At 66.7% G+C, this 57,671-nt stretch carries 48 protein-coding genes and 1 pseudogene (1 of these 49 running past the window's edge); 25 read left to right on the top strand and 24 right to left on the bottom strand.

Annotation, left to right across the window (positions count from 1 at the left end):
• Both D472_RS0113535 and D472_RS0113530 read left to right on the top strand, forming a co-directional pair.
• Positions 1 to 776: part of a hypothetical protein coding region (locus tag D472_RS0113535; RefSeq protein WP_204366509.1), annotated on the top strand (this coding region is incomplete at its 5' end). 621 nt of the annotated region lie to the left of the window's left edge; the window shows 776 of its 1,397 annotated nt.
• Entirely contained in the window at positions 773 to 1,858 is a 1,086-nt protein-coding gene (locus tag D472_RS0113530) for a hypothetical protein (RefSeq protein WP_152447954.1), read from the top strand. The genes D472_RS0113535 and D472_RS0113530, both read left to right, overlap by 4 nt.
• A gap of 131 nt (positions 1,859 to 1,989) precedes the next feature.
• On the opposite strand, the gene D472_RS28850 is transcribed toward D472_RS0113530, so the two are convergent.
• The 3 genes from D472_RS28850 to D472_RS0113520 form a co-directional block, all read right to left on the bottom strand.
• Positions 1,990 to 2,151: a hypothetical protein gene (locus D472_RS28850; protein ID WP_204366508.1), complete on the bottom strand. Its 162-nt coding sequence runs from the start codon at positions 2,149 to 2,151 to the stop codon at positions 1,990 to 1,992.
• Between the two features lie 46 nt (positions 2,152 to 2,197).
• Complete coding sequence (locus tag D472_RS26765) at positions 2,198 to 2,740, bottom strand: ABC transporter ATP-binding protein (protein WP_204366507.1); 543 nt, start codon at positions 2,738 to 2,740, stop codon at positions 2,198 to 2,200.
• A gap of 215 nt (positions 2,741 to 2,955) precedes the next feature.
• Positions 2,956 to 4,779: a DUF2075 domain-containing protein gene (locus D472_RS0113520; RefSeq protein ID WP_239642971.1), complete on the bottom strand. Its 1,824-nt coding sequence runs from the start codon at positions 4,777 to 4,779 to the stop codon at positions 2,956 to 2,958.
• 209 nt (positions 4,780 to 4,988) lie between these two features.
• Between D472_RS0113520 and D472_RS0113515 the strand changes: the two genes are divergently transcribed.
• Complete coding sequence (locus D472_RS0113515) at positions 4,989 to 5,945, top strand: hypothetical protein (protein ID WP_017605021.1); 957 nt, start codon at positions 4,989 to 4,991, stop codon at positions 5,943 to 5,945.
• Positions 5,945 to 7,846 carry a DNA/RNA helicase domain-containing protein gene (locus D472_RS0113510; protein ID WP_017605020.1) on the top strand — a complete coding sequence of 634 codons (1,902 nt, stop codon included), beginning with the start codon at positions 5,945 to 5,947 and terminating at the stop codon, positions 7,844 to 7,846. The genes D472_RS0113515 and D472_RS0113510 overlap by 1 nt, the downstream gene beginning before the upstream one ends.
• Before the next feature lie 150 nt (positions 7,847 to 7,996).
• On the opposite strand, the gene D472_RS0113505 is transcribed toward D472_RS0113510, so the two are convergent.
• Positions 7,997 to 8,695 carry a hypothetical protein gene (locus tag D472_RS0113505; protein ID WP_017605019.1) on the bottom strand — a complete coding sequence of 233 codons (699 nt, stop codon included), beginning with the start codon at positions 8,693 to 8,695 and terminating at the stop codon, positions 7,997 to 7,999.
• 882 nt (positions 8,696 to 9,577) lie between these two features.
• Positions 9,578 to 11,398 (bottom strand): DUF2075 domain-containing protein, encoded by a 1,821-nt coding sequence (locus D472_RS25535; RefSeq protein ID WP_239642973.1) that lies wholly within the window; start codon positions 11,396 to 11,398, stop codon positions 9,578 to 9,580.
• Between the two features lie 577 nt (positions 11,399 to 11,975).
• Between D472_RS25535 and D472_RS0113495 the strand changes: the two genes are divergently transcribed.
• The 3 genes from D472_RS0113495 to D472_RS28845 all read left to right on the top strand — a co-directional run bounded on the left by D472_RS0113495 (position 11,976) and on the right by D472_RS28845 (position 13,941).
• Positions 11,976 to 12,686 (top strand): DUF5710 domain-containing protein, encoded by a 711-nt coding sequence (locus D472_RS0113495; protein ID WP_017605017.1) that lies wholly within the window; start codon positions 11,976 to 11,978, stop codon positions 12,684 to 12,686.
• A 45-nt stretch (positions 12,687 to 12,731) separates the two neighbouring features.
• On the top strand, positions 12,732 to 13,019 hold the full coding sequence (locus tag D472_RS26760; protein WP_017605016.1) for a hypothetical protein: 288 nt from the start codon (positions 12,732 to 12,734) through the stop codon (positions 13,017 to 13,019).
• Positions 13,020 to 13,386: 367 nt separating this feature from the next.
• On the top strand, positions 13,387 to 13,941 hold the full coding sequence (locus tag D472_RS28845; RefSeq protein WP_275040601.1) for a Scr1 family TA system antitoxin-like transcriptional regulator: 555 nt from the start codon (positions 13,387 to 13,389) through the stop codon (positions 13,939 to 13,941).
• A 532-nt stretch (positions 13,942 to 14,473) separates the two neighbouring features.
• Here D472_RS28845 and D472_RS0113480 read toward each other — a convergent pair.
• The 3 genes from D472_RS0113480 to D472_RS0113470 all read right to left on the bottom strand — a co-directional run bounded on the left by D472_RS0113480 (position 14,474) and on the right by D472_RS0113470 (position 16,733).
• Positions 14,474 to 14,809 (bottom strand): hypothetical protein, encoded by a 336-nt coding sequence (locus tag D472_RS0113480; protein ID WP_017605014.1) that lies wholly within the window; start codon positions 14,807 to 14,809, stop codon positions 14,474 to 14,476.
• A 41-nt stretch (positions 14,810 to 14,850) separates the two neighbouring features.
• Entirely contained in the window at positions 14,851 to 15,393 is a 543-nt protein-coding gene (locus D472_RS0113475; protein ID WP_017605013.1) for a TetR/AcrR family transcriptional regulator, read from the bottom strand.
• Positions 15,394 to 15,584: 191 nt separating this feature from the next.
• Complete coding sequence (locus D472_RS0113470; RefSeq protein WP_051045999.1) at positions 15,585 to 16,733, bottom strand: hypothetical protein; 1,149 nt, start codon at positions 16,731 to 16,733, stop codon at positions 15,585 to 15,587.
• Between the two features lie 232 nt (positions 16,734 to 16,965).
• On the opposite strand from D472_RS0113470, the gene D472_RS28660 reads away from it, so the two are divergent.
• Positions 16,966 to 17,217, top strand: a complete 252-nt coding sequence (locus D472_RS28660) for a hypothetical protein (RefSeq protein ID WP_083903471.1) — start codon at positions 16,966 to 16,968, stop codon at positions 17,215 to 17,217.
• Positions 17,218 to 17,372: 155 nt separating this feature from the next.
• On the opposite strand, the gene D472_RS0113460 is transcribed toward D472_RS28660, so the two are convergent.
• Positions 17,373 to 17,735 carry a nucleotide pyrophosphohydrolase gene (locus D472_RS0113460; RefSeq protein WP_017605010.1) on the bottom strand — a complete coding sequence of 121 codons (363 nt, stop codon included), beginning with the start codon at positions 17,733 to 17,735 and terminating at the stop codon, positions 17,373 to 17,375.
• Positions 17,736 to 18,352: 617 nt separating this feature from the next.
• On the opposite strand from D472_RS0113460, the gene D472_RS0113455 reads away from it, so the two are divergent.
• Together D472_RS0113455 and D472_RS27630 are read left to right on the top strand one after the other, a co-directional pair.
• Positions 18,353 to 18,610: a hypothetical protein gene (locus tag D472_RS0113455; protein WP_017605008.1), complete on the top strand. Its 258-nt coding sequence runs from the start codon at positions 18,353 to 18,355 to the stop codon at positions 18,608 to 18,610.
• 153 nt (positions 18,611 to 18,763) lie between these two features.
• Positions 18,764 to 19,339 (top strand): hypothetical protein, encoded by a 576-nt coding sequence (locus D472_RS27630; RefSeq protein WP_239642972.1) that lies wholly within the window; start codon positions 18,764 to 18,766, stop codon positions 19,337 to 19,339.
• Here D472_RS27630 and D472_RS0113445 read toward each other — a convergent pair.
• A complete protein-coding gene (locus D472_RS0113445) occupies positions 19,293 to 20,333 on the bottom strand; it encodes a hypothetical protein (RefSeq protein ID WP_152447952.1) in 1,041 nt (346 codons plus the stop codon). The genes D472_RS27630 and D472_RS0113445 overlap by 47 nt on opposite strands.
• A 438-nt stretch (positions 20,334 to 20,771) precedes the next feature.
• Between D472_RS0113445 and D472_RS29075 the strand changes: the two are divergent.
• The 3 genes and pseudogenes from D472_RS29075 to D472_RS0113435 form a co-directional block, all read left to right on the top strand.
• Positions 20,772 to 21,764 (top strand): annotated as a pseudogene (locus tag D472_RS29075) (NERD domain-containing protein); the annotation flags it as partial.
• 94 nt (positions 21,765 to 21,858) lie between these two features.
• Positions 21,859 to 25,047 carry a BREX system serine/threonine kinase PglW gene (gene pglW / locus D472_RS26755; protein ID WP_239642970.1) on the top strand — a complete coding sequence of 1,063 codons (3,189 nt, stop codon included), beginning with the start codon at positions 21,859 to 21,861 and terminating at the stop codon, positions 25,045 to 25,047.
• Between the two features lie 114 nt (positions 25,048 to 25,161).
• Positions 25,162 to 26,196 (top strand): type IV toxin-antitoxin system AbiEi family antitoxin domain-containing protein, encoded by a 1,035-nt coding sequence (locus D472_RS0113435; RefSeq protein WP_239642969.1) that lies wholly within the window; start codon positions 25,162 to 25,164, stop codon positions 26,194 to 26,196.
• Between the two features lie 46 nt (positions 26,197 to 26,242).
• Here D472_RS0113435 and D472_RS0113430 read toward each other — a convergent pair whose 3' ends face one another.
• The 3 genes from D472_RS0113430 to D472_RS0113420 are packed head-to-tail and all read right to left on the bottom strand — an operon-like array spanning position 26,243 to position 27,832.
• Positions 26,243 to 27,106, bottom strand: coding sequence for a helix-turn-helix domain-containing protein (locus D472_RS0113430; RefSeq protein WP_017605004.1), 864 nt, complete (start codon positions 27,104 to 27,106; stop codon positions 26,243 to 26,245).
• Positions 27,103 to 27,630, bottom strand: a complete 528-nt coding sequence (locus D472_RS0113425; RefSeq protein ID WP_017605003.1) for a DUF6879 family protein — start codon at positions 27,628 to 27,630, stop codon at positions 27,103 to 27,105. Before D472_RS0113425 ends, D472_RS0113430 begins: the two co-directional genes overlap by 4 nt.
• Position 27,631: 1 nt before the next feature.
• Positions 27,632 to 27,832 carry a hypothetical protein gene (locus tag D472_RS0113420; RefSeq protein WP_017605002.1) on the bottom strand — a complete coding sequence of 67 codons (201 nt, stop codon included), beginning with the start codon at positions 27,830 to 27,832 and terminating at the stop codon, positions 27,632 to 27,634.
• 187 nt (positions 27,833 to 28,019) lie between these two features.
• Between D472_RS0113420 and D472_RS0113415 the strand changes: the two genes are divergently transcribed.
• Entirely contained in the window at positions 28,020 to 29,123 is a 1,104-nt protein-coding gene (locus D472_RS0113415) for a HesA/MoeB/ThiF family protein (protein WP_033303785.1), read from the top strand.
• A complete protein-coding gene (locus D472_RS0113410; protein ID WP_017605000.1) occupies positions 29,120 to 29,611 on the top strand; it encodes an HIT family protein in 492 nt (163 codons plus the stop codon). Before D472_RS0113415 ends, D472_RS0113410 begins: the two co-directional genes overlap by 4 nt.
• 469 nt (positions 29,612 to 30,080) lie before the next feature.
• Here the strand turns inward: D472_RS0113410 and D472_RS0113405 are convergent, their stop codons facing one another.
• From D472_RS0113405 to D472_RS0113375, 7 genes are all read right to left on the bottom strand, one after another.
• Positions 30,081 to 30,380: an NIPSNAP family protein gene (locus D472_RS0113405; protein WP_017604999.1), complete on the bottom strand. Its 300-nt coding sequence runs from the start codon at positions 30,378 to 30,380 to the stop codon at positions 30,081 to 30,083.
• Between the two features lie 103 nt (positions 30,381 to 30,483).
• Entirely contained in the window at positions 30,484 to 31,647 is a 1,164-nt protein-coding gene (locus tag D472_RS25515) for a methyltransferase domain-containing protein (RefSeq protein ID WP_017604998.1), read from the bottom strand.
• Between the two features lie 251 nt (positions 31,648 to 31,898).
• Positions 31,899 to 32,741, bottom strand: coding sequence for a helix-turn-helix domain-containing protein (locus tag D472_RS0113395; protein WP_017604997.1), 843 nt, complete (start codon positions 32,739 to 32,741; stop codon positions 31,899 to 31,901).
• On the bottom strand, positions 32,742 to 33,296 hold the full coding sequence (locus D472_RS0113390) for a DUF6879 family protein (protein WP_017604996.1): 555 nt from the start codon (positions 33,294 to 33,296) through the stop codon (positions 32,742 to 32,744).
• Complete coding sequence (locus tag D472_RS0113385; protein ID WP_017604995.1) at positions 33,293 to 33,499, bottom strand: hypothetical protein; 207 nt, start codon at positions 33,497 to 33,499, stop codon at positions 33,293 to 33,295. Before D472_RS0113385 ends, D472_RS0113390 begins: the two co-directional genes overlap by 4 nt.
• Positions 33,500 to 33,650: 151 nt before the next feature.
• Positions 33,651 to 33,836 (bottom strand): DUF397 domain-containing protein, encoded by a 186-nt coding sequence (locus tag D472_RS0113380; protein ID WP_017604994.1) that lies wholly within the window; start codon positions 33,834 to 33,836, stop codon positions 33,651 to 33,653.
• Positions 33,836 to 34,696 (bottom strand): helix-turn-helix domain-containing protein, encoded by an 861-nt coding sequence (locus D472_RS0113375; protein WP_017604993.1) that lies wholly within the window; start codon positions 34,694 to 34,696, stop codon positions 33,836 to 33,838. The genes D472_RS0113380 and D472_RS0113375 overlap by 1 nt, the downstream gene beginning before the upstream one ends.
• Before the next feature lie 225 nt (positions 34,697 to 34,921).
• Between D472_RS0113375 and D472_RS0113370 the strand changes: the two genes are divergently transcribed.
• The 9 genes from D472_RS0113370 to D472_RS28185 all read left to right on the top strand — a co-directional run bounded on the left by D472_RS0113370 (position 34,922) and on the right by D472_RS28185 (position 52,916).
• On the top strand, positions 34,922 to 35,506 hold the full coding sequence (locus D472_RS0113370) for an ATP-binding protein (RefSeq protein WP_017604992.1): 585 nt from the start codon (positions 34,922 to 34,924) through the stop codon (positions 35,504 to 35,506).
• 92 nt (positions 35,507 to 35,598) lie between these two features.
• Complete coding sequence (locus D472_RS27625) at positions 35,599 to 35,946, top strand: hypothetical protein (protein WP_083903470.1); 348 nt, start codon at positions 35,599 to 35,601, stop codon at positions 35,944 to 35,946.
• A gap of 163 nt (positions 35,947 to 36,109) precedes the next feature.
• Entirely contained in the window at positions 36,110 to 39,835 is a 3,726-nt protein-coding gene (pglX, locus tag D472_RS0113365) for a BREX-2 system adenine-specific DNA-methyltransferase PglX (RefSeq protein WP_239642968.1), read from the top strand.
• 224 nt (positions 39,836 to 40,059) lie between these two features.
• Positions 40,060 to 43,896, top strand: coding sequence for a DUF6079 family protein (locus tag D472_RS0113360; protein ID WP_017604990.1), 3,837 nt, complete (start codon positions 40,060 to 40,062; stop codon positions 43,894 to 43,896).
• Positions 43,893 to 46,868: a BREX-2 system phosphatase PglZ gene (gene pglZ / locus D472_RS0113355; RefSeq protein ID WP_017604989.1), complete on the top strand. Its 2,976-nt coding sequence runs from the start codon at positions 43,893 to 43,895 to the stop codon at positions 46,866 to 46,868. Before D472_RS0113360 ends, pglZ begins: the two co-directional genes overlap by 4 nt.
• A 2-nt stretch (positions 46,869 to 46,870) precedes the next feature.
• Positions 46,871 to 48,196 (top strand): BREX system ATP-binding protein BrxD, encoded by a 1,326-nt coding sequence (gene brxD, locus D472_RS0113350; protein ID WP_033303775.1) that lies wholly within the window; start codon positions 46,871 to 46,873, stop codon positions 48,194 to 48,196.
• Positions 48,193 to 50,355: a DEAD/DEAH box helicase gene (locus D472_RS0113345; RefSeq protein WP_017604987.1), complete on the top strand. Its 2,163-nt coding sequence runs from the start codon at positions 48,193 to 48,195 to the stop codon at positions 50,353 to 50,355. Before brxD ends, D472_RS0113345 begins: the two co-directional genes overlap by 4 nt.
• 216 nt (positions 50,356 to 50,571) lie before the next feature.
• Entirely contained in the window at positions 50,572 to 52,581 is a 2,010-nt protein-coding gene (locus D472_RS0113340) for a hypothetical protein (RefSeq protein ID WP_239642967.1), read from the top strand.
• Positions 52,578 to 52,916 (top strand): hypothetical protein, encoded by a 339-nt coding sequence (locus D472_RS28185; RefSeq protein WP_152447951.1) that lies wholly within the window; start codon positions 52,578 to 52,580, stop codon positions 52,914 to 52,916. The genes D472_RS0113340 and D472_RS28185 overlap by 4 nt, the downstream gene beginning before the upstream one ends.
• A 107-nt stretch (positions 52,917 to 53,023) precedes the next feature.
• On the opposite strand, the gene D472_RS0113335 is transcribed toward D472_RS28185, so the two are convergent.
• On the bottom strand, positions 53,024 to 53,611 hold the full coding sequence (locus D472_RS0113335) for a protoglobin domain-containing protein (protein WP_017604985.1): 588 nt from the start codon (positions 53,609 to 53,611) through the stop codon (positions 53,024 to 53,026).
• Positions 53,612 to 53,936: 325 nt separating this feature from the next.
• Here D472_RS0113335 and D472_RS0113330 point away from each other — a divergent pair, with 325 nt between their 5' ends.
• Positions 53,937 to 54,512, top strand: a complete 576-nt coding sequence (locus tag D472_RS0113330; protein ID WP_017604984.1) for a nitroreductase family protein — start codon at positions 53,937 to 53,939, stop codon at positions 54,510 to 54,512.
• 51 nt (positions 54,513 to 54,563) lie between these two features.
• On the opposite strand, the gene D472_RS0113325 is transcribed toward D472_RS0113330, so the two are convergent.
• The 3 genes from D472_RS0113325 to D472_RS0113315 form a co-directional block, all read right to left on the bottom strand.
• Entirely contained in the window at positions 54,564 to 55,526 is a 963-nt protein-coding gene (locus tag D472_RS0113325; RefSeq protein ID WP_033303772.1) for a Bug family tripartite tricarboxylate transporter substrate binding protein, read from the bottom strand.
• 20 nt (positions 55,527 to 55,546) lie between these two features.
• Positions 55,547 to 57,076, bottom strand: coding sequence for a tripartite tricarboxylate transporter permease (locus tag D472_RS0113320; protein WP_017604982.1), 1,530 nt, complete (start codon positions 57,074 to 57,076; stop codon positions 55,547 to 55,549).
• A gap of 28 nt (positions 57,077 to 57,104) precedes the next feature.
• A partial coding sequence (locus D472_RS0113315; RefSeq protein WP_017604981.1) for a tripartite tricarboxylate transporter TctB family protein occupies positions 57,105 to 57,671 on the bottom strand: 567 nt, incomplete at its 5' end.

The following is a 57,671-nucleotide window of genomic DNA, read 5'->3' as shown; positions in this document are numbered from 1 at the left end:
GGCTAGCGCTCACCGTACGCCACTTGGTGCGACACGTGTGGCACCCGGGGGTGTGGACGAGTGTCATGGAGCGGGCACGAGGCGGTGGCCTGGTCTGGCAGGAGATCGCCGTCGAGTTGCTCACCTCCGGGGCATTGCTGGCCAACCCGGTGACCAGACGGACTGCGGCGGACTTGCTGGGGACGCTCAGTTCTCAGGTGGGCGGCGCGGAGCACGCCAGGCTCGAAGACGCTGTGCTCGCAGCGGGCGGGATCTCTTCCTCTGACGCTCGTAAACCGGACATAAGGGTGATCGATGAACTGGTCTCCTACCTGGACACGGAACGGCTGACCCATCGGCTGTTGATCGATCGTCTACGGGAGGTGGAGCGTTTGGACGAGCCCCCTGAAGTGTTCTACGGAGGCATCGTCAGTGGATTCAGTGCCCTCACCCCGCAGGAGCGGTTCGGAGAAGTAGAAAATGACGAACTCGGCGAGGCGAGGTTGTCCATTCTCGACCGCATGAGCGATCTGAGTGTTCGGCTGAGCCGGAGCAGGGATCAACAGGAGTGGGAGGAACTAGGTTCCTTGTTCCTGGAGGTCGTTCACGACCCGGTACTGCTGAATCGTGTCGGTCCCGGGGCGGAGGACGCCGTGGCCGCGACGATCGTGTCGGGCGCCGAGAGACTGGCCGGATTCGAGGAGGCCACCCCGGGATCGAAGTTGGGACGGCAGGTCCATCGGGTGTTGCTATTGGCGATCGGCCAAGAGTCGGGTGCGAAGGAGATAGAGGAATGAGGGGCTGGTCCCCGACAGCGAGACGTTCGGGGGTGGGTGGTCTGAGCGTCCTCCTTCGGCGCAGGGACTGGGCCGAAGCCGAGGGGGATGTGTTGAGGTCGGCTCTGCGCCCGTTCTTGGACGACCCCGACCCGGTAGTCCGGTGGTTCCTGGCCCGAGTGGTGCACCTTGTGGAGCGTGACCCAGAATCCGCGCTGGAACTGATCCAGGCACGTTTGGCCGTCGAGAAAGATTTCGAGAATGGTGGCACGTTACTGGCATGTCTGGGCCGCTACGCCGCCGAGCACCCAGAGCAGGTCGACCGATTGCTCTACGACGCCGCGTTCGGTTCCTGGTTGGATGCCTTCGATGATGACGACGCTCAAGTCGATTATGCCTTCGCGGACGGTTTCGTTGAGATCACCTTGTACCTGGCTCTGGTGAGGAAGACGGCCCACGCGCGATCCCTCGCCCAGTCCTGGTTCGAGGAACCTTGGGATTTCAAGGTGTGCGATCGGGCGATCATCCTGACCAGGCGGTTTCTCAACGACGGTGGGGCAGAGGTGCGATCCGGGGCCTTCGCCCTGCTTCTTCTGGCCACAAAGGCGGCGGAGCGGCGCCGCGCCGTCTCGGACTCGTCTTCCGAGGAGTTCCGGAAGGCGTATGAAGTGGTTTCGAGCGTGTGCACCACCGTCCACCTTGTCTCGGACGACGTCCAGGACAGGCGAGGTCACGACGCCCCGGCTCCGGCCGACTACCTGCGAAACGCGCTGCCTGTGTTCTGGGCGGCCTCGGCTTTTCGAGAGCCCTCCATCGTTCACGACATCGTGCAGACGCTCGCTCACTTAGCCCCGCAGGACCCGGCCGAAACCCTCCGTTGTCTGCGCGGGGTGGTGGACCGGGGCGACCCTTACTCCTACGACTCCCTCGCGCAGGAGGCCACCACCGCCCTGTGCGCCCGCTATCTCTCCGAGTTCTGGAAGGACATCGCCGATGACGACACCCTGCTCACCGCGTTGCGTGAAGTCCTCACGGTCTTCGTGATCGCCGGTCACCCACCGGCGATCGACCTCTCCCGGCGGTTGGGGGAGGCCTTTCGCTGAACTCTCCTTGTGCGAGACGGTTCCGCCCCGGGGCTGGCCCCAGGGCTTCCCGAGCGGACGCGACCCCCTCCCGTGGTCAAAAAAGTGGTCGATTGTGGCCGTGGGAGGGGCAGCGCCGGGAGTACCCGAGCTCAGAACCCCAGGTCCCTCAGCCACACGAGCAGGTCGCCCTCACGCCGCGCCGCCCGCTCCTCGTCCCACGTCCCCAGCACACGGGAGTCGACCACAAGCCCGTCCCGGAGGTAGACCACCCGGTCGGCCCTGGCCGCGCAGACGGGATCGTGCGTCACCATTGCACGTCCGTGAGAGCGTCCATGACCTCGATCGTCATCCGGCTGTTCAACGCGCCGGTCGGTTCATCCGCGAACAACACGGACGGCTCGCACGCCAACACCCGGCAGATCGAGGCCTGCTGCAGCTGGCCCCCGAGACCCAGGTGATACCGTGCCGCCCCACCTGTGCGATCCCGAACCGCTCCATGAGCGCGTCGACACGGGCGACCGCCGTGCCCTTTCCGCGCAGGGGCGTCGCCTTGAGCGCGGGCAGCAGAATGTTGTCCCTGATGTTCAGGTTGCTCAGGAAGTACGCCTGTTGGAAGACGAACCCCATCCGGGTCAGCCGGACACGGCTCATCTGCGCGTCACTCAACGAGGTCAGATCCCGTCCCTCCAAGAGGACACGCCCGCTCGTCGGACGGTCCATGCCACTGATGTTGTGGAGCAGCGTCGACTTCCCCGAGCCGGACGAACCCATCACGACGAGGAACTCACCTCTTCCGACGGTCAGATCGATCCCCCTGATGACCTGGGCGGGCGGATCGGTGGAGAGGTACGTCCTGGTCAGACCCCGCGACTCCAGTACGGTGTGGTCGGCGTGTGGCATGTGCACTCCTGTCAACCTCTGAGCCATGAGCTCTTGTCGGCGCGGTGAAGCCGCGCGGTGATCACCACGGCGCACGTGAGTGTCTGCGCGAACAGCCGTGCGAGGCGTGAGACGCGCGGTGCATGCCGACAGGCCCTGGAAAGTACTGGGGACGGGCACGGGAACCGACCACGCCGTGTGAGCGTCTGCCCCCTCTCCCTGCCCCGCGAAGGCGGTCAGCCCGTTCCGTGGACGAGGGAGGTGAGGAACTCCTGGGTCTCGGTGTCGGTGGAGTACAGAAAGGTGCCGCGCATGCCTCGGGTGAGCAGGACCTTGTACGTGTTGCGGATCAGGGAGTCGGCCTCCTGGTCGGTCGGCTTCCTGAGCAGTGCGGGGTCGCGGCCGGCCTTGTGGTCGACCATCAGGCGGTCGTCCCGGAACACCAGGTCCGGGCCGAGGATCACCCCGGACCAGTCGTACTCGAACCCCTGGGCGGTGTACACGCACCCGACCTGCTCGAATCCGCCCTCCTCGGTGGCCCACAGGGCGCTCGGAGGAGCGTCGGGCAACCAGGTGTCCAAAGGGCTGTTCCACGGGCGTGCCCAGTCACCGATGCGCACATCGTCCACCAACGGTCCGTCCTTGTCGACCTTGCTCCACGGCCAGCAGTAACCGGCGCTCAGCCGGGCGGACTCGCCCCGGTCCAAGGCCGGACGGAGAAGCTCCTCCATCTCGGCAGGGGAGGAGGCCACACCCAGCTCGAAGGCCTCGTCGCCCTCCCAAGGGGCGGGGCCGCCCTGGGCAAGGCCCAACAGCCGCAGTACCCAGTCCTCGTAGCGGGCGCTGCCACCGCAGCGGAACTGCCCCGCCAGACTGATCTCGCGCACCTCCATCCCGCGGGCCCGCGCGTGTTCGCGGATGGTCTCCACCGTGCCCATCTCCCCAGGCCGCACCACCTGGTGCTCGTCCAGCAGGAAGACCGGCACCCTCGCGGCGGCGAGGAGCTCGTCGACCTGCGGCCGGTCCGTGCGCAACTCGCGCCTGGTGTACCGATTCACGGAGGTCTCCCGGATCCGGTGGGCCTCGTCGCAGATCAGCACGTCGAACTGGTTCGGGGAGCTCGTCATGAAGCTGTTGAAGTACAGGAACATCTTCTTGACGCGCGGCTGACGGTGTCCCGCGACCCGGCGCATCGTCGTGGTGAACGCCTTCGACCCGGTCGCGTGCAGGGTGCTCGTGCCGTTGCGGGACAGCTCGCCGAGCAGGGAGAGCGCGATGACGCTCTTGCCGCTACCGGGGCCGCCGCTGATGATCACCGCGGTCTTCCGGTCGTCCTCGTGGGCACGCTGGACGGCGTGCATGACGGTCTGGAAGGCCGCCTTCTGATCGTCCAACAGCGTGAACTGTGAACGCTCCCTGACCTCGGCCGCCGCCACTTTCATCAGCTGTCGACTGGGTCTGATCCTTCCCGACAACAGACGGTCCGCCGCCTCCGCACCGGACCTGGGCGCCAATCTGCTGCGGAGGAAGCCCAGGAAGTCTCCACGGTGCTGAGCGGTGAAGAGCCTGCCCTGGTCGTCCGCGGGTAGGTCGAACAGGTCACGCACAGCGGGTTCGTAGGCGTTGTGCAGGTAGGCCACGCCTCGCAGCTGTTTCGCCGGATCGTCGATCGAGGCCACGAAGTCCCCGATCTGATCGCAGTAGCCGCGGACCTGCAGCACCGGGTGGAGCTTGGCGTCTCCCGGCTGGTGGGGGACCAGCACCATGGTGGGGTCGTCCTCCCAAGACTCGGCTTCGCTCCACTGTTTGAGCTCGACCACGACGTAGCTGGGCTCGTCGGTCTCGGGGTGATGCCCGGCCAGGACCACGTCAGCGCGCTTACTGCACATCGGCAGCTTGTACTCGATCAGCATCTCGACATCGCCCAGTCCGGCGTCGACCAGGTCGTTGGCGAGTGTAGGGACACTCCGTTCCCAGGAACGGACCTCGGCGGGACCTGGGGTGTACTTGAAGGTGTGGCGCACATGTTCGGAGATGAGCTTTCCGAGCTCTTCCTCCAAGGAGGAACCGTACGTGGACAGGGACGCTGCGGAGCGGCGATAGGCCGTCAATTCACACTCCGAAATGGCTGTGCTCAGGAGGTTTGCGAGAAACGCGCCGAATGTCGTCGGCTCTACGTAGCATAAGGACGCCCGACGGTCGGCTGTCGCTGGTCGGGAAACTCCAGACCCCTTGCCCACAAAGGGATGGGGACGACAGAAGGAGGGCCGTGGAAGACACGGGAGGCGCGAAGGACGCCACCGAGGTCTACGTCTATGTCGGCAGAGCAGGAGCGGCGAACCTGGACCGGGGAATCGAGAGGTCGGTCTGGGGGTGGAAAGCCGAAACGGCGGAGGAGAAGGAGCACCACGAGGTGCTCACGACTCTGAGGGAAGGAGACCTCCTCCACCTCGGTCACTTGGGATTGGGCAGGATTCCGGGGCCTGAGGCACAGACCCGGACCGTGGCCAGGTACGTGACCACCAGGTTGACCGGGGGTCTGTACGAAAACGGATCACACGTCTGGGACGACGACGTGTACCCCTACCGGGTGCCCTTCACCGTCGTGGACACCCGGTACGACGTCACCAAGGACGACATCGGCCCCGAGGCGATCGAGGCACTCCGCAGATCCGCCAGCGGCAAGGGTGGGCCCAAGTTCCCCGAGGACCGCGAGTCGGTCCTGGAGCAGATGCTGCACGAGGCGGTCGAGGCGCACAAAGGCCCCCTCCTCGACCCCGAGGACCCCGCGGATCAGGTGAACCTCGACCTCCCCTCGGTCCTGGACCGCCCCGCCTACGTGTACGTCCGAGCCGAGCAGAAGAGACTGCGGGCCAAGAAGCTCGGAGGTAGGACCGAGGTGCCCTGCGATCTGTGCCAGATGGTCCTGCCCACGAGGCTGGTGCACACCGCGCACATCAAGCGCCGCAGCGCGAGCTCCCCTCAGGAGCGCGGTGATCTGGGCAACGTCATGAACGCCTGCGTGCTCGGTTGCGATTCCCTCTTCGAACACGGCTTCGTGTACGTGGACGTCGACGGGTACATCCATGCGTCGGGACAGGTCAGGACCGGCGCCCTTGTCACGGCCGTCGAGCGCCTGGGTGGCAGGTGCTCGGCCTTCTCGGAGAAGAACGCCCACTACTTCGCCTGGCATCGCGAGAACATCGCCAACATGAAAGAGAGATGATGCCGCAAACACCCCCCCACCCCCTCCGATACGTCCACGCCGGCCGGGTCGGCGACGTGGCCGAAGAAGTGAGAAAGCCGGACTTCGTCGAGCGTTGCGCTCTGGCGTATCACGAGGCCGGATTCGGTGAACCTGGAGAGTCCGAGGTCCGTAGCTGGCGGAACAGTTGGCCGCCATTCTTCGACGCACTGGTCAGTGCGGGATTGAAGGACCTGTACGTCTACCTCGAGTTCGCGACCCTGGACACCGAAAGCCGCATCGACGCCTTGCTCATCGGCCGATGTGGCTCCGATGAACTCGTCGCCACCGTGGTGGAACTGAAGCAGTGGGCCCAAGCGGTTCTCGTGGCCAAGGACCTGGTGCGATTGCCGGGCAACGAAAAGCTGTGGACGCACCCGCTCGCTCAGACCGTCGGGTACATGGCCTTCCTTGACCAGTGGTTCGAGTCGGACGTCGTCGACCTCCAGGTGCGCGGTGTCGTCTTCCTTCATAATGCGAATCGCGCACAGGCGGTCAGGATTCAGGAGAGCGCTGTGCTCCCTCCCGGATACCGGGTACCGGTGGTCAGTGGCGAGGACGCACGTGTCTCTTCTGAGCCGGTCGAACCGCGTGGACTCTTCCAGTGTGGTGACCTCGAGGGAATCGACGAGCGTGACCTCGCGAATTTCACCAAGGCCAGGTGGCGGGGAAGCGCTCCGCTCCTGGACAGTGTGGCCGCAGCGGTGAGTGGAGCCCCCTCGTTCAAGCTCGTCGGAGACCAGCAGACCGCGTTGCTGAACATCAGGGCCCACGTGAAGGAAGCACTGGACAGCGGTCGACGCACCATCATCGTCGTCCAAGGCGGACCGGGCAGTGGAAAAACCGTTCTGGCCATGCGACTGCTCGGTGAGTACGTGAACAAGCCTGATGTTCGTGCCCGCTACGGAACCCCCTCCGGAGCGCTGACACGCAACCTGCGGGAGACCCTGGGGGTCCCTGGTTCCGACCCTCTGTTCCAGCTCCCCAAGAACAAGGTGCGGGACTCACGGTTGTTGATCATCGACGAGGCCCACCGCTACCACCGTGGCAATGGTGGTCTCGGAACCTACGTACTCAAGAACCTGGCCGAGGTGCCGGTAGTGGTGGTCTTCCTCGACGAAGGTCAGCGGGTCCGTCCCAGAGAGGGCGTGACCGAACGAGAGATCCGTGACTTCGCTCAGAACGCGACACCGCCCATCAACGTCGTCACGCACAGCCTCAATGGCAACTTCCGTTGCAACGGTTCCCGCGAGTTCAATTCCTGGGTCGACGACCTCCTCTACGAACAACCCAGACCCTGGAGCGGCACTGACTACGACCTGGCTGTCAGCTCCGATCCCTCGGAGATGGAGCAGTGGTTGGAGGAGTGTCTGGAGCAGGAACGAACCGCCCGAATCAGTGCCGGGTTCTGTTGGGGGTGGGAGGAGGTTCGGCTGGGCGAGGAACTGCCCGGAGTCAGCATCGAGTGGGAGGACGGGGTACACGGAGAAAAGCGGAGATGGGAACGCCCGTGGAACCTGCACAAGGACCAGACGATCTCCGTTGACGGGGAGTTCGTCGGCCCCGAAAGCTGGCTGTGGGCCACCCGCCCTGGAGGTGAACGCCAGATCGGCTGCGTCTACACGGCTCAGGGACTCGAGTACCACGACGCGGGCGTCATCCTCGGTCCCGACCTCGTCCGTCGTGGTGACCGTTGGGAGGCCCATCCGGAGGAGAGCAGGGACCGAGGGATGCGGGGGGTGGACACCGCTGAGTACCTCTCACTCGCGAAGAACACCTACCGGGTGCTCATGACCCGGGGTATGAGGTCGTGTCGGCTTTACTCCACGGACGAGGAGACCCAGGCGTTCCTGGCCTCCCTCGTTCCGTCCGCTTCGAGATGACCCCCGGGTGGTGGACGTACGTGCCCGCCACCCGTCTCAGGGCACGAGAACGACCTCCTGTCCTGGGAAGATTTCTTCACGAGATCCGTCTCGCGACGCTTTCGGCAGAGATGAGCCCGAACCACTCCATGAGCCTGTGTTCTACCTCTGTCACCAATGGCCCCTGCTGCTCCACCTGAGCTGGAGTTGGCGAAAATCCGGTAGTACGGCGACCTTCGTGGTGTTCTCCGGCGGCCAGGATTCCTCTTGGACGAAGGGGGCGAGACAGTAACGGACAGCAGCGGCGTGGCGCCACAGGTCAGGGCAGGTGGCGGCCCCGACGAGGCGTAGAAGGTCGAGCCTGCCGGGCTCTGGGATGTCCTTGGCCGTGTTGAACGCGACAGAAAGATGTTGGAGTCCTCGTTCCCGGACCTCTGTTAGGGAGGTGGGAGTCCTACCCTTGGTCTTTCGCGGGTAGCAGATGGCTGAGAAGTCAGGTGAGATCGGCGACGAAGCCGTGTGCGTACTCAATCCGGCCAGAAATTCCGAGACGATGCTGCACCAGACGTGCGCCTCGACAACGTTCTTTATGGTGACCTTGGACTCAATTATCTCGCGGGCGCCCAGGGTGACTCTGTCGACAAAACTTTCCTGCTTCTCTCTCCGTGCTGTGGTTTCGGCAATACTCGCTTTCGCCTGCCTGATGAAGACGGCATGAAGTGCCTCGTCGACAAGGAGTGTCTCGTGCCAGGTGGCTCCTTTTCTTTTGTCAAAAGAGAGGAACTCTATCTCATTCCGGTCGGGAACGTTGCGAGCGGATCGTGTTTTGGTGATGGTGTCTCGCGTATTCTCATGGAACCCGCCGAACACTTTCTGTAGAGATTCGCGAAGGGTTCTGTATTTATCGGAGTCGGAACACCTGGCTGCTCGTATGATGAGGTCTCTCTGATGCCCGGCGCCACGGCAGTGACAATGGCAGTCCGCCTGTTCGGCTTTTTCGCACGCTGCGTTGTGCCGGGGAGGTGTGAAAGGTGCGTCCGACAACCGGCCTCCTCGTTCAAGGGTGTTCTTCTTCCGAAGGGTTCTGCTCGATGCGGTCAGGTCAGCGGCTTCAGGGGCTGACAACTTCGTAGGTGGGGTTCTAGTTCTCCTTGATTTTTCGGTGGCAAGTAATTTGTCGCAATAGATGATTCGCTTTCGAGGCCCCGCCGAGCTTCTTGCTTATATGACTACCAGCAGTGCGGTGTCGGATGATATTTCTTTTCGGATAGATGTGTGTTACTCGATCCAAAGTCACGACGAAGGCACACATAGTGGTGGAAAGCCCTCGGTCTTTTCAGGGACCTTGGTGAACCGCTGCGGGCCGCGCGGTTCCCTCTGAGGAGGAAGAGCGCAGACGGCGCCACCCGAGCGAGCACAGCCATGGAGCGCGGTGAGGCCTACATGGCAGGGTCACATTGCGACAGGCTGACGTGAGCGACTACAGCTACTCGTGCGGTCTCGGTGTTCTACGGGATCTTGGGGTCGGAACCCGGGCACCTGAGGCGGAACAGAACCCTTCGCATGCTCTTCCATGCACTCCTGAGTAGTGGGGAGTGAAGGTGAAAGTACTTCCCTGGGAGGAGGCGGCCCTCCCCGAGCACGATCCTGTGCGCACCTCTCCTCCTTCCGAGAGGCCATCGGCCGGCATCTCGGGTGTCCGATCAAGGCCACGGAAGGCGGATGTCTTCTTTCGCAGATCCGTCCGCTGTGTCAACTCCGTGCCCTGTCGGGGACCTTGACGGGGCTGTCCGACAGTGAGGGGACCAGGTGTCTCAGATGTTCCTGGAGTTCGGGGCCGACGGCGTAGACGACGGCGCCCTCCATCGCTCGGGTCAGGAGCACCTTGTAGATGTTGCGAATGTAGGTGTCCGCCTCATCCGGGGAAAGCTTTTGAGGAATGTTCTTGTCCTTGTTCTCCCGGTTGTCCGTGGTGAGGACACCGTCGCGGAACTTCAGGTCGGGACCGAGGATGATCCCGGCCCAGTCGTACTCGAAACCCTGTGCCGTGTAGATACAGCCCACTTGGCCCAGTCCGCGTGGATCGGTGGCCCAGAGCGCTCGCGATGGCGCGCCTCCGAAAACCGTGTCCCGCTTGTTGTTCCAGGGCATGGACCAATCGCCGATGCGGACGTCCTCGGGCAGAGTGCCGTCCTCGCCGGGATCACTCCATGGCCAGCAGTAGCCCGCGGTCAGCCGTGCGGAGCGCCTCTTCTCGGTGAGGTCCCGGAGAACCCATTCCATCTCTGACGGCGACTCGGCGAGGCGGAGGATGAAGGCTCCGTCGTCCTCCCACCTGAACGGCTCACTCTGCGACATGCCGAGGGCTCGTTTCACCCACTCGTCATAGGCCACACTCCCACCACACCGGAAAAGACCATTGAGCTGGACGTGACGTACCTCGATACCCCGTTCGTCCGCGTACCGCTGGATCTCTTGGAAGGAACCGATCTCTGTGGGGCGGATCACCTGGCGGTCGTCCAGAAGGAACACAGGAACCCTGGCAGCGTTCACCAGTTCCTCGATTTGTGGGCGTTCGGAACGCAGGTCCTTACGTGTCCGCCAGGAATGAGAGGTCTTCCGGAGGCGGTGGGCCTCGTCGCAGATGAGGACGTCGATGTCGTTACGGCGTGCTTTGGTGTACCCCGAGAAGTAGTCGAACACCCCTCGAAGGCTCTTCTGCTCGGGCCCTCCCGCGACCACGGTCCTGAGCGTCTCGGTGAAGGCGGAGGACCCGGTCGCGTGTCGGACGTTGTGCCCCCGACGCATGAAGGCCCCCAGAAGTTCTAAGGCCACGGCGCTCTTGCCGCTGCCAGGGCCCCCGGTGACCACCACGATGCGTTTGTGGTCGTCGGCACGTGCCTCCTCGACCGTTCGCAGCGCAAGGAGATAGGCCTCCTCTTGTTCTCGGAGCAGATCGAACTGACTTCTCCGGGCGAGTTGGCGTGCGCTGAGCTGTGTGGTCGATCGTGTGGGGCGGATCATGGAACCGAGGAGCCTGTCGGCGCTCGCCGCACCTGAAACGGAGGCGAAGCGTGATCGAAGGTAGCCGGTCAGCTGGTCGCGTTCGCTCGAACTGAAGACCATGCCGTACCGCTGGTCGGCCTCCTTGTAGAGATCCTCGATCTGTTCACGAGGGGCGTTGTGGAGGTAGAGGATTCCGCGTAGTTTTTCTGGATCCTCGTGCAAGCAGGCCAGCTTCTTTCTCATGTTCTTGCAATACTTCTCCACCTGAGGGCCAGGGTGGTCGCGTTTTCTGCCTGGCACACCTGCGACATCGACCTTCCCTGGGCGGTCGGACAAGAGTCGTACCTCGCGCCACTGCTTCAACTCCACGACCAGGAAGCTGTCTTCGCCGGAACCGGGATGGACTCCCGCCAGGACCGCGTCGGCACGTTCACTGTTTCCGGGAATGGAGTACTCGACCAACACCTCGACCTGACCGAGCCCTGCTCGGATCAGGTCGTTGGCGAGTATGGGGAGGCTGTTCGCCCATGACCTGCGCTCCGAAAGTCCCGTCGACCGGCGAATCATTCGTTTCACACCCTCGAACACCTTTTCCTCGATCTCGTTGGCGGAGAGGGAAGACAGTTCGTGGGCTGACAGACGAAGGGCGAACAAGCAGGACTCCTGGGGGATCTCTCACGCGTCATATCATGACAAAAACCTGAATCAGGTCTTATGGCGCTTTGGCGCTGCTTCGAGTTCCTACAGTCGGATTGATAAGCCACTGCCGACCCCTCCCCTCTCACTGGAGTCCTCTGCTGGGCGGTGAGGGGTAGGGGCGCGGGAACCGCGCGCAGAACTGGACGGGGGTCGGCTCGGATGTCGAGCCGGTGGTGGGGGTCCCCGGAACTGGGGGGCAGACCGCCCTTGAACACATCCGGGAACGGTTCCCGGCGACCGGCGACGCCGTCACGGTGGGGAGCGAGACCGCTCCCGGGGCGGACGGGACGAGACCCCCACCCACGGTCAAAAAAGTGGTGGATCGTGACCGTAGGTGGGGGTCTCGCCGGGAAACCCCCGCTCTCCAGCCACGCGGTGGAACTGACTTCCCGCCACTTCCCTCGCTAGAGTCACCGCGCCATCACATCCCCACACGAGGAGTGCAGTGCCTGCCGAACGCATCTGGTTGGACGTCCCCTACGCGGAGAAGGACCTGGCGAAGGCCGAAGGAGCCAGATGGGACGCCCGCGCGCGTCGGTGGTACGCGCCCAGGCCGGGCATGGCGGGGTTGGAACGTTGGGCGGCCCGGCCCGACATCCCCACCTCGTTGCCGGGGGAGGACCGATCGCTCGGCTCGGGGTTGTTCGTCGACCTGGTCCCCACGACGTGCTGGTTCACCAACGTGCGCTCGTGCGTGTCCCAGCAGGACTGGGAGCGGTTGCGCCGCATGGTCGTGAACCGGGCCGGCCAGGTGTGCGAGATCTGCGGAGCCGGCGCCGACCGCGAGGCCGGGCGTTGGCTGGAGGTGCACGAGAGGTGGGTCTTCGACGAGCGCACCAGGACCCAGATCCTCCGACGGCTGATCTGCGTCTGCACGCCCTGCCACACCGTGACTCACTTCGGTCTGGCCCAGGTGCGCGGGCTGGCGAGTGAGGCGATGGCCCACCTCATCGCGGTCACCGGGGCATCGCACTCGCAGGCCCAGCAGCACGTCGATGAGGCGTTCGCGTTGTGGGAGCGGCGGTCACGGGTGGTGTGGGAGTTGGACCTGAGCATGTTGACAGGGGTGGGGGTCACCGTCGAACCGCCGCCCGAGGCTTGGGAGCGAGCCGAGGAAGCAAGGAAGGAGCTGACACGGCACCAGGCGTCGTGGTGAACCAGGAACGGAAGAGCGACGCGGGGAGGGGGTGAGTGATCGGCCATGAGGGAAGGGCGACATGACCGGCTGGTTCCGGGGCCACGACGAGAAGGGTCCGCTGCTCTCCTCGAAGCCGACGACGAAGGGTGGGCGATCCGCCAGATCGCTGTTCGTGCAGCGGACGCGATGCCGGTGACGGCTGCTTCCCTGGGGGGCTTGCGTCTGCGCGATCACGGTGACCTGGGTGCGAGGAGCGGCTACGAGCGTCGCCACGGCGTGCTCGCGGAGGGCACCCTCGACGGTGGGCGGGAACAGCCGCACACCCACGAGATCTCCCCCGCAGGCATGTGACCGACCCTGGGCCGCGGTTCGCAGGACCCTCGCCCTTCGCACGCGACGCGCCCCGCCCGCCCCTTGACCGGTGCGGTGTCCAGGCCTTGCGGTGGCTGGAGGACGGCCGACACCGGGCCCGGCATGGACGTGGTGGACCACCGACGCGGAACCTTCCTGGCACGAGGCCGTGAGCACCGACCTCGACGGGGGACCGGGCCACCGCCGTGGACCTGTGCGAACGCGCCCTCGGGACGCCCTCCCGGCTACCCACGGGGCGCTCTCCCCGACGCCGGGGAGACGATGCACGCCCGGAGCCGAGTGCGTGCCCGGCCGGACGCGGGACGAGTGCTGTGGGTGAGGATCACTCTCATGGTGGGGCGGGCGCGTGCGGCAGGGACGCACGCGCTGTTCCCCGTGCCGGTGGGAGTGTCGCCTGGGCTCCGCCCCGATCATGGCGGAGCAGATCGAGCAGGACGCCACGATCGCTGCTCGTGGTGGTGGCACCACGGTGGGGATCGTCCCTTGGACGACACCTGTACACGTCTTCCCCGGACACGCCTTTGACATCTACGACGAAGACGCCGTCGTGGTGGCCGCGGAGACCGCCACAGCCACCCCGACCGGGGCCACCGACGTGGCGACGTACGTGGAGTTGTTCGAGGAACTGGAGAAACTCGCCTGCTTCGGGGACGAGGCGGTCGAGCATCTGGAGCGCATCGCGGGGGAGTACCGCGAGCCGGCGAAGAGCCTCGGCGGGGGAGGGTGGTTTTCCGCTTTACCGGAGGAGGACGCGCTCCGGTTGGCCTGCGACTGGATACCGCTCGCCAATGAGGGACGGGTGTACGCGGAGCACTACACGAAGTTCATGATTCGTCACGACGACCTGGCCGCCGCTCGGTGGGACAAGGCGCTGAGCGTCACCGTTTTCGATGCCCCATGACTCTCGCTGCGGTCTTCGGGTGGGTTGCCGTGGCCAGGTGGAGCAATGCAGGAACGTTGGTGCGCTGGACACTCTTCGGCTCCTGTTGGCGATGGTGGCCGGTGCCCTGGCCGAGTCGGTTCCTGAGTACGTCGAGAGAATCCGCGAGGCTCGGCCCACCGGCCATCCGTCCTGGGCTTGCTACCAGGGGCGAGAACACGGCTGGGTGATTGGGGTTGTGACCTGGGGCCGGGGCCGTTCCAGCCGTGGGTGGGGACTCCATACCGGGACGGGCCAGGAGCACGCCGCCCCCACACTCGTGGAGCCCTCGGTCGCGGGCTCACCCGAGGCGGGTCGACCGGACGTGGCCGCCGGGGCCTGGCCGCGATGGTGCGCACGGGGGCGACGCCGTGCGCGGGAGGGTGTGGGAGCGTGCGAGGAACCCCGCATCGCTCGGACCGTGGCGCCGGGCGAACGAGCCGCCCCCAGCTCGTGGGGCCACCGAGCCCGCCGTGGTTCGCGGGCCCTCCACGAGGGCCCGCGAACCGGTGTCTCAGGCGTCGCAGCTTTGACAACGCCGGGTGGCGACCCGCTTGGTGTTGCCCTTCGTGGCCCGGGCGGGGGAGCTCTCGTTGAGTCGGCGCCACAGGAGTGGGTCGGGATCGTTGATCCAGCCCCATGCCGGCGCCGTGATCTCGGAGTCGGACTGGTGCATGCACCCCAGGCGGTGGGCGATGCCCCTCGGTGAGATGAGGATGGCGCCGCGAGGGAAACGGGACTCCTCGGAGATGGTCCCGGGCCCTTGCCCGGATCGGCCGCGGTCTCGGCTCACGAGTGAGCACGCGCAGCCGCCCCCGATGGGGAGTTCACAGAAATCACAGCGTTCCATGCTCTGATCATGCCCTGTTCTCCCGAGGAGGGGCAGGGCACTCAGTCCGTGGGGTGCGGTTCCTCCGGGGGTGGGCAGGCGTCGATCTGCTGCTGGACGAGTGGTCCGTACAGGTCCAGGAGTTCGTCGCGGGAGATCGACTCTGCGGGAAACAGGCCCAGGCCTCGGACTCCTTCGGCCAAGCCGAGCATCTGACAGGCCACGGCACTGGCGTGCCGACGGTCGGGGGTGGTGTCCCCGATCAGGTCGCTGACATGGATCAGAAGTCGTTCCCGAATCTCTTCGCGGGTGCGTTGGGGGTCGGGCGACTCGCACGAGTGGGAGAGGGCGACCAGCAAGGGGTCGGGAACTCCGTGTTCCCTCCGGGTAAGGATCTTCTGCACCAACGCGCGCCCCAGCTGGGAACGGGGCAGGTCCAGTTCCGCCAACGGGATCTCGTTGGGGCCCATCTCGTTGAACAGTTCGGCCTTGCTCCGGTAGTGCTTCATCACCAGGGCGGGCATGGCGGCGAACGCGATGGCGCTGCCGACGCTGACGAGCATGCTGCTCAGCACGACCTCCCACAGGGCGGTGCTGTTGAGCATCCGCCACAGGTAGGGGCTTGCCCGACGCGGCCGAACGGGGCCTCCTCTCCCGCGTGGCCCTCGTACTGGTGCCGGCGCTCTTGTCGAGGCGTACCTCGTGCCGGTTCGCCAGAGCGTGAACCGAGGCGAGGAAACCGGCCGAAGGGTTCTTCCGGCCGGGAGGTCATCGGGGCCCGGGGTCGCGGGGGTGTTCAGTACCAGCTTCCAGTGCCGTACACACGGCCGTGGCTGGTCGGTTCGTCGGGGTCGCCCTTGTCCATGGCCACGGTCGCCAAGATCGCGCCCGCGCCGTCGGGGACACCGGCCAAGCCGCGAAAGACGATGTCGTGGTCGGTGGCGACGAGTTCCTGGCGTGTGCGTTCTTCGTCGGCCGTGCGGTGTTCCATCACCGTGTTCCAGTGACCGTCGACCAGGTACAGGCCGCCTCTGCCGTCATCGGCGACCGCCTCATAGGACCCCTCTTCGTCACCGACCTCGATGGTCCACTCGGTGCCGTCGTAGTGGGCCAGAACCGGGCGCTGGTGGTTATGTTCGTCGGGGTCCTTCCAACTGATGTCGCCCACGGCCCACACGTCGTCGGACGCGCGCACGAGTACGTCGTTGAAGCTCGCACCGGGTTCGCCCCCGGGGATGTCCACCTCGGGGATCTCCTCGGGGGCCCAGCCGGAACCGTCCCAGCGTTCCACGGTCAGTTCTCCGCTGCGGTCACCGACGGCGAAGACCTCCCCGTCCTCGGAGGAATCCAGGCCCGAGGTGACGGTCGGGGCCGGCCGGGGGTTCCACGCGTGGCCGTCGAAGTGGGCCGCGTAGGTGTCGAAGGAGGAGGTGCGGCCCAGCATCCAGGCGCCGCCGTCCCCCACCGGGGCCAACGCCGTGGGCTCCCAGGTGGGGTCGATCTCGGACATCCGCCAGGACGCACCGTCGTGGTGTATCGCCGAAGCGCCCTCCTTGACGGTGTGGGCCAGGGCCCAGACTCGTCCGTCGGCGTCGGAGACGGCGAGGACGGGGGCCGAGCGCAGGGCGTCCGGGAGTGATTCCCGCCGCCATTCCCGGCCGTCCCAGAGCACGAGCCACGAGGACGAGCCGACCTGGGACCTGGAGCCGTGGAACACCCACACCTCATCGGCGGCCGTGGCCGTGACCGCAGTGGGGAGACCGTCCTCCAGCTCCGTGCCGCGCAGACGGTCCCACGTGGTTCGTGTGGGGGTGGCGGGGGCGGACGGGACGGCCGGGGTGGCGGCGCAGGCCACCCCGGAGATGCCCACCACCCCGGCCATCACGGCCGCGAGGAGGTGTGCCCTTCCGGGTCGTGTGCGGTGAGAGTGCGCGTCATGCCCCATTCCACGTTTCCTTTTTTGGAGGGCGTATTTCCCTGAAAGCGGGTGAATAAACGCAAGGGAGACGCGCACGAGGTGGTTGGTGTTCACAAGACTGTGGGGAAGAGGTGCCATTTTTCGTGAAAAGGGGATCGAGGTTTCGTGTGGTGCTCGATTCGCAAACACCGTCCCGGCCGAGGCTTGGTGGCAAAGCCGCAGGTGAGGGGAAGGAGGGGAGTCGATTCGAGGGGGAACGATGACCGCCTACCAGGAACCCATGGAACACATGGCCCGCGAAGACAGCGCCACCGACAACGAGGAGGCACGCCGGGCACTGGAGGCCACGGCCAAGGCATTGGCCCGGCACACCTCCCCGGACACCCGCCTGGGGGCCTGGGCGCCTGGGGGGACGAGAGGTTCGTGGCCACGACGTTGCGCATCGTGCGCAAGGCTCCCGACCAGGTGGGGTTCCACTACATTCCGCGCCAACCAGGCGATGACGACCTGATCCACCGTCCTGCGCGTAAGACGGTCACGGTCCCCCCACCCGGGGTCGCGGAAGGCAGGTGAAAGTGGCCCTGGGCGGGGGTGGTCCCGGGGAACGGCGGAACAGCGCGTGTTCGCCGGACCGGGAACCGGAACCGGTTTCCGCGCGGATCGCCCTCAAGCCCCACCTTGGTGTGCTGTGTACTTCAGTGCATTCCCTCGCGCCTTCGTCACCGGATAGCGTTCCTCGTTGAGGCGGGCCTTGTCCCTCAGAGCCTCCTCCAGGTCCACGTCCAGCACATCGGCCAGCCGCAGAAGGTAGGAGAACACGTCGGCCAACTCCTGGCGCACCGCCTCCGCCCGATCGGGATCCTCCATGACCTGGGCGGCCTGCTCCGGGGTCAGCCACTGGAACTCTGCCGCCAGCTCGCCGACCTCGCCCGACAGCGCCATGACCAGGTTCTTGGGTGTGTGGAACTGTCTCCAGTCCCGCTCCTCCGCGAAGGCGGCGAGCATGGCCTGCAGCGATGAGATCTCCATACGTGATCCCTATCAGTTTCCTGAAGCCGCCCCGGCCCCGAGAGACATCCCCGCGAGGAACCACCGATGGGATCCGACCCTTCACGGTGACGGCCGACGCCGAACCCGGTCGCGAGGTGGGTGAACGGTTCGCCCTTGTGCAGGTGGACAGCACCAGCATGGCCTGTTGCGTGGGGTCCAGGCGGCGCCACCGGGACCCGGTCCGGGCGCGGTGGGCGCGGATGGTGCGGGCGGCCAGGTCCAGGGTGCGGCGTGACAACGGCAGCGCGGAGCGGTGGAACAGCATGCAGAGCCCTTGGTGCGGCAGGTTTTCGTGGTCGTTGACCCGCCACCAGGGGCTTCTTGCTGTCAGGGGTGGTTCTACGCGGTCGGTACACGGCTGTGAGCTGCGCCTTCAGGATGAAAAAGGCTCACCGACCTGCTCGACCAACTTCTGAGCGCCTGGGCCGATACCAAGCCTGTCCGTGGTCGACGGTCTATGGGTCATCTCGTTGGAGGGCAAGACCCTCCGTGGTGCCCGGACCGGCATCGATGGGCATCACACCTGGTTGCTGCTTTGTGCGGCACCACCCCTTGGGTCAGGTCGGTGGGGACGCCAAGAGCAACGAGACCCCGTTGTGCCGGACCTGCTGGGGGTGGTCGATGTGGACGGGCCGTGGTCACCGTTGATGAGATGCACACCCCCACACGACACCGCACGCGCGATTCAAGACCTGGGCGCCCACTACGTCTTCACGGTCGAAGCCGACAGCGAACACCTGTACGCCCAGATCAAGAGGCTGTCGTGGAAGCACGTGCCCGCCGTACCATGGGCGAGTCCGGACATGGTAGCCCTGCGCAACACCGTGATCGGGAAGAAGGGTCAGGCGATGTAGAAGCCGAACACGCTCCAGGACGAGTCCGGCGACCACTCAATCTGTGGAGAAGCCGGCACGTGGACCGGTTCCTCTGCCACCATCGGTCAGATGGAACTCCAATCAGACCACCTCCGGGGTCTTCTCGGAGACGCGGATGCCCGGACCGTGGAGATGGACGTGCGCGGAGACCTGGTCACCGCGGTCTATCGTCCCGTCGAGGCACAGCGGGCGCTGCGCGCTGATGGGAGGACTCTGGGGCCACGCCTTGGCGCCTACCAGGTCCTCCAGGCTCTCCCCCTGGGAGAGTGGGTCCCGGTGGAAGGCCTGACCGATCGGGAACAGCGAATTCTCCCGGCCATTCCCACTTGGACCCGCAAACGAAGGAACGGCCGGCTTTTCCGGCTTGCGGATCTCCCGGTCCGCCTCGACCTGCTTGTCACACAGGGGACGGAGTGGCTCGACGCCCTTGACCGCGCCTGTGTGCTGGGCCTTGCCGCTCCACGGATGGCGGTGTGCTTCGGACCCGTGGATGACGGTGAGCGTGCCGTGTGGGAGGCCGATTATCGAGGGGTGGGGCTGGCCACGTATCGGGAAGGTGAGATGCGGATACTGGTTCACCCGCAAAGGACGGTCCCCGAGTCTGCGGCCTCGCTGCACTGGAGGCTTGCCGAACAGGTGTTCTCCGCATCTCAGGGGGCGCTCAGCGAGCGTGGTTCGCCCAAAACCGTAGTGCCGGTCGAGGTATGAAGACATCACGCTTGAGGCTGATCGCCCTGTTGTAGCGCTCGTGGTGATCGATCGCTTCGGAACAGAGCCGGCTCCATGCCCGACGCATGAGGAAGGGGTTCTCCTCCCTACGTAGCTCCCGCCAGGTACCGGACCAGACCTCCAGGTTGTGGGCGTGCGCGTCGCGCTGGTCTTCCTTGTCCTGGAAACCAGAGATCGGTCTGCCAGGAGTACCCGGTTTTCCTCCTCCCATGTCCGCCCAGTCGACACAGGCCCAACAGCTACAGAGAGCGGTGTCTGCCCGCAGGTGATACGCCAGCTTCGACCCCCGGTAGTAGGCCAGGAGACCGGGCACGAGAACGTTGGGGCTTCTGTCGGAGGGGCTGGGTGCGTAGGAGCGACTGGGCGGAGGGTAGGTGCGTCTGGTCGAGCTGGTGTCACCGATGGAAGAGAAGACGGCACCGTGCACCATGGCGTCGATCGCCGTCATATCGGTGCGTAGAAGGGCGATGTCCTCGATTTCCTGGATGATTCTGCGCAGCGAGGCAGCCTGTCGCTCGCTGTCAACGGGGTTGCCTTTGGAACCCAGGATCAGTGCCGTGGGGATGTCAGCTCCGTTGAGGAGGGTGATGAGTTCGTCGCAGAGTTCGGTCAACCATGCCGTGTCAATGGGGACCGAGAGGATCAGGTTCGTGGTCTCGACCGCGTTGACCATCTCCACCGCACGACGCAGGGCCATGACTCCTTCGCGGGAGGAGTACAGGTACTTGGTGGGGGTGAGGCTGAGAGTGGCCCTGGTGCCTTCCAGCAGGCTCAGAGTCGCGGCGAACTGGTCTTCCCCGTAAAGGCTAGGCGGTTCCAGCGCGAAGGGGGAGTCGGGTGTCGCCACCTCTTTTTCGTACGCGGACGGGTCCAAGACCAAGGGGTACCCCATCCCGTGCTCTCGGATGTGCTTCGACAGGTGCTCCCTGGCTTGCCGGCCGGAGAAGACGATCCCCTGGGCTGAGGATGACACACGTTCCACAGGGGCGGACCTGGGGTTCTTGACATGCAACAGGATCAGGTCACGTACGGAGTCCAGGGGACTTCCGGTGACTTTGCGCGATGCTGAGAACAGTGGATGACCTGGGGGCGTGAGCACTGCTTCACCTCATGGGGTCTGCTCCTGTGGGCGTTGTGGGACCTTCCCCTCCCCATGGCCGCGTGCACGGGAATGACCGGTTGTGGTCACGGAGGGAAATGATGCGTGTTCTCAAAGTCGCGGTAAGTCTTTCGTGTTGCCGAAGAGACAGACGTGACGTCGGCGCCGGGTGATTACAAGAGTCGTTCTACTTATCCTCGCGGTGAAAGGAACGAGTCGTAGGGATCCCAGAGGACGGCCCTTCCCGTCAGAGGGGAGTCCTATGCTGGACGGGCGATCAGGTGGTGCAGAACTGGACAGGGAGCGGATCGGATGTCGAACCGGTGGTGGGGCAAACCCTCGGAATTCCCCTGGGAGCAGGCCGCCCTCGAACACATCCGGGAGCGGTTCCCGACGACCGGCAACTATCGCGCCTGGGCCGGGTTCACCTTCACCGCCCGCAACCAGCGCATCCGCGAGTGCGACCTGTTCGCCGTCACCCCCACCGGCGCCTACCTGGTGGAGATCAAGAGCCACCCGGGGAAGGCCACCAACCGCGGATCGGACTGGACCTTCACCGACCGGCACGGACAACGCAGGACCATCAGCAGCCCTCTGCACCTGACCGACCTCAAGGCCAAGGAGCTCAAGAACCGTTTGCAGTGGGCCGTGCAGAAACTCGGACTGCACAAAGAAGTCCGGGTGCCCTTCATCGAGGCCGGCGTCTTCCTCTCCGACCCCGACCTGCGGTGCGGGTTCGACGAGGTCCAGAAGGCCAACGTCTACGGCCGCGACGGACTGGAGAAACAGACCGGCCTGCCCGGGGTGTGGGACGGGCTGCTCGGCGCCCCGCACAGCAGGATCGACCCGGGCTTCCTCAGGCACGTCGGCCGCCTGATGGAGGCCATCGGCATCATGCCCATGGACCGGGCGTTGACCCTGGGGGAGTACACCCTGGAGAAACGCTCCCTCGACAGCGGCCCCACCTGGACCGACTACAAGGCCGAGCACCGACGGCTCGGAGGCATCAGCCGGGTACGCCTGTACCACTACGGCGAGAAGCCCACCGAGGACGAGCGCCGCTCGGTGGAGCGTGCCGCCAAACGCGAGTACATGTCCTTGGAGGGCATCTCCCACGAGGGCATCGTCAAGGCCGAGTACTTCGGGCTCATCGACGAGGGCGGGACCGACCTCGGCCCGGCCATCGCCTTCCGCCACCACAAGTCCTGGAAACGCCTGGACCACTTCATGGCCGAACACGGCGAGGACCTGGACGTCGACACCCGGATGGAGATGGTTCGCCAGCTGGCGGAGGCGGTCAACCATGCCCACCGCAACCGGCTCTACCACCGGGCCCTGGCCGCCCGCAGCGTGTGGGTGGAGATNAAACCCCCCCCGCCTGTACATCGCCGACTGGCAGGTGGCCTCCCGGGAGAGTCTGCGCCTGCGCGGCAACCGCACCTCCTCCGGCAGCGGTGCCACCGAACACCTGGAAGCCGTCCTGGGCGGGCGCGCCCTGGCCGCCCACGTGGAGAAGGCCGCCGCGCCCTACCTGGCCCCGGAGTTCCCCGACTACACCGGTCGGGCCGCCGCCCAGGACCTGTTCGGGCTGGGCGCGCTCACCTACCTCGTCTTCACCGGACGCCCGCCGGCCAAGGACCGCGCCGAGCTGGGCCAGGTCATCCAGGAACACGACTGCCTCACCCCCGCCGCGGTCAGCGACGACATCGTGCCGCAGTTGGACACTCTGGTGCGCGAGGCCACCCAGCGTTCCCCGGGGGACCGGTTGGCGACAGTGCGGGAGTTCCTGCGCAAACTCGATGAGGTCGAGGAGCGCCTGACCCTGCCCGACGTCACCACCGACCCGCTCCAAGCCCGTGCCGGGGACGAGATCACCTCGGGGTGGAAGGTCGGCAAGGTCCTGGGCAAGGGGGCCACCTCCCGGGCGCTGCTGATGCGCAACAGCCACACCGGCCGGGAGGTCGTCTACAAGGTTGCGCTGAACACCGACTCGGCGGCCGCCTCCCTGCGAGGTGAGGCCCAGACCCTGCGCGAGGTAGGGGCGCACCCGCGCATCGTCTCCTTGACCTCCTCCGAGGAGGGTGCCACCCCCGGCGTCGAGGAGATCGGCGACCGCACCGTCCTGGTCCTGGAACGGGCCGGAGAAAAGACCCTCGCCGACTTCCTCGGGGAGGAGGGGGCGCTCACCAGCGGAGAACTCAACACCTTCGGACGGCACCTGTTCGAGGCCTTGGAGTACCTGGAGGAGAAGCAGGTCCTGCACCGGGACATCAAACCCGCCAACCTGGGTGTGCGGGAGGTCCCCAAGCAGGCCCGGAGCCTGATGCTCTTCGACTTCTCCCTGTCCAGGGCGCCGCTCACCCACACCTCGGCGGGCACCCGCGGCTACCTGGACCCCTTCCTGGGGGAGCACCGCCCCTACGACGCCTTCGCCGAACGCTACGCGCTGGCCATCACCCTGCACGAGATGGTCACCGGTGAACTCCCGCTCTGGGACGAAGAGGGCGTGGACCCCGGATTCCTCGCTGAGGACGTGGTCGTGCCCCGCCTGGCCGAGGAGGCCTTTCCCAAGCAGAGCCGCGAGGCCCTGGTGGAGTTCTTCCACCGGGCCCTGCACCGGCGCGTGGAGGAGCGCTTCGCCACCCTGGCGGACATGCGCACCTCCTGGGAGGCCTCGTTCCACGTCAGGCCGGCGGCCGAGAGCCCGGTGGAGGACGAGCAGACCCGCCGTCGCAACCAGGAGAGCGCCACGGTGGACACCCCCCTCCACCTGGCCGGGCTCACCCCGCTGGCCGTGGACACCGCCCAGCGGATCCTGCGCTGCGAGACGGTGGGGGAACTGCTGCGCACACCGGTCCGCGACATCACGCACATGCGGGGCAGCACCCGGAGCATCCGTAACGAGCTGAGCAGCGCCACCGCCTACTGGCGCAAGCACCTGGACGTGGCCGAGTACGCGGTCCCCGCCAAGGCCCAACTCCCCAGCGGGGCCGACGAGGAGGCCAAGCGCAACGCCCTCGTCGACCAGGTGGTCCGCCAGTTCCTGCCCAACACCACCGACGCCAACCGCTGGTGGATCCGGGTCGTGCGCGAACTCCTCGGCCTGCCCGAGGACCGGAAGGGCCTCCTGGACTGGTGGCCCACCCGCCGCGAGGTGGCCCGGCGCCTGGAACTGCCCCTGGATCGGGTGGAACAGGCCCTACAGGAGGCCTTCACCCACTGGAGCAAGAAGGCCTCCCTGCTCGGCTCGGTCCGCGCGGACGTGGTGGACATCCTGGCGCGCAACAGCCGTGTGCGCGAGGTCCGCCAGATCGCCTCCGAACTCCTCGCGTTGCGCGGCTCCACCCTGGAGTCGGAGGAACGCTCGGTGTACGCCCTGGCCGCGGTGCGCGCGGTCGTGGAGTACGAGGAACAGCGCACCGAACAGTGGTTCGTCACGCGCCGCTACCCCCGCAGGGTGCTCGTCGCCCAGGTCATCGACAACGACCCCCTCGTCCCGGTCGAGGGAGACCTCTTCGACTACGCCGAACTGCTCGGTGAACGGGCCGACGCACTGGTCGACCTCGGCGACTCCGACGCCCTGCCCGGCCCCGGTCCGGTGCGCGAGGCACTGCGCGGTGTGGCCGCGCCCGAGGGGATGGAACCGTTCTCCGACACCGCCCTGGTGCAGATCGCCGCAGCCGCCTCGACGCGGGCCGAGGCGACGCCGCGCCTGGAGCTGTACCCGCTGGATCTGGACCTGGAGCGGGCCCTGCGCATCACCCAGGCCATCGGTTACCTGGGCAGGCCCGGCATCACCCCGGAGCAGATCCAGGACAGGATCCGCTCACGCTTCCCCGCGCTGGCGCAGCCCAGCCGCAAGCAGCTGCACGACCTGCTCAAGAAGCGCCACCCCAAGCTCCGCGAGGAGCGGGTCGCAGACACCGTCTGCTGGTACCTGGAACCGGAGCTCACCACCTACCAGCCCTCTACCCACACCGGACACCACCCCGAGTCCGAGCAGGTGGACGCCGCCTCCCTCCAGGTCTGGCGACGCCTGGAACAGGCGGTGCAAAGGGGTGGATACCGGGCACTCAAGACGTGGCTGCCCGACACCGAGCGCTCGGCCCGGATGCTCACCCGCATGCCGGGCACCGTGCCCTTCGACGTCTCCACTGAGTTCGTCCGGGTCGTGGACGAGGTCATGGCGGCCAAGGGACGGGGCCTGACCTGGGAACACCTGGCCAAGGCCGACAGTAGCCGGCCCCGTCCCCGCCCCTTCGAGGCCCTGCTCCAGGAGGCGTTCCAGCGCCTGGGCGAGCGGGTGCGCGCAGCCGGCGCGGACTCGCCCACCGGCCAGGGCGTGGTGGTGCTCTACCGGGCTACCCCCCTGGCCCGTTACGAGCCGGGCCGCGCCCTGCTCGGCCGCCTCGTCCAGGAGGCGAGGGAGGCCGACCGCGTCCCGTACGGGCTGTGGCTGCTGTGCCCCATGCGCGGTCCCCAGGGTCCGGCCACCCTGGACGGGCGCCCGGCGGGCATCATCGCCGACGCCGAACAGGTGTTGCTGCCCCGGGGCTTCACCGCCCCGGAGGCGTCCCTGGTGGGCTGAGGCCCTGCCCGTTCGAGACACGGGGGAGGCCGAGGAGACGGGGCGAAGGGCGGCTTGTCCACAGGCGCCGAACCGGCCATGGCGTGAGGGGCGGGGCGTGCGGATAGTGGGGGAATGAGCCCCACCCAACGTCCCGCCCTCCCGCCTTCCTGCCCGCCAAGCCCTCCCGGCCCGGCTCCCATGGAAGCGGCCGTCGCGGTCGCGGCGGGCCAGTACGGCGTCCTCTCGTGGCCGCAGGCGCGCGAGTGCGGGCTGAGCAGGTACGACCTTCGGCGGATGGTCCGGCGCGGGGAGTGGCTGCACCCCCACCTTCAGGTCTATGTGGTGCGCCGCCTCATGCCCGGGGCCGACACCCCCGAACGGTTGCGCTGCCTGGTCATGGCCGCCCAGCTCGCGTTGGGGCCGCGAGCGTGCGCGGCCGGGGCGACCGCGGCGAGGCTGTGGGGCATGCAGGGCCTGGAGTGGTGGGATGGCCGTCGGATCCACATGGTCATCCCCGCCCTGAAGAGGCCACGGAAGCTGGCCGGGGTCGACCTGCACGGCTGGAACGTGCGCCCCGAGGAGGTCGCCGTGCTCGGCGGCGGGCTGAGGGTCACCGACCCGGGGCGGACCCTGCGCGACACCGTCCCGGGTCTGGACCGCGAGAGCGCCGTGTGCCTGATGGACTCGGCCCTCAACCAAGGATTAATCACGGAGGATGACATTCCGGGACTCAATGATCGGATGCGGGGGCGGGCGGGGTGCGTGGACATGCGGCGGTGGTGGAGGTTGGCCGATGGGCGGGCACAGAGTCCGTTGGAGACGCGGATCCGCTTGATCTGCCAGGACGGCGGGATGCCCCCGGACGAACTCCAGCGCCGCTTCACCGACCGGGAGGGCAGGACCGTGGCGGTGGTGGACTTGTGGTGGGAGGGGCCCCGGCTCATCGGGGAGGCGGACGGGCTCGGGCCGCACAGCACCCCGCGCGCCCTGGCCCGGGACCGGGAGCGGCAGAACGCCCTGCAGATGCTGTACTCGGACGTGCGGATCGTCCGGTTCACCTGGGCGGACCTGAAGCGGCCGGGGTACATCCTGGCGCTGGTGGCCGGGGGAGGACGTGGGGGAAGGGCGGCAACGCTCCCCCCACCCGGGGCCACCGGGACCGGGTGAAGGTGGCCCCGAGTGGGGGTGCGGGCAGGACCGGGAAGCGGCGTGTTCACTTCCTGTCGGGCAAGGTCTGGGCACCCCGGCACAGATCGCGGCGCACCGACTCCACCAGGCGGATGGCGGACAGACCTCGTAGCGCCGAGCGGGACAGCTCCTCGAACACACGCACGTAGGGCGTTACCGCCACCTCCTCTGTCAGGCAGAGTTCGGCCCCGATCGTCTCCACCAACACCCGGTCATCGTCGAAGATCCAAAACCCATGCGAGGGCACCACGTCCATGCTCACGGCCAGGGGGATCACCCCGATCTCCACCCTTGACCGAGCGATCTCCGAGATGAGGCGGGAGAGCTGTTCGACCATGACCGTGTCCGGACCCAGCCGGATCCGTAGAGCGGGCTCCCAGAGCAGGAAACGGAAGGTCTTGTCGGGCAGATCGAGGATGTCCTGCCGCTCCATTCGGGCACGTACCGCCTCGTCCACGTCATCGATCGTGTGGTGTCGTCGCACGCCCCGACGGAACATGAATTTCGCGTAGTCCTGAGTCTGGAGGATCCCGGGAACGCACGCCGCCTCGAAGATCCGGAAACATCGGGTGCGTGCGTCCAGAGGTGAGTACGAGCGTTGACGTGGTCCATGTCCACCGGCGAGTTGCCGGCGCCAGCTCGCGTAGTGGGTCTCCAAGGAGCGGAGCTGGGCCAGCAGCCCTTCTGCCGCCTGTGGACGTCCGCACACCCGTGCCCACGAACGCAGATCCTCCACACTCGCGGTCTGCCTGCCGTGCTCCAATTTCGACACCTTGGAGGGGTGCCAGTCCAAGCGTGCCGCGAGTTCCCTGCCGGACAGCCCGGCCTCGCTCCGAAGTTCGCGCAAGCGGACACCGAGCGAGACCCGAGCTGTCTGGTAGTCGGTCATCGTGCCCTTGTCGCCATGTACTCCGTGAACGTCAGAGCATGATGCCACGCCGCGTCGCGTGCTTGGAGAGCGGTCAACACATACCCGGGGTCTTCGCTGAGGGTCGCCCCCAGGAACCGGTCCCCGTCGAACTCCAGGCGGGCCACCGTACGGCTGTCGAAGACCCAGAAGTCGTGGTCGGGGAGTTCGGCGACGATCGGGTGGTCGCGAGGCAGGTAGCGGATGTCCTCGCCCACGCCGAGGTTGTAGGGAGTCCCCCACAGCTCCCAACGCAGATAGTCCGAGGGCGGATCGTCGATGAGGCGTACCCGTTCCATCCGTTTCCCGGTGGCGAGCTCCTCGCGCACCATGCGCAGCCAGGGCTTGAACCACTCCAGGCCGGGGTCCTTGCCCGCCAACCAGTCCTGAAAGGGTTGGTCCTCGTTGAGCTTTCCGTAGTGGGAGCGGGTTTCGAGCCGCCAGGCCGTGTGGCGGTAGCGGTGGAAGAGGTCGGTGAAGTCCTCTCCGCTGAGGATCGGGGGCATCTCACTCCTTGGGGGCGAATCGCGTCAGCAGGGCACGGGGGACGACGACGAACTCTTCACCCGCAAGGATGTCATTCAACTGGGCCAACGCTTCGGGATCGGTCAGCCGATCGCCCTGGACCACGATGTCACCGGTGTCGGTCTCGTACAGCGTCGGACATCCGCCGTCCTGCGAGGTGGTTCCTAACTTGCGCAGCTTCATGGGCAGGCTTCCTCTTCCAGGGGTCGAGAAGACCAGTCTCGCCGACCGCCACCGCACGTTTCCAGGCTTCGACAGGGCCTACGGGAGCAATTCCGAGCAACTTCCCGGGGCGGGACACCGCTCCGGTTCTACGGTCGGCGGTGACCTGGTTCCGGCCTTCGCGGCCCGACCGAAAGGCGGTCCCCTGATGCACCCTCCCGGCATCGAATCCCCGCGAGTACTCGCCCCCTATATCCGTATCGGGGTGCAGGACGGCACACTCTTCCTCGGCTTCGGCTCCATTCGGCAGAGCATCCGGGACCGAGGACTGTGGCGCCCGCTGATCCACCTCGCCGATCACTTCCGCGAGCCCCGAACCCGGGCCGAGGCCTTGGACTTCCTGCTCGGTCCTTGTCGGGTGGAAGCCGCCCGTGCAGAGGCGGCGATGTCGACCCTAGAACGAGGGAACTGCTTGCTCTCCGTCTCCGCCTACGACCCACAGGACCGCTACAGCAGGCACGCCCTGTTCTACGAGTTGTCCGGCGCGGATGCAGAGCGCGTGCAGCGACGGCTGGCCTCCGCCCACGTGCTCCTGCTGGGCTGCGGGGGGATCGGCAACCTGGTCGCGGTCACCCTGGCCACCGCGGGGATCGGCGCGTTGACCCTGGTGGACGCCGATCATGTGGAGCCGAGCAACCTGACCCGCCAGTTCCTGTTCACCGAGGCCGACGTCGGTTCGCCCAAGAGTCAGGTCCTGGCTCGGGAACTGCGCCGCCGCAACCCCGGATGCCGTATCCGCCCCATCGTCGGCGCGCCGACCGACACCGAAGACCTGAGAGCCCTTCCGGAAGCGGACCTGCTGCTGGTCTCCGCCGACTCTCCGGGACTGACCGGTCTGGTGAATGCTCACTGCGTCGACTCCGGCCGGGCGTGGCTGAACGCCTGCTACGTCAACGACATCGCGGTGTGGGGGCCGTTGGTGCTCCCCGGGATCACCGGATGCTGGGACTGCCGGCCGCTCACGGCAAGCGCCCCCGCCGACGAACCCGAGCTGGCGGTGCTCATCGGACGGATCAACGCCCGCTACCAGGCGCCGTCCAACGGCCCGGTCAACATGCTCGCCTCCTCCCTGGCCGCCCTGGACGTCCTGCGCCATCTGGGAGGGTTCGGAGTGCCGGCGTCCTTGAACCGGCGTATGGGCGTGTGGTCGCACGACATGTCGGTCCAGGCACAGCCCGCCGACCGTGACCCGTACTGTTCCACCTGCGCCGACGTCCGTCCCGCGACGCCACGACACCGAGGAGCCCTGTGAGTAGCGAGTCCCACGCCCCCGAGTGCATCTTCTGCCGGATCGCAGCCGGTGACGCGCCCGCCCATCGGATCTGGGAGGACGCCGACCACCTGGCGTTCCTGTCGATCTTCCCCAACACCGAAGGCTTCTCGGTCGTGATCCCCAAAGCCCACCGACCCAGCTACGTCGTGGAGATGGAACCCGAGGAGTACACCGCGCTGCACCTGGCCGCCCGACAGGTGGCCCGTCTGCTGGATCGGGCGTTCGAGGACGTGGCCCGCACCGGGATCATGTACGAGGGCTACGGGGTCGACCACGCCCATGCCAAGCTCTTTCCCATGCACCACACGGCGGGTAACCAGGGCGAGAACTGGCGTGAGGTGTCCTCGCCCATCACCGGCTATTTCGACCGCTACCAGGGTTACCTGTCCTCCCACGACCACATCCGCGCGGACGACGCCTGGCTCGCGCGCGTCGCCGAGCGGGTGCGGGCCGAAGCAGCGACCTGACGCGACGCACGTCGGGGGAGCGACCACGCTGAAGGGGCGGGGCGGACCTGGTCCGCCCCGCCCCGAAGGTGTTGGTGGATGTCAGTTGCTGCCGTCGTCGTTCATGGCCGCCTCCTCACAGCAGGGGTGGGGATCGTGTGGAACAGGGCGGTCCGAGGTGCCGGGTGATCGCCCCACATCCATCAAAGCCCGCGCCCGGTGACCGACCAATGCCCTTGCTCGAAGTTGCTCGCGAAGGGGGGAACGTTGAAGGGGGGCGGACCCCTTCGGCGGGGATCGTTGGCGGGTGCGCACGCAAAGCCTGCACCGTAAGGGATTCGCGGGTGGCCGGAAGGGGACAGCGGCTTCGCCCCGACTGCCCGTCACCGTGGTCTCACCAGGGGCACGCGCGCCCCTTGGAATCGGGAATACGCGACCCCTCGAGACGTCGGGCGCACATGCTCGCGGTCGGCGAGGAGGAAAGGCCGGGTCAGTGGACCCGGGTGACCTCGCGGACGTCGGTGGAGACCAGGTAGTCCTTGGGGTCCAGGTCCATCGCCTGGCGTTCGGGGGAGTCCCAGTACCGGCGGTTGCGTTCGGCGAAACTCTGGGGGCCGTCGTAGGAGATCTCCCAGATGAAGTGGTGGCGTTCCCGGTCGATCCAAGCGCCGCCGAGGGAGAAACCGAACTCCAGGCGCAGTGGGACGATCTCCTCCTTCCATCGCCGTACCCATGCGTCGAGCAGGCCCTCTTTGACGGTGTAGGTGCGTATTTGGGTGGTGCCGGCCACGGTGTTGCCCTTCGGGGGTAGCTGATGAGTAACCGGCCGTTCGTGATGTCTCGGCCACGGACGGCCGGAGCCGCCCGTCATGTGCGACGGGACGTGGTTCCGCTCATGCGGGTTCAGGGAGGCCGCCACCTGTGCCCGGTACCTGGACCCAGTTCGGGCCGGAGGGGTCTCGCAGCCACACCCGATGCTCGCCCGAGGCGTCGACGGTGAGCCCGTACTCGGTCAGGGCCGGGCTCCCCTGGGTCTGCCAGAACTCGTGGGAGGCCAGAACCCGCTCACCGAGGTGGTCGGGGCCGCCCTGCTGCACTCGCCCGTCCGAGTGCAGGCGTACCCATGAAGGTGAATCCGTGGCCGCGAGCCACACACAGCCGGACTCCTGGGCGGGCTGCGTCTGAAAACCCATCGCGGTACCGGGGTTCATCAGCGCCAATTGTGGACCGGCACCGCCCAGGAGCAGGTCTCGGGCGTCACCCGGGATCCGCCATGTCCGGTCGGCGGCGGCGTCAGGGGAGGGCGGTGCACCGCGTCGGGCCCGCTGCCGGCGCAGGCTCATGAAATCGGCCTCCCCGATGAACCTCCCCTGTGCCCGGCCGGCGCGCGGATCGACGACCAGCCTCGCCATCATCCCGCCGGGGAGGGTGACGCCGGGGGACCACGGAAGCACGATGACCCCGCCCGCCCGAGTCTGTTCGATCCATGCTCGGGGCACCCGCACCACAGCGCATGTGGCGATGACCGAATCGTAGGGGGCCGCGGCCGGGTGCCCGGTGTGGCCGTCGGCACGTAGGACGGTCGGTGCGTAGCCGTTGGCCTCCAGAGCGCGGCGGGCCCACGCGATGACGGCGGGGTCCACCTCCACGGTGACGACGTGCCCCTGTGCGCCGACGAGTTCGCACAACAGGGCCGCGTTGAAACCGGTCCCGGTACCGATCTCTAGGACGCGGTGGCCTGTCTTCACCTCGGCGGCCTCCAACATCGCCGCCATGACCGAGGGAGCGGACGAGGAGGAGGTCGGAACGTTCACGGATCTGTTCGATCCCTCGTTGACCTGGGTGATGACGGGAGTGTCGTCATAGGCGTGGTCGGCCCAGCCTTCCGGGTCGGTGCGCCGGTCCAGGGGTTCTCCGACGACCTTGGGCCAGACCTGGTCAGGGAGGAACAGGTGGCGTGGGACTTTCGCGAACACCGCACGAATGTGCTCCTCGGTCTTCAGTCCGGCGGCGAGCCTGGTCCGCCGTGCCTCCAGCGTCTCGATCCCGTGGTTCACGCTTCTCCCGTCCCGTTGCAGTCGGGGCAGGGGACCATCTCCTTGTCCGACCACGGCCCCGATCCGTCTCCGCCCACGAAGACGTATTTTCCGCCGTCACATCCTGAGCATACGGCCATGTCTTCACTCCCCTTTCCGCTGTTCTCCGCAAGAGATTAGGGAGGGCTCACCTCGGTGGAAAGCTTTATGTGCGTCGATGCGCTTTCGCTCAGGACATGGTCGACCCAGATGAATATCTGTGAATAATTCGGTTAGTCCGGTGGGAGGGAGTCGATGGCGCGCAGCAGCAGAGCGCGGGCTTGGCGGCCGAACCTGGTGGCCCGGGAGCACAGGTCGAAGGCCCGGGCGTATTGTGCCACCTCGGTGGGGTGGGTCAGGCGCAGTTCCGCCGACAGGGTCTCGACGGTGACGAGCCTGTCGTCGTGAACGCAGAAACCGTGTCCGGGCTCGAACACCACGCACTGGTCGAAGGGGATGATGCCCAGCGACACGTTGGCCAGTGTGGAGACCATCGCGATCCGGTCGAGTTGTTCCACCATCGATTCCTGGTCGGTGTAGCGGGTGCGCAGGACCGACTCCAAGATGAGGAAGCGGAATTTCTTGCGCCTGTCGTAGAGGATTTCCTGGCGTTGGAGACGCTTTGTCACCGCTTCTTCCGTGCCGGTGGAAACCCCACGAAAATGCGCGTATTTCGTGATGACGGAGCGAATGTAGTGTTCCGTTTGCAGGAGCCCCGGCACGACGGTGCACTCGTAGACACGGCGACTCCGTGTCGCCGTGTCCCTGGTGTGCGCTTCGGCCTGAGGCCCCTGCATGCCCGATCGTTCCTGAACCCGCCATTCGACGTACATCGATTCCAGGATGCCGAGCCGTCCGACGATCTCCTCGGCGGTCTCTTCCTCACCACACGCCTTGGCCCATGCCCGGATATCGGCACTGCTCGGGGACTGGCGGCCGGTTTCCAGCCGGGAGACCTTGGGCTGGCTCCAGCCGAGCAGCGCGGCGAGCTGCGAACCGGTCAGACCCGATCCGGTTCGCAGCTCTCGGAGGTGGCGTCCGATCTCCTGACGGGCGCGTTCCAGGGAGTAAGACACCTACGTGCTGAACCGATTCGGTGCGTCGGGGTCGTATTCGCGGTGGGGGATGGCGTAGTGCCAGGCGATGTCACGCCACTGACAGTGCCGGGCGACCGCCGCCGGGTCGTCGATGACCTCGTATCGGTAGGGGACGTCGTCGTCATCGAAGTGCAGGACGCAAACCCACCGGCTGTCGAAGAGCCAGAAGTCGTGCTGCGGCAGTTCCCCGACCGCCGGGTGGTGGCGGGGGAGCCACCGGATGTCCTCACCGGCTTCTTCGTTGAACCGGGTGGCGGCGTGCTCCCAACGGATGTAGTCGCTCAACGGCTCGCTGACCACGCGGACCCGCTGCCACAGCTTCCCTGCCTCGCGGGCCTCGCGAACGTTGCGGTGCCATGCGGAGGTACTCGCGTACTTTTCTTCGAGGGAGGTGTCTCCGGTGCGCAACCAGTACTCGAACTCCTCCTGTTCACCCGAGATGTTGTACCGGTCGCGGATCTCCAGCTTCCAGGTGGTGTGTTCGAAGTCGAGGAATTGCCGGCTGAACTCCTCCTTGGTGAGGAGCCTGGTCACGAGGGCCTCTCCTTGCTCGCGAAGCGGAGGAGCTTCTCGGGGATCTCCACCACGGCTTCGTCGTCGGCCAGGTCGCGCAGGTCGGCAAGCGCTTCGGGGTCGGTGACCTTGTATCCCTGCACGACGATCGTTCCCCGGTCGGTTCGGTACAAGGTGGGGCATTCGCCATCCCGGCTATCGGTACCCAGGAATTCCAAGCGCATGGCACAAGCCTCTCGGGTTGGCGCGTAGCTGGTCGCGGGTGCGCGTGACAGCACCATGCTTGACCACCGTGGGCGCTCTGGCAACTGCTGTTCGTGTCCAGGATCGGCCAGAGCCCCACGTCCAGCGAGTGGCCGGACGTGGGACGAGGTTCTACGCCTGGAAGGCGCGGGCGGAGGCGAGGAAGGCGTCCCACTCGGCGGCGGGGAAGGGCAGGTGGCCGCGGTCGGGGTGCTTGGAGTCCCGGATGGCCGCGCCAAGGGGGAGGTCGGCGACCTCGACGCAGTTCGGCTCTTGGCCGCTGTAGCTGCTCTTCTTGAAAACCAGCTCGTTGTTCATCAGTCGCTCTCTAGAGAGGTGAGTACGTCGGCGATGAACCGAGCGCTCTGTGTGGTGCTCAAGGCAGTGCCCTGGATGTCACCGAACGTGGCGCTGTAGCGTTCAACGTCCTTGGGCTGTTCGAAGAATACTGAATCGGTAACGGTGCCCACATGGACGATGGGCAGGTCCAACTGCTCTGGGAACTCCAAGATGCTGAACGGGGCCACCAACGCGGCGTGGGAGCCTGCGGAGAACGGAAGTACCTGGACATCGACGTTGGGCATCTTCGCCATGTGAAGCAAGTGCTTCAGCTGTTCAGCCATGATCGATGGGCTGCCGATCATGCGGCGTAGTGCCGCTTCATCCATGACGATCCTTAGGTGAACTGGGTTGAAGCGTGTCAGGATCTCTCGTCGCGCCATGCGAGCTTCCACTCGGTGGGTGATGTCCTTGGCGTCGGTGTAGCGCCCTCCCTGGAAGAGGGCTTCGGCGTAGGCCGGGGTCTGCAACAAACCAGGGATCACGAGGCCTTCGAAGCTACGGATGACGGAGGCTTCGGCTTCGAAATCTGGTAGCGCTTGGTCTCCGAAGATCTCCCTGTACGAAGACCACCAACCACGCTTCTTGGCGTCTTTTGCCAAGGCATGTAGCGCTTGCCGTTTGGCAGGGTCCTCGATTTTGTACAGATCCATCATCTTGTCGAGGTCGCTCGCGACGATCCGACGAGTCTGGCCAGTCTCGATCTTGCTGATCTTGGACGAAGTCCACCCGAGTGCCTTGCCTGCCTGGGAGACGGTCAGCTTGGACTTCTCACGACCTTGCTTGAGTTGAGCGGCGAGGCGGCGAAAGCGGAGGGTGGGGCTCTGAGGCTCGTGCATGGGATCAGCCTAGAGCATTCGAGTCGACATTGTCGAAGACGTGGGGTTGATTCTCGACAATGTCGAGGTATGGTTGTGTGTAGTCAGTGACTGACGTCTCACGCAGAGTCCCTGTTGGTCAGGCTACGCCGTGCCCCTTCCCGCTGCGCGGGAAACGCGAAGGTCCCTACCTGCGGGCACACCGAACCCCTGTTTCACTCCCATGCGCAAAGGAGCCTGTTCGTCATGCCCGCAACCGCGCCCTTGGCAGTCCTGCCCGAAGTGACCGTCCCGCTTGGTGAGCTGGTCCCGCCCCGAGTCCGCCACTACTTCACCGGCCGGGCCGACCGCGCCCCCTACCGCACCCGCCGCTATGACTTCGGCGGCTCCGCCCAGTACATGCCGTTGGTGCGCGCCTTCCTGGACACCTGCGCCGCCGAACGCGACCGCGACTACCGCTACCTGTTCACCCTGCTCGGCTCCGAGCTCGCCAACAACGCGCTGGAACACTCGCGATCCGGAGAACCCTTCGGGGTCTACACCCTCACCTGTCAGCGCCACCGCGACGGGCTGCGCCTGACCTGCCGTGACCAGGGTTCCAAGCAGGAAGCGAGCGTGCCCCCTGGGCGGCGCTCACATCTGAGCGCCGGCCCGAACGGGCTCGACCTGGCGGCCGAGTCCGGGCGCGGTCTGGCATTGGTCGACGCCCTGGCCACTTCCTGGGGCGACAACGGCATCCCCGACTACCGGCAGGTGTGGTTTTTCCTGGCCTACGACCTGACCGGCAGCCGCTGGAACGCCGACCCCGAGAGCATCCACCTCGTGCCGTAGACGCGAAACGGGCCCAGGAAAGCGCGCCAACGCCTCCCGGGCCCTCCAATCCCGAAATCCAGACACTCTCACATGTTCAGAAAGCAGGATCGATGACGCATCCTATCCCCGGCCCCCGACCCGCCAGCGACCCGCTGTACCGCCCCCGTCCGGGTCTGCCCCGGCGCAACCCGCTGGTCGGCCCGGTCTGCCCTCGCTGTGCACACCCTTCTTGTCGCAGGATTCGCGCCGAGAAGCTGCCCATTCTGGGCGGTCACAAGGCCGAGTACCGCGACGAACACGCCTTTGCAGCCGCCGTCCAGGCCCGCAACCGGCACCTGATCGTCTGGTACGGGGAGCGGACCGGCTCGTACTGGGTGGCTTCCTCGACGGGCCTGGCTGAGGTGCCTGACGCCCGGACCTTGGAACGGCTCCTGAGCGGAGTGGCGGCCCGCTGCTGACGGAAACGGTGGTGGCCGTCTGGGCGGGACGGCCACCACCTTGTGGCCGGTGAGCGACAGGGCGCGTACCCACAGCAAGGTTGCGGTACTGGGCGCGGCAGACGGTTTTAGACGAGAGAATGAGGGCGTACCCCTGTACCTCTCGGTGTGGTTGGAGCCCCCTGTGGTCGATCAGGAGATGCTGCTCAAGGACTTGCAGAAGCAGGTCAAGCTGTTGGAGGACGATCTACGTGAACGTGGTCAAGACCCGACCGCGATCAAGGGGGTCGGTCCCAACGGGGAGCCTGAGAGTTTCGACGCCTACCTCAAGCGCGAGTATCAGAAGGCCCGGGACGCGGAGCGGGTGGGAATCGCCGAGGGGGAGTGGCGGGAAGGCCAGATCACTCAGGCCGCGGTGGCGTGGGTGCTGTCCACAGTGTTCGTGCGCTTCTGCGAGGACAACGGGCTCCTTGAACAGCCTTTCATCGCTGGCCCCAAGGACGAACGCGACCGGTACGGCATCGCCCAAGAGCTGAAGGAAGCGTGGGTTCTCCAAGGGCGTCGTGAGAACCTGGGCGCTCCGGAGCTGACCGACCGTGAGTGGCTGGAGCATGCTTTCGAGCAGATGAGCGTCTCCTCAGTCATGGCGGGGCTCTTCGATAGGCAGCACAACCCGATGTGGACCATCACTCCGTCCCACACGGCCGCCAAGCAACTCATCGATTTTTGGCGTCAAGTAGGGGAGGACGGCCACCTCGTCCACGACTTCACCGACCCCGAGTGGAACACCCGGTTCCTCGGTGACCTGTACCAGGACCTGTCCGAGGCCACCCGGAAGAAGTACGCGCTTCTCCAGACACCGGAGTTCGTCGAGGAGTTCATCCTCGACTACACCCTGGAACCCGCGATCGAAGAGTTCGGCCTCGACGGCAACCGGATCTACCAAGAGGACAGCAAGGGGTTCCGCCTGATCGACCCGACCTGCGGGTCAGGCCACTTCCTGCTAGGTGCCTTTCACCGCCTGCTCAACAAGTGGCGCGAGGCCGAGCCGGGGGCCTCTGATTGGGACCTGATCAACCGCAGTCTGCGCAGTGTGCACGGTGTGGACAAGAACCCCTATGCGGTGGCGATCGCACGTTTCCGGCTCCTCATCGCCGCGATGAAGGAAGGTGGAATCACCGCCCTGAGCGCGAGCAACCCGGAATGGCCCATCGTGGTAGCGACCGGTGACTCGCTGATTCATGGTCGGGGCGCACCGGGTGAACAGCGGACCCTTTTCGGCGGAGGCGTGCACTACTACACGACCGAAGACGTCCATGAATACGTGTTCGAGCATAATCTCTTGGGGATGAATAGTTACCACGCAGTCGTAGGAAATCCGCCTTACATTACGGTCAAGGACAAGCAGGAAAACCAGAACTACCGAGAGGCTTATAAGCAGGTTTGCTCTGGGAAGTACGCGCTTTCTGTCCCGTTTGCGCAGCGCTTCTTTGACTTGGCTAAGCTCGGCTCCGGGTCTGAGCAGAGGGCTGGATACACCGGTCAGATTACCGCTAACTCTTTCATGAAACGTGAGTTCGGCAAGAAGCTGATTGAGGACTACTTCCACTTCAAGGTGGACCTAACCCATGTCATCGATGCTTCGGGTGCTTACATTCCTGGTCACGGAACGCCAACGGTGATCCTTTTTGGTCGTAATCGGATGTGGCGGGACGGGAGTAAAATCCGGACTATCCTTGGGATTCGTGGCGAACCTTCCCAGCCCAAGGTCCCTTCGGAGGGGTTGGTGTGGAGTGCTATCGCTAATCAGGTGGGCCAGCCTGGTAGTGAGAGTGAATGGGTGACTTCTGTCGATCTTGGTCACGGCGATCTTCGTCTGCATCCTTGGAGTTTGACTGGTGGGAGGGCTGGCGGCCTCAAGAAGTCGCTTGAAATTGCCTCAAAGGGACACATGGAGACTGTGATGGTTGCCGCAGGTATCACATCAGTTACCGGAGAAGATGATCTCTATCTCCTGGATACAAGCGGATCCCAAGTCCGCCTGCGGGTGGATGAAACAAAGCCACTGGTGACTGGTGATGTTGTCCGTGACTACTCTCATTCTCCTTCATATGCCTCGGTCTGGGTTTACGAAAAAGATTTTTCCCTGACTCCTTTGAGGGGAATCCCAGGTACGTGGAGGATGATTTGGCCATATCGTTCTTCGATTTCTAAGAGGAAACGCTTTGGGGTTCCTATGCTGGATCGCGGAATGTCTTGGTATGAGTGGCAGGAGGTCTATCCGGAAAAATTGAAATCACCACTTTCTATTGTTTTTGCGTTCGTGGCAACCCACAACCACTTTGTGCTTGACCGGGGTGGGAAGGTCTTCAAGCAGTCGGCGCCGGTGATCAAGCTGCCGAAGGATGCGACGGAAGACCAGCACCTGGAGTTGTTGGGGGTTTTGAACTCCTCGGCGGCGTGCTTCTGGCTCAAGCAGGTGAGTCAGTCCAAGGGTAATGGTGGTGTTGGCGGGGGGATCTCTGACGAGCTTTGGGAACACCGGTATGAGTTCACCGGTACCAAGCTCAAGGAATTCCCGCTTCCTGCGAAGCTGCCGCTGGCCCGCTCGAAGGAAATCGACTCCCTCGCCCAGAAGCTGTCCTTGCTCGAACCCGCTGCCCTGGCCGAGTCAGCCACCCCCACGGCCGAGGTCCTTCGCCAGGCCCATGACGACTACGTCGCCACCCGCCGGCGGATGATCGCGCTCCAAGAGGAACTCGACTGGGACGTCTACCACCGCTACGCGCTGATCTCCGACGCCCAACTCACCGAGCTGACCCTCCCCGACACCGCCGATGTCCCCTCCATCAATCTGGGGGAGCGGGCCTTTGAGATCGTGCTGGCACGCAAGATGGCCGCCGGTGAAGCCTCCACTGAGTGGTTCAACCGGCACGGCTCCACCCCCATCACCGAGATCCCTTCCCACTGGCCGGACGCCTACAAGAAGGTCGTCGCCAAGCGCATCGAACTGATCGAGTCCGACAAGAACATCAACCTGCTGGAGCGCCCCGACTACAAGCGCCGCTGGCAGTCCGAGCCCTGGGAGAAGAAGCAGCAGGCCGCGCTCAAGTCCTGGCTGCTGGACAAGTGCGAGGACCGGCGTTTGTGGTTCGTCACCGACGACCACGGGGACGAGCGCGCGCGACCCCTTTCGGTTCGGGTGTTGGCCAACCGGGTGCGGGACCTGTTCCCCGAGGCCGCCGAGGTGGCCGCGCTCTACGACTCGGCCAAGGACTTCGGCGAGGTCGTCGCCGAGATCGTCAAGACCGAACACGTGCCCTACCTGGCGGCCCTGCGCTACAAGGACTCCGGGATGCGCAAGCGCACCATCTGGGAGCAGGTGTGGGACCTCCAGCGTGAAGAGGACGCCCTCAACGCCGACCTGGCCGAGGGGGAGAAGGAACACCGGCTGGACATCCCGGTGCCGCCCAAGTACACCTCCGCCGATTTCCGTCGCGGTGAGTACTGGTCCAATCGGGGCAAGCTCGATGTTCCCAAGGAGCGTTTCGTCTCCTACCCGGGCGCGGAGACCGATGCCGACTCCACGCTCCTGCTCGGTTGGGCGGGTTGGGATCATGCCCAGCAGGCCGATGCTTTGGGCACCTTGGCCCATGAGCGCATGGACGAACTCGGTTGGGGCAAAGACGAGGGCACCCGCGACAAGATGACCCCGCTCCTGGCCGGGATGCTCGAACTGTTGCCGTGGGTGACCCAGTGGCACACCCGGGCCGATGACTACGGGGACACCCCGGCCGATCACCTGCGGGAGGACCTGGCCGAGCTGCGCGACACCACCGGGATCACCGAATCGGAGATGACCGACTGGCGTCCCCCCGCGTCCACCCGGGGCCGCAAGAAGAAGGCCTGAGGCTCACAGCCCTCGCACACCCGGGCCGGAGACGGTGTCCACCGCCCTCCGGTCCGGGCGTACCTGGTGCCGCTGTCGCCTTTGAGGCTTAGGCTGGAAGCCCCGCTACACCGACGAAAACCGTGTGCCCCCGCCGGATGCCCGCTCCAGCGCCCCGCCGTGTCCGGACCGGTCGTGCACACGGTCGCCGTACCCGAGCAGACCGCAGAAAGGCGCATCCGGAGATGACCACCCCTTCCTCTGGTTCGAGCGGCACCGGCCGAGTGATCAGCGACCTGATCGACATCCCCCTCGCCGTCCACGACGGCGACCTGGTCGTCAAGCTCACCGAGAGCACCTCCACCCGCCAGGCCCAGACCCTGGCCGAGTACGTGGTCACCCCCCAGCTGGCCGAGAGTTTCGACCAGGCCCTGGAGACCATCCGTTCCTCGATCGTGGACAACAAGTCCCAGGCCGCCTACCTGCACGGTTCCTTCGGTGCCGGTAAGAGTCACTTCCTGGCGGTGCTCTCTGCGATCTTGGACCACCACCCCGACGCTCGTGCCAAGACCGGCTTGGCCGATCTGCTCGCCAAGCACGACAACTGGCTCTCGGGGAAGAAGTTCATCGAGGTCAAGGCCCACCTGGTGGAGGAGGAGGTGTCCATCGAGGCCAACATCCTCGGCGGGTACGTGCGCCAGGTGCAGCGGGAGTACCCGAACGCCCCCATCCCGGCGGTTTACCGTGCCGACGGCCTTCTGGTCGACGCCCAGGAGCAGCGCTCCCGGATGGGGGACGAGGCCTTCATCGCCCTGCTGCCGAACCGGACGGACTCCGGCGATGGTCAAACCGGTGGTGAGCTCGACAACGGTGTCTGGGGGAAACTCGCTGGCCCCTCCAGCTGGAACAGCCAGACCCTCGACGAGGCCTTCGCCGTTCACCCCGAGACCAAGGACCTCTCCGAACGGGCCCTGCGCCAAGAGCTGGTCAGCGCACTGCTCGGCGGCCCCTTCAAACGTTACGTCGACGCGGTGGGGGATGCCAGCGGCGCCTACGTCAGCATCGACGAGGGCCTGTCTGTCATCAGCCGCCACGCCAAGGAGCACCTGGGCTGTGACGCCGTCGTCCTGCTCCTGGACGAGCTGATCCTGCGCTTCACCGCCCTCATTGGTAAAGAGGCCCGCATCAGCAGCGAGGTGCAGAAGATCGCCAAGCTGGTGGAGTCCTCGCACAGCCACCGGCCCGCGCCCATCGTCAGCTTCGTGCCCCGCCAGCGCGACCTGCGCGAACTGGTCGGACTCGGCGGCGGCACCGAGGGCATCTCCCAGACCATCAGCTACTGGGACGGCCGCTTCGGGCACATCAAGCTCGCCGACGCCAACCTCACCGAGATCGCCCGCCACCGCCTCATCAAACCCCGCAACGACGAGGCCGCCGCCGAGATCGACGCGGCCTTCGAGCGCATGCGCGGCAGCCGGGCCGAGGTGCGTGACACCCTTCTGGACAGCGGAGGCGGAGCCGACACCAGCACCTGGGAGGACTTCCGCAGCCTCTACCCGTTCAGCCCCGCCGTGCTGCACGTCCTGGTGGAGATGTCCTACGCCCTGCAACGTCAGCGCAGCGCCATCAAGCTCCTGCTGGAACTGCTGGTCAAGTACCGCACCACCCTCCCCGTCGGACAGGTGGTGCCGCTCGGCGCCGTCTTCGACGTGCTCATCGAGGGTGAGGCCAAACCCTTCAAGGACCACCTCAGCGCCGAGTACGCCAAGATCAGCAACTTCTACCACAACAAGGTCCGCCCCTGGCTGCTGGGCAAGCACGAGGTCACCGGGGCCGACGTGGCCGCGCTCGACGTGCGCTCGCCCTTCCGCCGCGACGACCTTTTGGTCAAGACCCTCCTGCTGAGCGCGTTGACCCCCCACGTGCCGGCGCTCAAGGACCTCACCGTGGGCCGGGCCATGGCGCTCAACCAGGGCATCGTCAAGGCCCGGCGCCCCGGACAGGACGTCAAGGCGGCCACCACGTTCTTCCAGGACATGGCGGCCCAGTTCGGTGAGGTGCGGGTCGGCGCGCAGAGCGACAACCCGACCCTGTCCCTCAACCTGTTGAGGGTGGACACCGAGTCCCTCATGCGCAGCGCCTACTCCGCCGCCAACGACCACGCCCTGCGCCGCCTGTTCAAACGCCTGTTGTGGGAGCAGCTGGGACTGGAGACCGGGGCCGAGCGCACCAGTGTGGTCTGGCGCGGAACCCAACGCACCGTGGAACTGGCCTTCGGTAACGTGCGCTCCAGCGACGACCTGGTCCGGGAGGAGTTCCGCCCGGCCGCCGCCAACGCCGTACGGGTGGTCATCGACTATCCCTTCGACGAGGCCGACCACAACCCCGCCGGAGACCGCCGACGGGTCCAGGAACTGCGTGAGGAGTTCAACGAAGCGGTCGCCACCCTGGTGTGGCTGCCCACCTTCCTGTCACCGGGCAAGCTGGAGGACGCCCGGCGCATCCTGATGATGGACTACCTCCTCGAACCGAACGTCATCGAGGAGAAGGCCCCCGACTGGAGCAGCGACGACCGCCGTGAGGCCCGAGCCCAACTCGACAACCAGCGCAACCAACTGAGTACTCAGATCTCCGGCCTGCTGCGCGGCGCCTACGGCCTGGTGGAGGTGGACCGGGACAGCACCGACTACGGAGCCCCCGCCGACCCCCACATCGAACCGCTGCCCCAAGGGCTGAGCATCCCCCTGGAGGCCGGCAGCCAGTTCCCCGCCGCGCTGGAGCGCATCACCACCAAACTCCTGGACCACCTCTACCCCGAACACCCTGACCTGACCAGCCCCACCAGGAAGACGCCGGTGCGGCGCCCCGACCTGAACACCGTGCTCAAGGCGGTGGAGGAGGCCAAGGCCGACAAGCTCAACCGGTACGAGGACGCGCCCAAGAGCGACCTTCCGGTCCTCAAACGCGTGGCCGAACCCCTGCGGATCGCCACGGTGGGAGAGGTCTTCGTGCTGCGTGAGGACTGGCGGCTGGACATCGACCGCTTCGTCAAGGCGAACATGCCCACCAGCACCGACGTACGGGTCGGAGACCTGAAGAAGTGGATCCGTGGCCGAGAGGACGGCCGGGGACTGCCCGAGGACGTCGTGGACCTGCTCGTCATGGTCTACGCCGTCCAGAGCGACCGGGCCTGGATCCGGGCGGGCAAACGCTACACCGGTGCGGAGATCGGCCGGCTCTCCGACGAGATCGTGCTGCGCCGCCAGGAACTGCCCTCCGAGGAGGACTTCGCACGGGCCAACGAACGCGCTCAGAGCATCTTCGCGCTCCCCTCCCAACCGCTGCTCAACAGCCGTTCCGTGCAAAGGCTGGCCGAACAGCTCAAGGAACAGGCCCACCGGTTCCAGGCGAGCAACGAACACCTGGTGCGTGAACTCACCAAGCACGCGAAGCTGCTCGGGTTGGACGAGGAGGCCCCGCGCCTGCGCACCGCCCGCGCCGCCGACGAACTCCTCGGCCGACTCAGCGGGCTGACCGACGACACCGCCCTCGTGAACGCGCTGGGGCAGGCCGACCTGCCCGAGGAGGGCGGGATCTACCGCACCGGTATGGCCGGGGCGGGCAACCTCGCCCAGGCCCTGGCAGCCGCGCGGTGGGACCTGCTGGAAGCACTGGAGACCATCACCCGGTCGGGTGGCGAGCACTCCGGTACGGCCGAACGGATTCTGACCGAGCTGCGGGAGGCCGCCCGGCACAACGAGCACGCCGTGCGCCTGGCCACGGAGCTCAGCAAGGCCAACAGTGCCGCCAGCGCGCTCAACAACCAGATCGTCCGCGAGGCCGCGGCGGCGGCACAGCCGTCCCAACCCCAGCCCCGGCCGGTCGACGACTCGGCCCCGCAGGGCACCGGTGTGAACGTGGAGGACGCATCGCCCCGCCCGATCCCGCCGGCCACCTCCGAACACCCCTGGGTGACGCTCACCCCCGGCACGGACCCGAGCACGGTGGTCGCCGACCTGCGGGCCACGCTCGGCATCTCCGAGGACACCAAGATCCAGATCACCATCCGGGAGGCCGAGTGAACAGCACCACCGGCCACGACACCGCCACCCGGCCGACCCCGCCCGCCCTGGGCAGGGTGAACGCCGAAGCCGTGGCGGGAGCCCTGGAACGCGCCCTGGACGCCGAGGCCCGCCGAGTGGAGAAGGGACACCCCCGCTCCGCCGCCACCGCCCTGGCCCTGTCCGCGGACCCCCACTGGGAGGGGCCCGAACGCCTGACCGTCCACGTTCAGACAGGTGAGAACCGCACCGAACAGCGGTCGGTACGCGTGGTGGGCGCCGACAGCGTGATCTCCCTGGTGCACGCCCTCAGCGGCGACGACCAGGACGTCGACCACGTGGTCGTGCTCACCCCGCTGGACGCGGCCGACCTCGGTGAGACCCTGCTGGGACGCTTCCTCGGAGAGGAGGTCGTCCGGCTCAACAACTGGGAACTGCTGCGCACCGAACTCAAGGTCACCCGCATCGACCCCCGGCTGTACACGGGCCGGTTGAGCTGGTTGGCCGACACCCTGCGCGGTATCCGGGCCACCCACCAGCTCAAGCTGGGCACCGGCGTCCTCAAACTCGAACAGGCGCTGTCCATCGCCGTGTCCGTACGCTTCGGCCGCAGCCCCGGCGAACAGGTCGACAGCGCCGCCCTGCTGGAGTGGACCCGTGACCCGGCCTCCGTGGCCGCCTTCACCCACCTGCACGAGGACGAACGCGACGACCTGCGGCGGGAGGTGGAACGAACCCTGGGCGCCGTCCCCCGGGTGCTGTTCAAACTCCTGGACCGGGGCCACGCCCTGGACGCGGTGCCCATCGGACTGGCCCTGGCCGAACTGCACGAGGCCGCGACGCAGGAACGGTCCGACTCGGGGCAGGAGGCCGCCCGCGCAGCCCAGTACGCCCTCATCCGCGCCCAGGAACGCTACTTCGGGGCCAACCCGCCAAAGGCCGAGGAGCTGCGGGACTTCGGCAACGCCTGCACCGCGTCCCTGATGCGGCTGATCGACGGCTCCGAGGACGACCAGGCCGACGAGACCATCCGCCGCACCGAGGAACTCCTCTTCCAGCTCGACGCCTCCCTCGTCGCCCAGGGCAGCAACCTGCTCGACGCCGGCCTGCACACCCGCCTGGCCGACCTGGGACGACAGATCACCCTCGCCCTGGGCGAGGACGGTTCGGCGGGGCCGCCCCAACCGCAGGACCTGCGGGAGGTGGAGGGGTCGCTGCTGCGGCTGCGCGACCACCGCCGACACACCACCCGACGCAAACAGGACCAGGCGCAGGCCGCCACCAACGCGGTGCGTCTGCTGCGCCGTCTGGCGCTGAGCTCGGCGGACCGTCCGCTGGGCGCGGACACCCCCGCCACCGCCCACGAGTGGATCCAGGCCCACGTCCAGCAGACCGGGTGGGTCGACCGCGCGGCCTCCGCCATCTGGCACCACCGCGGCGACGTTCCCGCCTTCGACCAGGCGCTGGGCCTGCTCTACGAACGGGTGCGCGCCTGGCGGGCGGCGGTCGACGCCGAGTTCGCCACCGCCGTCAACCGGTGGAACAGCGGACACGCGCCCACCGACACCCAACTGCGCGTGGAGAACCTCCTCGGCAAGGTCGCCCGACCCCTGGCGCAGGACCAGGCACCGCTCGTCGTGGTCCTGGACGGGATGAGCGTGGAGGTGGCCGTCCAACTCGCCGAGGACATCCAGGCGGGCGGGAGGCTGGTCGAGGTCGGACGGCCCGGGAGGACCGGCTCGTCCGGTGCGCGTGAGGGCGCCCTGGCCACCGTGCCCTCCACCACCACCTGTTCCAGGGCCTCCCTGCTCACCGGCTCCCTCACCGTCGGCAAACAGGACGCCGAACGCGCCGGATTCGCCGCCCTGTGGGCCACCGCCTCCTTCGGCCACCGCAAGGCGGTGCTCTACCACCAGCGCGACCTGGAGACGGGAGCCGGATTCCACCTGCCTCCCGCCGTCCAGGAGAACCTCGACGACACCGAAACGGTCGTCGGCGTCGTGCTCAACACCATCGACGACGCGCTCGGCCGCGGCAGGGAGGGCGACGAGTCCACCTGGACGGTCAAACAGGTCGGCAAGCTCGGCTCCCTGCTCGACGCCGCCGCACGGGCCGGCCGCCCCGTCCTGCTCACCTCCGACCACGGGCACGTGTGGGACCGGGGCGAGGCGACCAAGACCCGGTCGGGGGAGTCGGCCCGCTACCGCACCGGTGAACCGGGAGAGGGAGAGATCCTGGCGACCGGGGACCGGGTCCTGCTCGGCGACGGCACCCTCGTCGTCCCCTACCGGGAGGACATCCGCTACACCGACCGCAAGGACGGCTACCACGGCGGTTTCTCCGCCGCGGAGATGGTCGTCCCGGTGCTGGTGTTCGTGCCCGTCCTGGACACCGCGCGCCGCGGCCGGGGAGGGAACACCCGCGACTCCACCCCACGCGGATGGCAGCGCCTCGCCCCCGCGGAGGTCGAACCCGTCTGGTGGTCGCAGCCGCTGGAGAACACCCCGGCGGCGAAGGGCGGTCACCACACCCGCTTCGACGACGTGCCCATGACGATCCTCTGGGACCCCCTCAAGGAGAAGGGCACCGGCAGGAAGCGAGGCAGGGGCGCGAAGACGTCCCCGCCCGAGCAGACGCCCGCCCTGTTCGGCGACGACGCCCTGGCCCCCCGCACACTGGGCGCCAAGGTGACCGCCACCTCGGGTTTCCAGGCAGGCCGGGCCCGTGTGCCCAGGGCACCCGCAGCCGAGGAGTTCGCCGCGCTCATCGACGCGCTCGCCGACGTGGGCGGCACCCACCCGCGCCTACCCGTCAGCGCCGCCTCCCGTGCCGCGGGCGGCCCCGAAAGCCACCCGCGCGCCGTGCGGTTCCTCAAGATGGTCGGAAAGGTCCTCAACGTGGAGGCCTATCCGATCCTGACCCTGACCGACGGCGACCGTAGCGTCGAACTCAACACCGCCCTGCTCCAGCAGCAGTTTCCCGAAGGGAGCTGACCCTGAAACCCGTCAGTGAGGCCCGCCGTGAGGAGGTCGTGGGCGCCCTGCGCAGGGGAACCGTGCCGCACGGCGGCCTGGACCTGTTCGCCGTCGGGCTCGAACGCTTCGAAAGCGCCCTGGACAGGGAACTCGGCAACGTCGCCACCGGAGGCGCGGAGTTCAAGGCCGTGCGCGGCGAGTACGGCTCCGGCAAGACCTTCTTCGTCCGTTGGCTGGGCGAGCGCGCCAAACGCGCCAACTTCGCCGTCACCGAGATCCAGATCTCCGAGACCGAGACCCCGCTGCACCGGCTGGAGACCGTCTACCGACGCTTGACCGAGCGCCTGGCCACCGCCACGCAGCCTCCCAGCGCCCTGCGTGAGATCGTCGACAACTGGTTCTACTCCCTGGAGGAGGACGTCCTGGCCGACGGGAAGGTGGACGAGGCGGACGAGGAGGCGCTCAACACCGCGGTCACCGACCTGATGGAGCGCCGTCTGAGCGAGGTCGCCAGTGCCAACCCGGGGTTCGCCGCGGCGCTGCGCGGCTACCACCGGGCCCAGGCCGAGGACGAGCCCGCCATCGCCGAGGCGCTCATCGCCTGGCTGGGCGGGCAGCCCAACGTCGCCGCCGCGGCCAAACGTTACGCCGGGATCAAGGGCGACCTCGACCACTTCGGGGCCCTGGCCGCGCTCAGAGGACTCCTCGTCCTGCTGCGCGACTGCGGCCACCCTGGTCTGCTCGTGGTCCTGGACGAGCTGGAGACCCTCCAACGGGCCCGCACCGACACCCGGGAGAAGGCGCTCAACGCCCTGCGGCAATTGCTGGACGAGATCGCCAACCGGCAGTTCCCGGGGCTGTACCTGGTGATCACCGGCACCCCCGCCTTCTTCGACGGGCCCCAGGGCGTCCAACGTCTGGCGCCTTTGGCCCAGCGCCTGCACACCGACTTCCTGGCCGACCCCGCCCACGACAACCTGTACGCCGCCCAGATCCGCCTCTCCGGCTTCGACCTGGACAAGCTGCACGCACTGGGTCTGGCCGTGCGGGAGTTGTACGCCGACGGCGCCGACGACCCCCAGCGGGTGCGCGAACGGGTCGACGACGGCTACCTGCTCGGTTTCGCCGAGGCGGTTGCGGGGGAGCTGGGCGGACGGATCGGCATCGCGCCGCGTCTGTTCCTGCGCAAGCTCGTGGACGTCATGGATCGAGTGGACCAGAACCCCGACTTCGACCCCAGGCGACACTACGATCTCAAGGTCGGCGCGAGTGAACTCACCGAGGTCGAACGCGGTGCCCACGTGCAGCGGGCCACCAGTGCCGACGAGGTGGAGCTGGACCTGTGAGCGGGGTACGGGAGGTGGGGGAAGGGTCGGGACCCAGCAGCCTGGACCTGCTCCACCCCACGCTGGCCCACCACGTCGTCAATACCCTGGGCTGGCCTGGTCTGCGTCCCCTGCAACGCGAGGCGCTGGCCCCGATCCTGGACGGTGACGACACGATCCTGCTGGCCCCCACCGCCGGAGGCAAGACCGAGGCGGCCCTGTTCCCGCTGCTGACCGCGATGGCCGCGCGGACGGGGGAGGGACTGTCGCTGCTGTACGTGTGTCCCATCAAGGCGCTGCTCAACAACCTGCTGCCCCGGGTGCAGGCCTACGCCGGGTGGATGGGCCACACCGCCGAGCTCTGGCACGGCGACGTCACCAGCGCCGGGCGCCAACGCATCCTGCGCAACCGTCCCGACGTCTTGCTCACCACCCCCGAATCGCTCGAATCGATGCTGGTGAGCACCAAGGTCGACCACCGGGCGTTCTTCGCGAACCTGCACGGCATCGTCGTGGACGAGGTGCACGCCTTCGCCGGGGACGACCGGGGCTGGCACCTGCTCGCCGTCCTGGAACGGCTGGGGCGGGTGGCCGGACGACCGGTTCAACGGGTGGGATTGTCGGCCACCGTGGGCAATCCCGATGAACTGCTCACCTGGTTGCAGGGGGCGCGGGCCGGTGAGCGACCCGGCCAAGTGATCGCCCCCGGCGTACACCTGCCCAGACCCGGACAGGCCCCCGAGGAGCCGCCGCCCGGAGAGGTCGAACTCGACCACGTGGGCTCTCTGCACAACGCCGCCAAGGTCATCGCGGCCCTGCACCGGGGAGAAAAACGTCTGGTGTTCTGTGACTCGCGCAAGTACGTGGAGGAACTCGGTCACGCCCTGCGCGAACTGGGTGTGACCACCTTCCTGTCCCACGCCTCCCTGGCACTGGACGAGCGCCGCCGCGCCGAGGCGGCCTTCGCCGAGGCCCGGGACTGCGTCATCGTGGCCACCTCCACCCTGGAGCTGGGCATCGACGTGGGTGACCTGGACCGGGTCATCCAGATCAACGCGCCCGGCAGCGTGGCCTCGTTCTTGCAGCGCATCGGCCGTACCGGGCGGCGGGCGGGCGGTACTCGCAACTGCCTGTTCCTGGCGGTGGACCAGTCTGGGCTGTTGGACGCGGCCGCCCTGTTGCACTTGTGGGGCGAGCACTGGGTGGAACCGGTGGTGCCCACCCCCGAACCCCGGCACATCGTCGCCCAACAGCTGCTGGCCCTGTGTCTACAGGAACCCGAGGTGGGGGAGCGGTTGTGGCCCGAGTGGTGGGGGGACCTGGAGCCCTTCGCTCAAGGGGCGCCGATCGCCGCCCACTTGATTCGGGAGGGGTTCATCGACCTGGACGGCGGGTTGATGATGATCGGTCCCGAGGCCGAGAAGCGCTTCGGCCACCGCCACTTCATGGAATTGACCAGCGTGTTCACCGCGCCGCCGCAGTTCACCGCCTTGCACGGGCGGACCGAGATCGGGCGGGTGGACCCGGCGTTGCTGGCCGCCGACGAGAAGGAGGAAGGACCGCGCCGGTTGCTGCTGGCCGGGCGGACCTGGGCGGTGACCTGGGTGGACTGGCGTCGGCAGCGGTGCTTCGTCGAACCGGTCGAGGGTGGGGGTGGCAAGGCCAAGTGGGACTCGGGCGGCCACCTGGGCTCCTCCCACCACCTCACCAGGGCCGTGCGCGAGGTGCTGCTGGGAGCCGATCCGAAGGTACGGCTCACCAGGCGAGCGGTCACCGCCCTGGCCAAGGCCAGGGACGAGCACACCGACCTGGTCCACCCCGGAGGGTCGGTCATCGTGCGCGGCACGGGCGGCGACCTGCGGTGGTGGACCTGGGCGGGGGCCAGGGCCAACCTCACCCTGGCCGCCACCCTGGGCCGGGCGGCCGACCCCAAGCAGCAACCGGGCGACGCGAGCCTGCGACTGAACGCCGAGCTGGACCCGCGGACGTGGGCGGCGGTCAAGGAGGCCGCAGGGGAGCGCATCGTCCTGCCCGAGGTGTCCGTGCGCGCCCTGGACGGGCTGAAGTTCAACGCGGCGCTTCCCAAGCACCTGGCCGAACGCACCCTGTCGGCCCGGCTGGCCGACATCGAGGGCGCCCGAACCCTCCTGGAGGAACCCACACGGTTCCTCCAGCCCTGATCTGAAAAGTCGCCCACTCCAAGGCCTCTACGGAGGCAGACCCTTTCACCTATAACAAGGATCGCTGGCTGGTTCTCCCCTGAATTCAGGTCGGCGCCCTTCCAGACGGCACGATCTGCCATTCTGTTTAATCCATTAGCGAACGTGTTGCCAAGGCTGAGTCGTAGAGCAGGAGAAAGGACCTGGATGGAAATGGTCGCGCAGGAGACCGCGCAGGTGAGTAACACCGTGGTAATCAACAATCCTGTCGAATCCCTCAAGATGGTGCAGCTAGGCCGTCTGCACGGGAATCTCTTCGTTTACCAGTTCAACACGGAAGGACTGGAGCCGAAGAGGAAGAGTTGGCAGTACCAGAAGTACCTGGCGAACACCTTCCACCCGGCCTCTAGGGAAGCCTACGAGCGCTTTCTCGGGGTTTTCAAAGAGAAGCGATGGGGCGTCCTCGTTGGGGAGCCTGGGAGCGGACGGGAGACCGCCGCGATCGCATTGCACACCTCGTGTGGCCTTCAGGTACATCAAGTCCAGTTCGGGCAGGACAACGACAACCCGGACGAGACACCGCACCGTCTCCTTGGCAGGACCAAACCGATTCCGGGTGCAGGTTACATCGTCGACCTCTCCACCATGAACAGTGTGGACGAGCAAGTCATCCACGCGATCCGGGTGCTTTGGCAGAAGTTGGAAGGATACGATGCCGCGCTGATCGTCATCACACCGCCGGGAATGTATGACTCTGCCTTCCCCGAGGTGCCCGTTTTCAGGGTGGACCGGCCCCCCGCCATCGATGTGCTCGCCAAACATCTGAAGCACTTTCCTGATGCCGAAGGTATCGAGGCGTTGGCACGATGGGCGCAAGTGAAGACACTCATGGCCAAAGCCTCGCCAGCGGACGCGGTCCGTATGGCCAACGTCGGATTCCTGGCTTTCTCCGCACGTGACACGCAAGAGAGCATGGGTGCGTGGATCAACGAGGCCATCGGGATCTACAGCGATTGGAAAGCCGAACTCGACCGGTGGTTCGACGAGCACAAGGGCGGGCCCGAAGCCGCGTGGAATCGCATCGTTCTCGTTTCCGTCGCCACATTCGAAGGACTGGACAGTGAAAAGATACTCAGGGCCGCTGACACCCTGGCACCGATGCTGGGGGTCGAGAAAGGTGACGCCGGCGGACTCACCGGTCTCGGGGTCGAACCGACGCTCAGACTCGTCGGGGCCGAACGTGGGGAGGACGGTCGAGTACGCTTCACCAAACCCGAGTACGCGACCGCGGTCCTGGACTACGTGTGGTCCCAGCTACCGCGGATCCATGAGGAACTACTGGCCTGGACCGATGCCATCGCGGCGGACCATCCTAAAGAGTGCCTTGACGCGGTGAGCAGCGCGTGGATCGGACTGGCCCTGCGCAGGAACGACCCAGAGTTGACGATTCGGCTGCTCAACGAGTGGGTGGATGGGAAGGCACCCAGGAAGGCTGCGGCCAGATTAGCCGCAGAAGTCGCCTCCTGGCCTGACTTCGGCAGCAAGATGCGTAGAAAACTCTACGAATGGTCGAGGAAGCCGAAAACGGACGAACACGCCGCTGTGGTTGCCATGGCCTGCGCCATCTACAGTCGGGATGACGTTGTCTCCGCGCTGTTTCGTCTCAAATGGCTGGCTCAGGCGGACTCCGTGAAGGCACGCGAGGCCGCCCTCGACGCGCTGGAGGAGATCGCGGACGACACCAGGGGTTTCTTCGACGTGGTGAGGACGATCGTCGATGATTGGAACCGTCCAGGAGTTCCAGACGAGCGGCGAAATATCGCTCACCGGTTCGTCATCGGCTGTCTGGCCCGTACTAAAGACGGGATTCCCGAACTCCTGCTGAGGGTCGAATCAACCTCTGGTGAGCTCCGGGACAGGACGGTGCGTCATGTCGCGGATATGTGGAGGTCGGTCCTTGGCCAACGGGGTGATGAAGCCACGCTGGAAGCTGTCGGTCCGTGGGTGGCCTATCTTCTGGAGTCAGAAGCCGGTTGCGAACTGGTCACGAGGATCCTGGTAGAGGCGGTCACCGGCACGGCACAGGTGCCTGGCGTCGTTGAAGCGAACGGACGTACCATCGTCCTAGGACAGATGATCATCGAGTGGTGTGATCGCCATGGGGTCGACCGGGGAACCAGACCTGTGTATGAACTGTTAATGCGACTCTTCACCACTAACGAACCCGTCCGTAGCAGAGAGGGATGACCCTCCAGGTTGATCGATTCGATCAAGCCATTCCTTCAGACCCCCTACCTACCTGGATCGAGCAGGGAGGATTGCTCTCCGACTTCGCCGGTGGCTCGGCCAAGCCCGTCGACAAGTCGTCCGGTGACGCCCGGAGCCGACTGTTCGAGGCGCTCGTCGCACAAGGCGTGGAGCCCAGAGTGCGCCAGAGCGTTGGAGGCTACGTGTGCGACCTGCTGGTGAGTGGAGCCGGCGGCGAGACAACGGTGATCATCGATGGTCGAGTGCGTCCTTACCCGGCGTCACCCCGCTCGGGGCCACGCAAATGGACGGAAGTGGCCCTGAGTAGGGGGTAGCTCACCCCGCCGCCTCGACTCGCCTCGTTCACCCCGTCCGCCGAAGCGGCGGGCGGGGTGAACGTGTACCGACACGTCTCAAGCACGCGTGCGGGAATCGCACGCACTCACCAGTCGTCGCCGCGCACGTACGGGCGCGACCACAGTGCCACGTGCAGGGTCACCGCCTTGAACCACGCCTGGTGCATCGCCTCCACCTGCTCGGCGTCGTGCCCCTTCTTGCCGAGGAACTCCCGCATGGTGGCGGTGATCGGGTAGATGAAGGCGATGGTGTAGCGCAGGGGGATGTTGTCCACCGAGTCCACACCGTCGGCGGTGTTCTTCTTCTCGTGGGTGTGGCGCAGGGCGATCTCCTCCTGGTAGTCCAGCCAGGTCTGGTCGTACGGACGCCGGCAGGCGTCGAGGATCCACTGGGCGAACCGCGACCGCACCCGGTCCAGGTATTCCTGGATGGGCTCTCCGCCGGGGGTGGAGAAGTAGGCCACCAGGTGGGGGTGGGAGGACACGAATCCGTACCAGGTGTCGAGCACGTCCTCGGTCTGGTCCTCGAGCACGTCCCCCGCAAGCCGCAGCGCCTGCTCGTCGTCCTCGGTGAACATCACGGTGGCCTTGAGCCTGTCCAGCTCCTGCGGTCCGACCGGTGACCTGGCCGCCTCGTCACTGCCGTACGCGTAGCCGGCAATCTTCGCCTTCATCCTGATTTACTCTTCCCCGTTGAGGTTCCCCGAAAGGCCAGCGTATGAGCGGTCGGGAGACAGACGAAGGAGAAACACCAGCTGGAGCGGCCCGTCTTCTTCGTGTGGCCTCTGCTCGACACACGGACAGCAGGGCTCCCAGCACCCCGGCCCCGGCCACTGGACCGATGGCACGGCGACAGCACCACCGGCCTGGGTGAGTGACCGCGCAGCACCGGACAAAACGCCTCATATGGTGGAGAGTGGTGGTGAGGGTCGTCGCCTGCGCGGCGGCCAGGGCGAAGGGCCGAGACAATGCGGGCCCAGTGAGTAAGAAGAGGGGTACATGCGGTTCTTCTCCGATCCGGTTCTTGAGACGATGGCCACCCGACGTTCGCTGTCGAAGGTCGGACCGGAGACCCCTGACGATGAGGAGTTGGCGCGTCTGCTACCGGCCGTGGCCTCGGTGGCCGACCACAAGGTGCTGCGTCCGTGGCGGCTGATCCCCCTGCGCGGGGACGACCGCGCCCGCCTCGGCGAGGCGCTCGACGCGGCGGCCGGGGTCGTGCGCGAACCCGGCGAGGTCAACACCAAGCCCTTCCGAGCCGAACTGCTCATCGCGGTCGTCGCCAGCCCCAAGCCGCACCCCAAGGTGCCCGAGTGGGAGCAGCACGCCACCGCCGCCGGTGTGGGACACCTGCTGGAGTTGGCGTTGTGGCGGTGCGGTTGGGGCGTGATGTGGCGCACGGGGCTGGACGCCAACGCCCCCGAGGTCAGGGCCGTGCACGGGCTGGCCGAGACCGAGCACTTGATGGGCTGGTTGTACGTCGGCGACATCGACGAACACCTGCGTGCCCGTCTGCGCGAGTCCAAGCGTGCGACCTTGGACCCGCAGCAGTTCATCGGCCGCATGCCCGGCTGAGAAGGGCGGTGCTCCCTCGGGCCGATCGGAAGGAGCCCGGAGCCGGCCCGTTCAGACCGATCCCAGCCGATCCAGGGCGGCCCCGATCCGCTCCTCCTCCTGGGCCAGGAAATCGGCGAACGCCGCGCCCTCCAGATAGGCGTCGGTCCACCGATTGCGCTCCAGCCGCCGCTGCCACTGGTCGGAGGCGTGCATGTTCGCCACCAGCGACACCAACTCCTCGCGCTCGACCTCGGTCAGGCCGGGCGGGGCGAGCAGCCCGCGCCAGTTCAAGAAGTGCAGGGGGATACCCGCCTCCATCAACGTCGGCGCGTCGATCTCCGGATCGGTTTCCTCGCCGGTCAGCGCCAGCACCCTGACCTGGCCGGAGTCGATCGCCGCGCGCTGCTCGCTCGGCCCGGCCATGGCGAAGTCCACCTCGTGGCCGAGCAGCGCCGCCTGCATCGGGCCGCCCCCGTCATAGACGCGGTAATCCACCCGCGAGGGGTCGATGCCCAATTCCTCGGCCAGCAGCATGGTCACCATGTGGTCGGGGCCGGCCGGGGTCGACCCCCCACCGACCGCGATCGAGGAGGGGTCGTCCTGCCAGGCCCGCACCACGTCATCGATCGAGATGAAGGGGGAGTCCGGCGGGACCAGCAGGGCCTCGGGCTCCTGGATCAGCCGGGCCAGGGGAGTGGCCTCCGTCGCCGAGTGCGAGGCCGAGGCGATGTGGGAGTTGGCGAGCACGCCCAACCCCATCTGCAGTATCAGGTCGGGGGTGCCGTGCTCGTACATCAACCGGGCCAAGGCGGCCGTGCCCGAGACCCCGGGAAGGTTGAACACGGTGACGTCGCGCACGGCCTTCGCCTCTTCCAGCACCGTGGCCACGGTCCTGGCGGTGTGGTCGAACCCCCCGCCGGGCGGGGTGGGCACCATGATCCGCAGGGATTCGGGCCTGGCCGATGGCAGGCAGCCTGCCAGGGGCAGCACGAGGCCGGCGGCCAGAACGGCGCGCCGGCTCATGCCCCTCATCCTTGCTCCTTCTTGGGCTCTCAACCGTTCATGGACTCCGTCCGGTCACGCTCCCCGCTCCGACCGGCTCGGGCCGTGCGTTCACGAACGACCCGCACCAGCGCGGGCGTCATCGACAGCACCGCCAAGGCGATGAGGACAGCGGAGATCGGCTCGGTGACGAACACCGACCAGTCCCCGCCGGAGATCTGCAACGCCTGACGCATCGACTTCTCCATCAGCCCGCCCAGGATCAACCCCAGGATCATCGGAGCGGCCGGGAAGTCGTTCTGCCGCATCAGGAACCCGATCACACCGAACGCGACCAGCAGTCCCAGGTCGAACACGCTGAAGCTGAGCCCGTACACGCCCACCACACAGAATACGACCACCAGTGGTATCAGGACCGTCTTCGGTGTGTTCAAGACCTTGGCGAACAGCGGGATCAGCGGCAGGTTCAACACCAGCAGCACCGCGCTGCCGATGTACATCGACGCGACCAGACCCCAGAACATGTCCGGCCGGTCGCTCAGCATCAACGGACCCGGCTGCACACCCAGCACCAGTAGGGCGCCGAGCAGGATCGCGGTGGTGCCCGACCCGGGCACGCCCAAGGTCAACAGTGGGACGAACGAGCCCACGGCGGCGGCGTTGTTGGCCGACTCCGGTCCGGCCACACCCTTGATGTTGCCCTGGCCGAACGTGTCGCCGTCCTTGGCCACGCGCCTTTCCAGCGAGTACGACAGGAAGGACGCCACGGTGGCGCCCGCCCCCGGAAGCACGCCGGTGAAGAAACCGAGCACCGAGGAGCGCAGTGTCGGCGGGGTCATCGCGACCACTTCACTCTTGGACAGCCGTAGTGAGGTCACCCCGCCCCGGGCCCCGCCCTGACCGCGCCGGTTCAGCATCACCAGCACCTCGGCCAGCGCGAACACGCCCAGCGCCACGATGAGGAACTCCACCCCTTCGTAGAGTTCGGGCAGGTCGAAGGTGAAGCGGGTGATCGCGGTCTGGGAGTCGATGCCGACCAGGGCGACCATCACGCCGAAGACCGCGGAGATGAGCCCCTTGACCAGGTCGCGCCCGGCCAGGGAGACCACCGCCGTCAGCCCCAGCACCATCAGGGCGAAGTACTCGGTGGGGCCGAAGCTGACCGCGAACGAGGCCAGGCTCGGCGCGATCATCATCAGGCCGACGACGCCGACCGTGCCGCCGACGAACGACGAGATCGCCGCCGTGGCCAGGGCCTTGCCGGCCTTGCCCTGCTGGGCCATCGGATAGCCGTCGAAGGAGGTGGCGACGGTGCCGGCCACCCCCGGGGCGTTGAGCAGGATGGAGGAGGTGGAACCGCCGAAGATCGCCCCGTAGTAGACCCCGGCCAGCATGATGATGGCCGACGTGGGGTCCATGCCGTAGGCGATGGGGATCATCAGCGCGATCGCGCTCATCGGGCCCAGCCCCGGCAGGATGCCGATGATCGTCCCGGCGAGTACACCGATGAAGACGAACAGGAGGTTCTCCGGAGTCAGCGCGACGCTGAATCCCTGGAGGAGTTGGTCGAGCATGTTCATGCGCGGATGTCTTTCGGCTCGGTCGGGGTCAGAACGGGAGCGGGCCGCTCGGCAGGATCACGCCCAAACCCGAGGACATGCCCAGGTAGAGCGCCAGCGGCAGGAGCACGGCGACCGCGACGGTGACCAGGTGGCGGCGGTAACCGAGGTAGAAGGTCATCGAGCCGAGGTACAGGGCCGTGGACAGGACGAACCCCAACGGTTCGAACAGTGCGACGTAGGCGCACAGCGCGGCGACGAACAGCCCGATCTCCAAACGAGGATCCTTCAGCCGTCCCAGGCGCAGCGGCTCGGCCGTGCCCGTGGCCGCACCGGTCCCCAAGATCCGCTTCTCCTCGGCGCTTTGCCCACTGACCTGGTCGGAGTCCTTCGCGTCCTCACCGGCCTCCTGTTGGACGGTCGGACGCGATCCGCGCTGGAAGAACAGCAGGACGGCCAGGACCAGCAGCACGAAGCCGAGCCAGCGGGGCAGCGTGCCGGGCTGGACCGGAACGTTCACGGCCGTGTACTCGGGAACCTGGAAGGCCAAGAGGAGGTAGCCGACCGCGAACAGGCCGATCACGGCCGCCGTCGTCCGGTTGTCGAAGCGCATGGC

The sequence above is a fragment of the Nocardiopsis alkaliphila YIM 80379 genome, from assembly GCF_000341005.1.
Classification (GTDB): domain Bacteria; phylum Actinomycetota; class Actinomycetes; order Streptosporangiales; family Streptosporangiaceae; genus Nocardiopsis; species Nocardiopsis alkaliphila.
The sequence above is the reverse complement of the archived record's forward strand: the minus strand, read 5'-3'. Positions and strand labels throughout refer to the sequence as shown.

What these genes read in the sequence shown, in the direction of transcription:
- D472_RS0113510 (WP_017605020.1), top strand. Translation starts at nt 5,945, where the DNA reads ATGCCGCAAACACCCCCCCACCCCCTCCGATACGTCCACGCCGGCCGG.
- D472_RS0113430 (WP_017605004.1), bottom strand. Translation starts at nt 27,106, where the DNA reads ATGACCGACTACCAGACAGCTCGGGTCTCGCTCGGTGTCCGCTTGCGC.
- D472_RS0113425 (WP_017605003.1), bottom strand. Translation starts at nt 27,630, where the DNA reads ATGCCCCCGATCCTCAGCGGAGAGGACTTCACCGACCTCTTCCACCGC.
- D472_RS28850 (WP_204366508.1), bottom strand. Translation starts at nt 2,151, where the DNA reads ATGGTGACGCACGATCCCGTCTGCGCGGCCAGGGCCGACCGGGTGGTC.
- D472_RS26765 (WP_204366507.1), bottom strand. Translation starts at nt 2,740, where the DNA reads ATGCCACACGCCGACCACACCGTACTGGAGTCGCGGGGTCTGACCAGG.
- D472_RS27625 (WP_083903470.1), top strand. Translation starts at nt 35,599, where the DNA reads ATGACGCATCCTATCCCCGGCCCCCGACCCGCCAGCGACCCGCTGTAC.
- D472_RS0113385 (WP_017604995.1), bottom strand. Translation starts at nt 33,499, where the DNA reads ATGCGCTTGGAATTCCTGGGTACCGATAGCCGGGATGGCGAATGCCCC.
- D472_RS0113380 (WP_017604994.1), bottom strand. Translation starts at nt 33,836, where the DNA reads ATGAACAACGAGCTGGTTTTCAAGAAGAGCAGCTACAGCGGCCAAGAG.
- D472_RS0113420 (WP_017605002.1), bottom strand. Translation starts at nt 27,832, where the DNA reads ATGAAGCTGCGCAAGTTAGGAACCACCTCGCAGGACGGCGGATGTCCG.
- D472_RS27630 (WP_239642972.1), top strand. Translation starts at nt 18,764, where the DNA reads ATGGACGTGCGCGGAGACCTGGTCACCGCGGTCTATCGTCCCGTCGAG.
- D472_RS0113435 (WP_239642969.1), top strand. Translation starts at nt 25,162, where the DNA reads ATGAGCCCCACCCAACGTCCCGCCCTCCCGCCTTCCTGCCCGCCAAGC.
- D472_RS0113530 (WP_152447954.1), top strand. Translation starts at nt 773, where the DNA reads ATGAGGGGCTGGTCCCCGACAGCGAGACGTTCGGGGGTGGGTGGTCTG.
- D472_RS28185 (WP_152447951.1), top strand. Translation starts at nt 52,578, where the DNA reads ATGACCCTCCAGGTTGATCGATTCGATCAAGCCATTCCTTCAGACCCC.
- D472_RS25535 (WP_239642973.1), bottom strand. Translation starts at nt 11,398, where the DNA reads ATGATTCGCCGGTCGACGGGACTTTCGGAGCGCAGGTCATGGGCGAAC.
- D472_RS0113460 (WP_017605010.1), bottom strand. Translation starts at nt 17,735, where the DNA reads ATGGAGATCTCATCGCTGCAGGCCATGCTCGCCGCCTTCGCGGAGGAG.
- D472_RS26760 (WP_017605016.1), top strand. Translation starts at nt 12,732, where the DNA reads ATGAGGGAAGGGCGACATGACCGGCTGGTTCCGGGGCCACGACGAGAA.
- D472_RS0113370 (WP_017604992.1), top strand. Translation starts at nt 34,922, where the DNA reads ATGCCCGCAACCGCGCCCTTGGCAGTCCTGCCCGAAGTGACCGTCCCG.
- D472_RS0113375 (WP_017604993.1), bottom strand. Translation starts at nt 34,696, where the DNA reads ATGCACGAGCCTCAGAGCCCCACCCTCCGCTTTCGCCGCCTCGCCGCT.
- D472_RS0113330 (WP_017604984.1), top strand. Translation starts at nt 53,937, where the DNA reads ATGCGGTTCTTCTCCGATCCGGTTCTTGAGACGATGGCCACCCGACGT.
- D472_RS28660 (WP_083903471.1), top strand. Translation starts at nt 16,966, where the DNA reads ATGACCGCCTACCAGGAACCCATGGAACACATGGCCCGCGAAGACAGC.
- D472_RS0113360 (WP_017604990.1), top strand. Translation starts at nt 40,060, where the DNA reads ATGACCACCCCTTCCTCTGGTTCGAGCGGCACCGGCCGAGTGATCAGC.
- D472_RS0113415 (WP_033303785.1), top strand. Translation starts at nt 28,020, where the DNA reads ATGCACCCTCCCGGCATCGAATCCCCGCGAGTACTCGCCCCCTATATC.
- D472_RS0113325 (WP_033303772.1), bottom strand. Translation starts at nt 55,526, where the DNA reads ATGAGGGGCATGAGCCGGCGCGCCGTTCTGGCCGCCGGCCTCGTGCTG.
- D472_RS0113335 (WP_017604985.1), bottom strand. Translation starts at nt 53,611, where the DNA reads ATGAAGGCGAAGATTGCCGGCTACGCGTACGGCAGTGACGAGGCGGCC.
- D472_RS0113475 (WP_017605013.1), bottom strand. Translation starts at nt 15,393, where the DNA reads ATGCTCAACAGCACCGCCCTGTGGGAGGTCGTGCTGAGCAGCATGCTC.
- D472_RS0113470 (WP_051045999.1), bottom strand. Translation starts at nt 16,733, where the DNA reads ATGGGGCATGACGCGCACTCTCACCGCACACGACCCGGAAGGGCACAC.
- D472_RS0113480 (WP_017605014.1), bottom strand. Translation starts at nt 14,809, where the DNA reads ATGGAACGCTGTGATTTCTGTGAACTCCCCATCGGGGGCGGCTGCGCG.
- D472_RS0113320 (WP_017604982.1), bottom strand. Translation starts at nt 57,076, where the DNA reads ATGAACATGCTCGACCAACTCCTCCAGGGATTCAGCGTCGCGCTGACT.